This is a genomic window from Exiguobacterium sp. s11 (assembly GCF_018619015.1).
In the GTDB taxonomy this organism is placed as follows: Bacteria; Bacillota; Bacilli; order Exiguobacteriales; family Exiguobacteriaceae; genus Exiguobacterium_A; species Exiguobacterium_A indicum.
Map to the genome: position 1 here is coordinate 171861 of NZ_JACSNF010000003.1, position 57671 is coordinate 229531.

The following is a 57671-nucleotide window of genomic DNA, read 5'->3' on the forward strand; positions in this document are numbered from 1 at the left end:
ACCTGTTGCTCCCGTCCAGCGTGTCAGTTCTGATGAGGAAGCGGTTCGTTACGCCAACCAGACACCATTCGGTCTCGCTTCGTATGTCTTTACTAAGGATTACGCCCGTGCGATTCGCGCGATCGAAGGGCTTGATTACGGAATCGTCGGCTGGAATGATGGCGTTCCTTCTGCTGCGCAAGCACCATTTGGTGGAATGAAACAATCCGGTCTCGGACGCGAAGGTGGTAGTGAAGGACTCGAAGCCTATCTCGAGACGAAGTACATTTCAATCGGTGGACTAGCGTGAACGCGGCGGATTGGTTCGTCCAATGTTTAGAGGCAGAGGGCGTCACGCATATCTTTGGTGTTCCCGGTGAGGAAAACATCACATTACTCGAATCACTCAGTCGTTCGTCTATCACGTTCATCACGACGCGTCACGAAACGAATGCTGCGTTCATGGCAGCGATGTTCGGTCGCCTGAGTGGGCGACCGGGTGTCTGCCTATCAACACTTGGTCCCGGTGCGACCAATATGATGACCGGTATTGCAAGTGCGACGATGGATCATTCCCCTGTCGTCGCGATCACTGGTCAAGGAGCGACAGCACGGCAACACAAAGCATCGCATCAAATGTTTGATCTCGTAGACCTCTATCGTCCTGTCACGAAGTCCAGTACGTCCGTTCTGTCGGCGGAGGTCATTCCGGAAATCGTGCGACGTGCCTTTGCGACAGCAAAAAGCGAAAAACCAGGGGCAACCCATATCTCTTTTCCAGAAGACATCGCAAAACAAGAACGTGATCAAGCAGCGACACCCCTACAGCAGGACAGTACACCAACGCATCTCCATTCCTTGACGATTGATGATCCAGATGCCTTACGTCTGATTGAGCGCGCAAAACGTCCGGTCATCATTGCTGGATTTGGCATCCATCGGCAGCAAGCACTCGATGCGTTTCGAGCATTCGTCGAAAAGCTCCAAGCTCCCGTCGTCGAGACGATGATGGGAAAAGGAGCGATTTCTTCACACCATCCGCTTGCTGCACACACGATCGGTTTACCAGACGTCGATTACAACCAGCGGATTCTCGATGCGAGTGACCTCATCATTACGGTGGGCTACGATATTACGGAGTTACCTCCGCAAAAATGGAACCAGAAAAAGACACCGATCGTTCATTTGGATACGAACCCTCACGAAATCGATGCCTATTATCCGGTCGTCGCGAACGTAGTCGGACCACTCGTCGATATGCTGACTGTATTGACTCCTTTACTGCCCGAGCGTGCGTGGAACGACTGGCAACAAGATCGCGATAAATTACGCGACGAGATTCAAGAAACGTACTCGCTTGCCTTGCCTTTACATCCTCAAAGTATCGTTCGTGAACTCGAACGAACCGTCGGGGAGGATGGCATGGTCTTCTCGGACGTTGGTGCACACAAAGTCTGGCTCGCACGCCATTATCAAACGACACGTCCGGATCAGTTATTCATTTCCAACGGATTTGCTTCGATGGGCTATGGTTTATCGAGTGCGCTCGCAGCCAAGCTGTTATATCCGGACCGGCGAATCGTCTGTGCCGCTGGAGATGGTGCCTTTTTGATGAATGGACAAGATCTCGAGACCGCTGTTCGTCTGAAGCTTCCGCTCGTCGTATTGATTTGGCGTGACGGAACCTATGGACTGATTGAATGGAAACAACAACAAGCGTTTGGGCGTTCGTCTTGCATCACGTTTGACAATCCAGACCTCGTTCAACTGGCTCATGCTTTCGGCGCACTCGGTCTCCGTGTCGGTGAACATGGCTCCCTCGCACATTGTCTTGACCAAGCATTTGCAAGTGATGGACCCGTTTTGATTGACTGTCCGGTCGATTACCGGGAAAATCTAAAGTTAAGTGAACGTCTCCGGACGTATGGAGGGTGATATACATGACACAACCACGTAAGCTGCAATCCATTTCTGATTTTGATCAATTTGCGTCCGAACACAACGCGTTCGTGATTTGCAAACACAGCACGACATGTCCGATTAGTGCCGCAGGATTCTCGGAGTATACGAAATTTGCAGATGAAACGTCTGTTCCAACAGCGTATCTTTTCGTCCAAGAAGCTCGGACCTTATCGAATCACATCGCCGAACATTACAGCGTTCGGCACGAGTCACCACAAGTCTTGTTCATTCAAGACGGTAAATCGGTCTGGACAGCCTCGCATTACGACATCACGAAAGATGCACTCGAAACGAACGTCCAGTAATGCTAGCTGTGAAACAAGCCTCCGGCTGTTTCAAACTGAAGACAAAGCGCAATTTTTCTTTAACGAGAAGGATTGCGCTTTTTTGTTTACCACGAATCGTTATCCTAGGAAGCGATGTCGAGTGTACAACATGCTTCTTTCTTTGTTTACTTCACTAGAAAAACGCTTTCAATCTTACATAAAAAATAAAATTATCTTTCTTAGCTATTATTATTTGTAATTCGAACTAAATCGGATTAAGATAAACTACAGATAGAACGACCGTATAGAAATATGTACCGTTAGTTTAGTTAGGAGGATATTCATGCAACAAAGTGCAACTCACACAGCTCGAGCTCCTTACGGCATTCTCGCCGTTTTGATGATCGGGGCATTCATTGCTTTCTTAAATAATACATTGCTCAACATCGCCCTTCCTTCGATCATGAAGGATCTTGCGATTGAACCATCGACTGCTCAATGGCTGTCGACTGGTTTCATGCTCGTCAACGGTGTCTTGATTCCGACATCTGCGTTCTTGATTCAAAAATATTCGGTTCGTCGCCTCTTCTTACTCGCGATGACCCTCTTCTCGGCTGGAACGATTCTTGCCGGCTTCGCAGAAGTCTTCCCTGTCTTGCTTGCAGGACGGATGATTCAAGCATCTGGTTCTGCGATCATGATGCCGTTACTGATGAACGTCATGCTCGTCAGTTTCCCGATTGAAAAACGTGGGACTGCGATGGGCTTCTTTGGATTGATCATGATGGGGGCGCCAGCGATCGGACCGACGTTGTCTGGTTGGATCGTCGAGCACTACGATTGGCGGATGTTATTCCACTTCATCACACCAATCGCCTTGATTGTACTCGTCGCTGGTTTCTTCTTACTTCGTGACGTCAAGGAACGGTCTGCCACTCGGATCGATCTCGCTTCCGTGGCACTTTCGTCACTTGGTTTCGGTGGCTTACTGTATGGATTCAGCTCAGCTGGCTCTAAAGGTTGGGACAGCTTCCACGTCTACGGTGCGCTGATTGTCGGAGTCATCGCACTCGTGACATTCATTTACCGTCAGCTCCATATGGAACGTCCGATGCTCAACTTCAAGATTTATCGTTACCCGATGTTCGCCTTGTCTTCTGCCATCTCGATGGTCGTCACGATGGCGATGTTCTCGGGCATGTTATTGCTTCCGATCTATGTCCAGACGATTCGCGGTATCTCACCACTTGATGCGGGTCTCATGCTATTACCGGGTGCCATCTTGATGGCCGTCATGTCACCAATCAACGGGAAACTGTTTGATAAGATCGGTGGACGTCCTCTTGCGTTGACTGGTTTGTTCATCACAGTCGTTACCAGTTACTACTTCAGTCAGCTTGAGATGGATACGACGTATACGCATCTGATCGTCCTGTATTCGTTACGGATGTTCGGGATGTCAATGGTCATGATGCCAGTCTCGACGAACGGTTTGAACCAGTTACCAACGCGCTACTATCCACACGGAACAGCGATGAACAATACGCTGCAACAAGTATCCGGTGCGATCGGAACCGCGTTGCTTGTAACGATCATGTCGACGCATGCGAAGACACGTGGAACAGAACTCGCGTCTGAAGCGGCGAAGAACATGACGAGTCAACCGACAGCTGAAGCGGCTGCTGCTCTGAAACAACAGATCACGATGCAAGCGACGCTTGACGGAATCAACTATGCGTTCTTCATCTCGACGTTCATTGCTGGTCTAGCATTCGTCCTTGCTTTCTTCATTAAACGGGCGACACAAGCTGAAGACATCATTAGCGATCAACGTTCATTAAACGAAACGATCGTCAAACCACAAGTTTCCAATCAATAAGTACAAAAGCAGTCGCCTCTCGCGACTGTTTTTTATTTCTTAAGCTAAATACTGGTACCCCCCATACCTATATGTTAGAGTAAAGATAACAATAAGATCGTTAAAGGAGGTACGACTATGGCACACGATCATCCTGTCGTTCCACGAACGAACGAAGAACAAGATGCGTTGATGAAACGATTGAAGCGCATCGAAGGACAAGTCCGCGGGATTGCTAACATGGTCTCTGAAGATCGGTATTGTATTGATATTTTGACGCAAACGGCATCAATCCAAGCAGCTTTGCGACAAGTCGAACTACAAATCATCGAACGCCATGTCAAGATGTGCATGCATGAAGTCGCCACCCGTCAAGACAGTACGGACGCTTACGTCGATGAATTGATGGCGGTCATCGCTCGATTGAAAAAGTAAGGAGGGTTTTCTGATGTCAAAAACAATTGAGTTTGATATTGAAGGCATGACATGCGCCGCCTGTTCTGCCCGGATTGAAAAAGTCCTCAACCGGATGGACGGGGTCGAAGCCACAGTCAACTTGCCGCTTGAAACCGCTCGTGTTTCGATTTCTGATGCCTATGACGATCAAGCGATCATCGAAAAAATCCGAAAAATCGGCTACGGGGCAACGGTCAAACAAGCACCACACGCAACAAAATCGAATCGCCGGATGCTATATCGCTTTATGATCGCGGCTATTCTATCGTTACCGTTGCTCGCGAGCATGCTGACGCATATTCCGAACAGTCCGTTCCACCTTCCATTCTTAATGAATCCGTGGCTACAGTTTGCTTTAGCGACACCGGTGCAATTCATCATCGGAGCGCCCTTCTATAGTGGGGCTTATAAAAGTTTACGGAGTGGGAGTGCCAACATGGATGTCCTCGTTGCACTCGGAACATCAGCAGCCTACTTTTATTCCGTTGCTGAAATGCTACTCGTCTCTGATATGCCGCATCTCTACTTTGAGACGAGTGCGATTCTGATTACACTCGTCTTACTCGGCAAGGTCCTCGAAGACCGTGCGAAACAACAGACGACGGGAGCAATTAAAAGCCTGCTCTCCCTACAAGCAAAGGAAGCCGTCATCTTAGAGGACGGACAGGAACGAACGGTCTCCATCGATGCAATTCAAACCGGGATGATCTTACTCGTAAAACCTGGGAATAAAATTCCGACAGATGGTATCATTCGCTCAGGCGACGCGTATCTCGATGAATCGATGTTGACCGGTGAATCTGCGCCTGTTCATAAAACGGTTGGGGCATCCGTCATTGGTGGTACGCTGAATACGAACGGATCTTTACAAGTCGAAGCGACAAAGATCGGACAAGCGACGGTTCTTTCACAAATCATTCGTGTCGTCGAACAAGCGCAGACTGAAAAGGCACCGATTCAACGACAAGCCGATCGGATTTCTGGTGTGTTCGTGCCGATCGTCGTTGCCATCGCGCTTCTGACGTTAGCCGCTTGGTGGATGATCAGTGGATCCTTTGCGGAAGCGATTCGTCCTGCCATCGCGGTGCTCGTCATCGCTTGTCCATGTGCACTCGGACTTGCGACACCGACTTCGATCATGGTCGGAACTGGAAAAGGGGCTGAACGAGGGATTCTCTTTAAAGGGGGCGCTCAACTCGAGAATCTTCAACATGTCGATGCTGTCGTCTTTGATAAGACCGGAACACTGACAGTCGGTCGCCCTGTCGTCGTCGAAACGTTCGGTACGGAGACAGCGCTCGATTTCGCTGCTGCGCTTGAACGGCAATCGGAACACCCTCTTGCTCGCGCCATCACAGCAGAACGGGATGTCGTCTTTGATATCGAACGGTTCCACGTCGAATCAGGACGTGGGATCACGGGACAAATCATGGAACATGATCTCATCGTCGGATCGGCGCGAATGATGCAGGAACGAAACATCGTTCTTCCTGATTGGACATCACCTGGAGCGACTCTCGTATACGTCGCTGTCGATGGAGAAGTTGCAGCCGGATACGCCATCCGTGACGCGCTAAAAGATTCAGCGAAAGAAACGATCAAGCGGTTGCGCGAGACAAAAGAAGTATATCTCTTGACCGGTGATCGTCGTGAAGTCGCTGATCATTTAGCAACAGAACTGGGACTGGATCCAGCGTTCGTCTTTGCTGACGTTTTGCCGATTGAAAAGGCAGATGTCATTCAGTCACTTCAACAAACGAAACGTGTCGCGATGGTCGGAGACGGTATCAATGATGCCCCTGCTCTCGTAACAGCAGATGTCGGCATCGCGCTCGGTAGCGGAACGGACGTTGCCCTTGAAGCAGCCGACGTGACGCTACTTGGACACGACTTAAAACAAGTTTTACTTGCGATCGAGCTGAGTGAGCAGACGATGAAAAACATTCGTCAAAATCTCGTCTTTGCACTCGGTTATAACACGATTGGTATTCCGGTCGCCTTTCTCGGTCTGCTTGCCCCATGGCTTGCGGGTGCCGCGATGGCATTCAGCTCTGTCTCTGTCGTGACGAATGCGTTACGATTAAAACGTACCCCACTATCTGAAGGAGGAACATCATCATGAAAGAAACAACATTATCTGTTATCGGTATGACATGCAATCACTGTAAAGCGAGTGTCGAATCAGCTTTATCTGAAGTCGAAGGTGTACAACATGCTACTGTCTCACTCGAACAAAACCAGGTTACAGTCCAGCACGAGGATGTTCCTCGTGAACGTCTCGTCGATGCGATCGAAGAAATCGGCTACGATGTACCGACTGCTTAAATTTTCATGCCAAACTGCTTCTAACACGCAGTTTGGCTTTTTTATTTTTTGAAAAGCGGGAATGTACGGAGTAAGGAGGGGTTCGTATGGTACCGAAAATCGAATTCGTAGAACACTTCGACGACAACAAAGGAAAACGATTTAAAATCGAACTTTGGAATCTCGGAACCTTCACATTCAGTGCCGAGTCAGCTCGTGGACCTGTCACCCGTTTCACCTCCATTGACATTCAATTCGTTCAAGCTTGCGTTCAACGAATGCGCTCGATCGTGGACGCCAAAAAAGCATTTCAGGAAGACCAACCAGTCTAATCCTGTTCTTTTTCCATTCTCCTCATGGCGCTTGCCATGAGTTTTTTTGTTTCCGGTCAATGTTTTTCAATATTTTTGTCTTTTTTTTCGAAAACCAGTATCGCTTCGGCAAGATGAACCGATAAGAAACAGACATCATTTTATTCACATCTTGAGTATTGGAGGCAACTACGTGCGTAATCCTTTTAAAAGTAAGACTACTTCGGCTTATCAAGCTACCATCGGCTTTCCTGATTCCCGTCTCATTACGAAGACGGCAGATCCTGATCTCACATCCCGTCTCGTATACATGGGGTATACAGAAGAACAGCTACAGACACTTAAATCGATGGCATCTGTCGTTCAAGGCATCTTAGATGAGGTTCTTGAACAGGTCCTCGATCATCTTCTATTAAATCCTGAGATGGCAACCATCGCAAAACAATCGTCGACACGCGAACGACTGAAGAAAGTCTTTGCTGACTACTTCACGAGTCTACTGACAGGAAATATGAACGAGTCATTCCTCGCGATGCGTACGCGAATGGGACAGACACATAAACACAACTTCGTTCCCGTCACTTGGTTCATCGCTTCGTATGCTGCGTTTCAGACGTTGTTGATTCCAAAAATCGTCGAACACTATCAGCATGACCCAGCACAACTGACAACAGCTGTGCTTGCATTGACTCACGCAATGAACTTAGACGCTCAGATCGTGACGAGCCAGTACGTCGATTCTCGCTTGAATGAAGTGACGACGGCGAACGAGTCACGCCGTCAACTTTTGACGGACGTCGTTCGTGTCAGTCAAGAAGTCGCAAGCTCAGTTGAGCACACGGATCATGCCATCATCGAGACGAGCCGACGTGCTTCACAAGTATTAGCAGAAACAGCTCAGACGGAGCAGACAAGCCAGCAACTCGTTCAAATGACGATTGCTAACGAACGACAGATGCAACAGATGGAGCAACAATTCGCTCAATCGACACAACAAGTTGGTACTTCGCTTGAAAGCATCCATGAATTGAAGACGACATCGGATGAGATCGTCCAGATGACGCAAAGCATCGAAGCGATCGCCAATCAGACGAACTTACTCGCGTTGAATGCTTCGATTGAAGCAGCACGTGCCGGTGAACACGGTAAAGGATTTGCTGTCGTCGCGACGGAAGTTCGAAACCTTGCTGAGAATGCGAAATCGTTGAGTAGCAGTATCAACGGTCTGATTCAAAAGAACAATGGTAATATCACACAACTCGTTTCTCAGATGGAAGACATTACACGTGCCAACACCGCATCTCAGCAAGAATTGCAACAAGTTAAACAAGGAATTCAAACCGTTAAGAGTGAAATGGAGAATTCCCTCACCTTGTTTGGACGCAACAAAGAAAACCTCGGGCAAATCGTCGAGACGATCCAAGGTCTCAGTAAGACGACACAAGGCTTGACGACACTGACGACGAATCTTGTCGCTGCTTCCGAAACACATTAAAAAATAGGCAATTCTTATTCTCGGTTTTAACCGAAATAAGAATTGCCTATTTTACTTTACTCGTCTTGTTCTGCTGTGACGACAAGACGCTGATCGTATCCTTTTGATTCTGAAAACGTACCTATACATGAAATGAGCGTCAGTTTATTCATGACGGTTGCACCGAAGATTGATCCGACAGGTGCTTCATCGACAGGATAGGACATGACGTTCGTCACCACGTACGATACCTGTTGTCCTGTTTTTCCCGTCACTTCAATCCGTTGCCCTTTTTTCATCTTGGCTAAATCATAAAAAACAGCGGGACCTTCTTGATCATCCAAATGTCCGGCTAGCACGACATTTCCGGTTTGTCCGGCTTTTGCTCCGTATTTATACCAAGCGACCTGATCGGTCTGTTTCGGAACATCCATCCGTCCTTGTTTATCCTTCCCGACGACTTCGATGTTCGCTTTCACATCGAGCGTCGGAATTGTAATACGCGTTGGTATGAACGCCTCTTCGTCCACCTTTTCGGATGGCGTGGACGAAGAAGACGTCGTTGTTTCGGTTTGTTTTGGTTTTTCCGGCTTTGTAGCATCTGGAGGTGATCCCGATTGACATCCGGCTAATACGAGTAAGAGAAGAAGACTACTCTTAAGCGTTTTGTTTACGACGGACGACATACGCTGTTCCTACTAACAAGGCAGCTGCTGCTGCGACTGCCCATGGTGTAGCAGAAGCCGTATCAGATGAACCACCAAGTCCTGTTTCTGGCATTGATGCCATTTCACCACCGTCTGGGATCAAGAGGACTTCAAATGCTGGTTCGCCTTCAAGTAAGCCGATTGCGAGTGCTGTATAGTTTTTGCCACTGTCGAGTTTGACACCATCCAGTGCTTTGACGACATCCGTTGCGCCTGCAGGACGGACTTCAAGGTCATACGTACCTGCATCGAGTGTACCGTAGTCAGAGACTTTTGAGAATTCAAGGTTACTGAAGAGTGGGTCTCCACCTTTTGGTGCGACATCAACAGCTGGCGCATCTGGTGCAAAGTGTGCGACACGAACCATTGATTTTCCATCTTCGCCTTTACCATTGTCTTCCATGACCGCGAGTTTGATATCAGCTAATTTGCCGATTGCTGCGACCGAATAGAATTTACCAGCTTCTACGTTGAGTGTTTGAGAGAGCACAGGATCTTTCGTAGTTCCTGCAGCGAATACTTCTACTTTATGTTCGCCAGCTGGTAGTGTGAGATAATCTGTGACATCTTTGAATTTTGCTCCTGATACCGCTTTTTTGCCATCGACCGCGATATCGACTGCCGGAGCATCTGGTGAAGCATGAATGACACGAACCATTGCGTCATCTGCTGCGCCTACTGGTAGCACGAATAGTGCAAACAGCAACGTAGCGGTCACAAACGATAAGAGTTTCTTCATCTTTTTTCCACCTTTCTGATTGTCAAATGTACATCGCTCTCAAACCAATGTTCTTACACTTCAGAACATTTCCTTCGTGGTGACATCTTAAACTTAAGATACTGCCGTAAATGTGTAAAGATTTCAGTGTGCTATGAACTTGTTCTACAAACACATTGACTTTTTCTTTCTTTTCGAAATAAAATATCTTAAATAACAATAAAAAAGAAGGTTAAAACCTATGGATTCCTACGATTTAAAAATTATTACTTTTTTGAAAAGGGATGCCCGGATGAAATGGTCAACACTTGCACAACACATCGGCTTATCGGCACCGGCTGTTGCAGAGCGCGTCGCACGCTTACAAGAGCAAGGTATCATCCGTCAGTTGACGACGGTTCTAGACCCCTCCTCCTTTGACTATCGTCTTGCTGCATTCGTCGCTGTTTCACTCGAGCGACCGGAACATCGAGCGCCATTTCTAAAACGGATTCAAGAACTTGAGTATGTACTGGAATGCCATCACGTCGCCGGGGACGATGATTACCTACTTAAAATCCGTTGTCGGGATACAGAACAACTTGATGAAATCATCACCTACCACATCAAAGAATTAGCAGGTATCCTGCGGACGAAAACGACGATCATCATGCGAACGGAAAAGGAGTCGCTTCATTTTCCGTTACCCGAGGTGGACTGATGTTTACGACTGGTTTTGGAATCGGGTTTGCCTTAGCCGCCCCCGTCGGTCCGATTGGCCTCTTATGCATGCAACGAACTCTTCGACATGGACGAATTTCCGGAATTGTTTCCGGACTCGGAGCCGCAACGGCAGACTTTACTTATGGATTGCTTGCCTTATCTGGTTTTTCACTCGTCCAATCTTTACTCACCCAAGCATCCTGGATGCAACTGATCGGCAGTCTGTTTTTGTGTTACATCGGCTGGTCGATGTTTCAAGCTTCTTCGGTCGCCTCAATTTCCGATACAGCCTCGTCACGGTTAAGTAGCTATCTATCCGTCTTACTCCTGACGTTCTTGAACCCCATGACGATCACGCTATTCCTGGCGTTGTTCGCACGATTTAAATTGACGATGACGAACGGACAGGATGCCTTTTTGTTTCTAATCGGTATTTTTCTCGGTTCTGCCACTTGGTGGGTCATCTTGGCGAACATCACACACCTGCTCAAGCACCAGCTTGCGACACCCACTTTACGTATCATCCAGTGGACGTCTGCCAGTCTAATCATCGGATTCGGTGCGTTCGGGATCATTCAATTCTTCCTCTAAACAAAACAAAAGAGACCGACATCACGTCCGGTCTCTTTTGCTTTTTCATTTAATGAATCCAATCATCATTTCGCGTAATACTTTCGCTGCCGCGATCGCTGTCATGTCGGATTGATCGTACGCTGGGCATACTTCTACCAAATCCGCGCCGATGACGTCGACGTCTGCTCGTGCGATCATATGAACGACTTCAAGTAGTTCCTTCGTTGTCACTCCACCGATTTCTTGTGTACCTGTCCCTGGTGCTGCTGACGGATCGAGAACATCGATATCGATCGTGACATAGACCTTTTTACCGGCAAGTGTCGGAAGAACTTGACGAAGCGGCTCGACGATCTCGTATTTGAAGAGGTTGTAGCCTGACGTTTTCGCCCATTCGAACTCTTCTTTCATACCTGAACGAATTCCGAATGAATAGCAGTTCTCTGGTCCGATCAAGTTTGCGATTTTCTTAAGTGGCGTCGAGTGCGACAATGGCTCTCCTTCATACTCATCGCGTAAGTCCGTATGCGCATCAAAGTGAAGCACGACGAAATCATCGTAGTGTTTATCGAACGCTTTGACGACTGGCCACGTGACTAAATGTTCGCCACCCATACCGAGCGGGAACTTGCCTGCTGTCAGTAACGAATCGACGTATTCTTCAATCATATCAAGTGATTTTTGAGCATTCCCGAATGGTAACGGGATATCTCCCGCGTCAAACAACTTCGCGTCGGCGATGTCACCATCTAAGTACGGGCTATATTCTTCTAAACCAAGAGATACTTCACGGATACGTGCCGGACCAAATCGTGAACCCGGACGGAAACTGACCGTCCAGTCCATCGGCATGCCGTATAAAATTCCTTTTGCATCTTCGTGAGTCGGTTGACTCGCGATAAAGACTTTTCCTGAATATGCTTCATCAAAACGCATGATCCATTCCCCCTGTTCATTTGCCGTTTGCTGATACAAACGTCTGTTTACCTGACAACAGAGCGATTTCGAAGATCGAAACCGCTCTGTTCATGTGTGCTATAGTGACTGAGCTCAGCCGTTCGTCAAATCTTTAACGAATTTCGGAAGTGCGAAAGCTGCCGTGTGAAGCTCAGGCGTGTAATACTTCGTGTCGATCTCGTGGAAACGCTCTGGTGCAACAGCAAGCGGATCGTGTTTCTTTGATCCGATCGTGAACGTCCAAAGACCACTTGGGTATGTCGGAACGTTAGCGATGTAGAGCTTCGTGATTGGGAAGATTTCTTTAACATCACGTTGGACATCACGGATCAAGTCTGGTGTGAACCATGGGTTATCCGATTGTGCGACGAAAATACCGTCTTCTTTCAATGCTTTTGAAATACCAGAGTAGAAGCCTTTCGTGAACAAGTTGACCGCTGGACCAACTGGTTCAGTCGAGTCGACCATGATGACATCATACTCGTTTTCTGCTTCTGCGATATGCATGAATCCATCCCCAACGATGACTTCGACGCGTGCATCGTCCAATCCACCTGCAATGTTCGGGAGGTATTTTTTCGAATACTCGATGACTTTTCCGTCGATTTCAACTAAAACAGCTTTTTCGACGGACGGGTGTTTCAAGACTTCACGGATGACTCCGCCGTCTCCTCCACCAACGACCAGAACCGATTTTGGATTCGGGTGTGTGAACAACGGGACGTGCGCGACCATCTCGTGGTAAACGAACTCGTCCTTATCTGTCGTCATGACCATTCCGTCAAGTAACAACATCGTACCGAACTCGTCCGTTTCAACCATCTCTAGGCGTTGAAACTCCGTTTGTTCGCTCTCATAAACGTGGTTGACACGGAATGTGATACCGTAATCTTCCGTTTGGTGTTCCGTGAACCATAACTTTAATTTTTGTTCCATTTGCGATAGAACCCCTTTCTTTCATCAAGACAAAAGTTGTTCGTATGCGAGTGGCGTTTACGGCGCTTCTTAATCATACAAATGCGAGTATACCGAATTTCGAAAGAAACTTCTATATAATTCGAAAATTTTTGTCTTCTGTCTTTACTCGACGAACGTCACGATTTCATCAAGTGGACGACGTTGCTTATCACGTTTTGGTTCGTCTGCCCGGTAACCGAATGCGACCATGACCGGCACCGTGAAAACAGAACGATCGAGCAGTCCACGATCGACGAGTAATTGCTCGACTGCTTGCTGGTCGAATCCTTCGATTGGACATGAATCGATACCGATTTGTGCTGCCGTCGACATCATGTTCCCGAGTGCGATATAGGCTTGTTTAGCTGCCCAGTCTTCCATCGCTTTTGGGTTATCACCAATCGCGAAATCCTCCTCTAAAAACAGACCGTAACGCTTCGTCCGTCCGGCTTTCGCTTCTTCGGATAAACCAAGGAAATCCATCATCTGCGTGACATGCGGACCATTTGTCTGCATTTGTTCTCCGGTGCGGGCGAGGAACAAGACGAAGTGACTCGCTGTCGGTAATTGTCCTTGTGCGCCCCAAGAAATTTCTTTTAAGGCGTCTCGGATTTCTGGATTTTGAATGACGAGCATGTTCCATGGCTCATATCCGAACGAGCTCGGTGACAGACGCGCCGTTTCTAGAATGAACCGGAAATCGTCTTCTGGGATCATTTGACCATTAAATGCCTTTGTTGCATGACGAGATTGAAATGCTTCAAGAATTGTTTGTTTTTGTTGTTGTTTTTCCATGAGAAATGCCTCCTTCAAAATGATGACTGCTTTTGTTATATCAAATCTGATTTTAGACCGCCTCTGATTTGCTCATATCAAGCTTTACGTTAGTTTTAAGACGAAACGGGAAATAATAGTATTAACGTTTTCTTTTTCTTTATTTCCACATTATTTTAGATACGCATGATTGCGCCCTTTTTTTGCTCGTTCTTCCTTGTAAATCATTGGTTTTTTCATTCTCATTTCCCGTTCGATTTGCTTTTCCGCTCAAATGTTTGTTACGGTAGTACCCTGCGTGATTAGGTTTTGTTATCAGAACGATGGGGTAATGATAATGTCGTTGCCATCATTTGATACAGAACAACTATGTAAAATTCGAAAGAAGGTGTTGAACACGATGGAAAATAATCGAAAAAGTAAGATCACAAAAGTCTTTATGGTATCTGTCATTTTCTGTGTGCTCTTTACCATATGGGGAATCTTACCGGAATCCCTAATCGGTGCAGCTAGTCTCGGAAATGTCACAGCTCAAGCACAATCCTTTGTCTCTAACGGATTTGGCTGGCTTTATCTACTCGGCATGAGTGCTTTTTTAATCATTGCTATCTTTTTAATCTTTTCCCGCTTCGGTTCAATCCGACTCGGTAAGGATTCGGACCGTCCTGAATATGGTCTTATTTCTTGGTTTGCGATGCTCTTCAGTGCTGGTATGGGAATCGGGCTTGTCTTCTGGGGTGTCTCAGAGCCATTGACGCACTTCCATACGCCGCCAGTCGCAACAGATGATCCAACGGAAGCAGCGCGCCTCGCGATGCGCTATTCATTCTTCCACTGGGGCTTACACCCTTGGGCCTTGTACGCAATCGTCGCACTTGCTATCGCTTACTCGACATTCCGAAAAGGACGTCCCGCTACGATTGGGGATACCGTCGCTTCACTAATGAAACCGCGCTATGAAGCAGCTGGTAAAGGAACAGTTGAAGTACTCGCCATCGTCGCAACAGCATTTGGTGTCGCGACGTCGCTCGGTCTCGGAGCACAACAAATCTCAGGTGGATTGAACTTCCTAACGAGTAGTATTCCCAACTCCTTCCTGACACAAATCATCATCATTGTCGTCGTTTCGATTCTCTACATGATCAGTGCCGCGTCAGGTCTCGATAAAGGAATCGTTCGTCTCAGTAACGCCAACATCGTTCTTGCCGTTCTGTTGATGATCGGCGTCCTGTTCCTCGGACCGTTCAGTTTCATTATGGACCTCTTTGTGCAAACGACAGGTGCTTACCTGCAGAACTTACCAGTCATGAGCTTCCGGGCATCTGCTTTTAACCCAGATGAACGTGAGTGGATCAACGGTTGGACGATTTTCTACTGGGCTTGGTGGATTTCATGGTCACCATTCGTCGGTACGTTCATCGCCCGCGTCTCAAAAGGACGGACGATTCGTGAGTTCGTCATCGGCATCATGCTTGTCCCAACGATCTTTGGTCTCCTTTGGTTCTCGGTCTTCGGTGGGTCAGCGATCTGGAACGAATTGTTCCAAAACGTCAATTTGATTTCGACCGTTAACGATAAAGGGGTCGAAACTGGAATGTTCGCATTGTTTGAGACATTCGGTGGCTTAGGTACGTTCCTCAGTATCGTCGCCGTCTTCTTGATCACGACGTTCTTCATCACTTCGGCTGACTCCGCGACGTACGTTCTCGGTATGCTATCGTCTGGCGGTAGCCTGATGCCAAGCTTACGCATCAAGCTTGCTTGGGGTGTCATCCAGTCTTCGATCGCTGCCGTCTTACTTTATGCCGGTGGACTGAGCGCCTTACAAGCAGCCGCTGTTCTAGCCGCCTTCCCGTTCATCTTCGTCGTCGGAATGATGGTCATCGCCTTGTTCAAGGACTTGTCAGATGAACCCGATGCGCAAAAAGAAGTCACCGATTTAAAACAAGATGCTTAAATCAAATTGATTTCCTCCTTCCGTCGCATACGGAAGGAGGTCTTTTTTGTTATCCTGAATTATGCTGAGTAGAAGAAATGAGGTGGCTTATGCGTAAACGTACACGCTGGCTAGTATCCCTTGGTGTCCTCGCCTTAGGAAGCTGGTTTTTATATCGTGAAAATAACGTCATTGATGTTTCACGGGTGACGGTCACGTCGAATCGCTTACCGGAAGCGTTTGACGGATATCGCGTCGTCCAAGTAGCAGATTTACATGGCAAGGCGTTCGGGAATGAACAAAAACGACTACTGAAGAAAATTGATCGCGAAAAGCCGGATCTCGTCGTCATGACTGGCGATTTGATTGACTCGAGGCGAAACGGTGAAGAAGCTGCCCTTACACTCATGAAAGCGCTCGTTGATCGATACCCGGTCTACTTCGTCACCGGGAATCATGAGGTGCGACTCAATCTAACAATTTTGCCAAAGCTTGAACAACTGGGTGTCACCGTTCTCCGGAATGAATCGCGTGTCATCGAATACCAAGGTCAATCGATTTCGTTACTCGGTATCGATGATCCGACGACGACACGATGGCGTGAAGGGCTATCGGAACCGGATGGGATTCGTCAAAGTCTCGATCAAGCACTGCAAGACGTGTCACCTGATGCGTTTCAGCTCTTGCTTGCGCATCGTCCGGAATATAAATCCTTGTATGCCGAGCGTTCCGTTGATCTCGTCTTATCCGGTCATGCGCACGGCGGACAGATCCGCCTGCCGTTTACAGAAGGTCTGTATGCCCCCGGTCAAGGATTCTTTCCGAACGTAACGGCAGGTCGCTATCAGGAACAGCAGACCGAACTGATCGTCAGTCGTGGTCTCGGAAACAGCCTGTTTCCGTTTCGTCTGTTCAATCATCCAGAACTTGTCGTCCTGACGCTGAAACGACCATGAAAAAAGAACGTGTGCCGCGGCACACGTTCTTTTGTTTAGACCAACGCTTCATGTAAAGCAGCGTCAGCATTTTCCCACATCTCAGGTTTATGTGTCTGCAAGAAATCACGTAACAATTCCTTTGAACGCTCATCCATGTGATCAACGACGATCCGTCCTTTAAGGGATTTATCCATCTTATTGACGTGATCGGCAAGAATCTTGAACCCGCGACGCGCTTCCGCATCGACTAGCAGATCGCACGCAGCGACACCACCGTAATAGAATCCTTCTGGCTTACGACCGACCGTCACCCAGACGATCCAGTATAGTTTACCGTTTGGCGTATCGGCTTTATCCGTCGTGAACTTGACGCGTTTCTCGATGGCCGCTTTCGCGTGCATCGCGCCCATGTCGATGTAAGCTTCGCCGTCTTCCGGAGAAATGATAACTGGTGACATACTATTTAAACTGAGTGTTCCGACACCAAATCCTCCGTGACCGTCTGTAGAGTTATCTGAAATAATATTGAAGTTAATCTTTTTTTCCATCGTGTTTTGTCCCCTTTTAATCCTGTTGCTTCTATCATACCGTATTCCGAGGTGTCTGCAACCAGTCACTCGTAACGAAGTAACTGTAATTGTTCCTCTGATGCTCGGCGAATCGTCGGGAGACGATAACACGTCATGGACGCAATTTCCTCATGTGCCGGGGGATTGACCTCTTCGAGATGAAGCAAAGCGCGGTCAAACAGAGTTTGCGCCGCACGACCGAACAAAAAGAGACGTTCCAGCGAAGAACACCGCGACCGAATCGCACGTAACTGATGCGCCAGTTCTCGCACTTTCGCCTCGACCTCTTCTTCCATGTCAGCCGTCGGTTTTCGATTTTGAAACAACGGTTTGAAACGTACATCGTCTTCAAGCAACGTCAACATCCCGTATCGCTTTGCTTCTTTTTGATTCAGCAGTTGAGCGAGTTCTTTATCCGTTACGAGTCGTCCGAATGGAATGTTCTGTTCAAAGACGATATCTGCGACTTCGAGTCCTTTAGCACCAGACAACGGATAATTCGTATCTTCCGGTAACGCCCGATCAAAAATCAGTAACGTATGAATCTTCTTCCGTATGATTGCGTCCATATGTCTCTCCTTTTCTGCCGTATGTGTATGACTACCTTCGCTTCCGACAAGAATAGCTCCTACCTTATACCCTTCTTTTTCGAAAACGATGTTCGAATTGACGAATCCCCTATCGAATGCGCTATACTGATGGCGTATCGTCATCATGTTAGAGGGGGAAATGAAGTCATGCCATATGTTACGGTTAAAATGTTATCGGGTCGTACAGTCGAACAAAAACGTGCCTTGATTGAAAAAGTCACGGAAGCAGTGTCGGAAACGACGAATGCTCCTAAAGAAAACATCACGGTCTTCATCGAAGAGATGGAAAAAACAGATTACGGTCAAGCTGGCGTCATGTTCGCGGATAAATAAACAACAAGAGACGTCCGGTCGTTACCGCACGTCTCTTTTTCCCATCTACTTGATCTCTAAGGAGGAATTCTTATGACTACTGTTACTGTACTTGGTGCGACCGGTCGAACGGGTCGACCTTTGATTGATCGATTATTAGAAGACGGCTACGACGTTCGTGTACTCGTACGTTCCACGTCACCGGACTTACCCGTCCATGACCGACTTCACGTCCTGACAGGAGATGCGACAAATCCAGAGGATCTCGAACAAACACTCGTAGGAAGTACCGCTGTCTTCAGTTGTCTCGGTACCGATCAACAACAGGTCCTCTCGACAGCGATTCCGCATCTCGTCACGAAGATGAAGGAAGCAGACATCGAACGAATCGTCTTCATTGGTACAGCAGGCATTCTCGATGCGTCAGAAGAACCTGGGAAGTATCGTTTCCAATCAAGTGAGTCCCGTCGCCGCTCGACGATTGCAGCCGAGGATCACTTGAAAGCTTATCTGACCCTAAAGGATGCAGACGTCGACTTCACCGTCATCTGTCCAACACAACTGACCGAAGACAACGCACTTGCTGCTGACGACCTATTGATCGAGACAACACGCTTCACTGCACCGACAGGACCGATTCCTCGGGAAAACGTGGCGCAGTTCGCTTACGACGTCTACCGTGACGGAACCCATCATCGCGTCCGTGTCGGGATTGCTTCGCATGGATCAACTGAGTGAAAAACAAAAAGAGCAATGGATCGCTGATCCATTGCTCTTTCATATGTGTAACGATTACAGCAAGACGCTGACGACGATTGCCGTCAAGACACTGACGAGTGTTGCGCCGTAGAGTAACTTCAGACCGAAACTAGCTGCAACGCTTCCTTGACGGTCGTTCAATCCTTTAACCGCTCCAGCGATGATTCCGATTGACGAGAAGTTCGCAAACGAGATCAAGAAGACCGATACGATTCCGAGTGTGCGTTCCGAGAATTCTTTTGAGTACTCTGGAAGGCTCAACATCGCAACGAATTCGTTCGTGATCAATTTCGTTGCCATGACACTACCGGCACTGACAGCTTCCGCCCATGGAATACCCATGATGAAAGCGAACGGTGCAAAGATGTATCCGAGGATTTCTTGGAACGAGATGTTTAGAACCATCAAGAAGATATCGTTGACCATTCCGATCAAGGCATTGTAACCGATCAACATTGCACCAACGATGATTGCGACTTTGAATCCATCCATGATGTATTCGCCGAGCATCTCGAAGAACGTTTGCTTTTCTTCGACGATTTCAAGAATATCTTCTTCCGGGTCAACCGTGTACGGATTGATGATCGAGACGATCATGAAACCACCGAACAAGTTCAAGACGATTGCTGTAACGACATATTTCGGTTCTACCATCGTCATGTACGCACCGACGATCGACATCGAAACCGTCGACATCGCTGACGCACACAATGTGTAGAGACGATTTGCTGGTAATTGACCGATTTGTTTTTTGACTGTGATGAATACTTCTGATTGTCCGATCGCAGCTGAAGCAACCGCATTGTAAGACTCAAGACGTCCCATACCATTGACTTTCGATAGGACGAAACCGATACCGCGCATCAAGAGCGGCAGAATCTTCGTGAACTGAAGAATCCCGATCAAAGCAGAGATGAAGACGATCGGTAGCAAGACATTGATGAAGAATGGTTGTGCGCCTTCGTTCGCTAAACCACCGAAGACGAAATCGATTCCGATTGCCGCATAACTAAGCAGTTTTTCAAAGACTTTCGCGACGCCACGAATGACGATATATCCGAACGATGTATTGAGTAAAATGAACCCAAGTACGAGCTGAAGAACTAGCATGACCGCAAGCGGTTTCAATTTGATGCCTTTACGATTGCTGCTGACAAGGAGTGCCAAGCCGAAAACGATAGCCAGTCCGAGTAGTGCGATAAGATATTTCATGAAGTACCCCTCTATCTATTAGTTGTTTATCAGTTGTACATTCGTACGATGTCTGACGTTTAATCTCTTTCCAAGTAATAGAATAATCAATATTTCGAAGAACTACAAGAGGAAAAGTTCATTTAGTAACCGCTTTCGTTATTTTCATAGACTTTCAAGACAAACTTTTCCAAGCGTTCCCGAACATTGTCCTGACTAAGGTTTTGCCTTCCATATGCTTTCCACCCCGGATAGACGTCAATCGTTTCAGGTCCAAAATCAAAAATAGCCCGAATATCCCACGCGTGATCGTAAGAACGTTTCGTCTGTTTAAGGTAACTTTTTAAAAAATGATCCGCCATCTCGACGGATTCGAGCAAGGCAAGATTCAAACGACAATGCGCAAGGTCGACTTCAATAGGTCCTACACACGCATTAATCCAATCAATCGTATGACACGTTCCATTCATTTCGTATAACACATTGACCGGGTGAAAATCCCGATGAATGAACCGGATCGTTTGACTTTCGTCCGGTTCGACCGCCAGTAGCTGACGCCATCTCTCCGGATGCTGCGTCCACGTCGGAACGTGACGCTCCGTCGCATACGGCTGATAGACATAACGAGATTCTGGTACCGGTAGCGCATGGATCGCAGCAAGCATCTGTGCTAGTCGTTCGACATACTGCTCATCTACCCGATCAAGCCGGATCTCTCCTGGTGAACGCGTCATATATAACCACGGCGGGACTTCGTCTCTAACATCGGTTTGATAGTCCAACACATCTGGTGCTAAGTCACCTGCTACTTGTAACGCAAATACTTCATGCAAGACAAGATCCGGCTCCTCATGTAGCCAGTCTTGATTCGTATGGACGCGAAGAATTCCCTCCCCGACTCGAAAAACAAGGGAGGATGTCGCGCCTTCTAAGACTTCGACCTCTCCTCCCTCCTGTCCAAGCTGTTGCAAGATTTTCGTAAGGACAGCGGACGATATCATGATGTCACGCTGCCAATCAATAACTGGTCGATCTGCATCTTCTCATTCGCATGCTCGCGCAAGTCGTGCAAAATTTCTTGCGGGAAGAACAGCTTCTCATCAGTCTGGCGTGACGTCGCGATGGCTTGAACGAGCGGTGAAACTTGCGAAATCTCTTTCATCTGCCCATCTTTCATCTGCAACATGATTGGTTGTTTGCTGATTTCACCGTTATCTCCATATAAATCGTAAGGAAGACGACTGAGTTTATCTTCAAGCAGATAATACGTCGGATTCAAGCCGATTGCTTCAAACAACTCACACAACTTATCGTGGACGAGTTCACGCTTTTCAGCCGGATAATCGACATACTTGAACAACTTTCGGTCAACGAATCGCCTCGAGAGATCAGCAAGGATTGGATCCTGCTCGTTCGCCCACTGCTGAAAATAGAAGTAGACGATTGTCTCATCCAGCCCAAGGAAATCACGCAACTCCATCTTCTGATCAAATAGCGGCATCAAATGGATTGGTGCAATCGCAAACGGATATGCGGACAGGTACAACTCCTGCGCCCGTTCGAGAATAGCTTTTAATAGGTAATCACTCGATCGTGTCACCGGATGCAGGTAGACTTGCCAATACATCTGATACCGCCGCATGATGTAGTCTTCGATCGAATGCATTCCCGATTGTTTGACGACCATCTGATTATGGGCTGGACGCAATACCCGAAGCATCCGCTCGAGATCGAATTTTCCGTAGCTGACACCGGCAAAATGCGCATCGCGCAATAAATAATCCATCCGGTCGACGTCAAGTTGTGAGCTGATCATCGTAACAAGCAGTTGATTCGGGTGCGTCTTGTTGATGATCGACGCTACTTCTTCCGCAAATCCGTCTCCGACTTGGTCGAGGACTTTCTTGATTTCCGTATCCCCGAGAATGATTCGCTCCGTCCACGTCTCGTGGTTAACACCGAAGACGTTCTCGAATGCGTGCGAAAACGGACCGTGTCCGACATCGTGTAAGAGTGCCGCAGCCAGTGTCAACTCCCGGTACTGATCGTCCCAATCGGTGCGACCGTTGAAGACATCGATCAGTTGACGCGTGATTTCATAGACACCGAGCGAATGATGGAACCGTGTGTGCTCTGCTCCATGAAACGTCAAAAAGGATGTTCCGAGTTGTTTAATCCGGCGTAGTCGTTGAAATTCACGCGTACCGATCAGTTGCCAAATCAACTGATCACTGACATAGATATAGCGATGAACCGGATCCTTGAAGACCTTCGTTTCCTTTAATTGTCCTAATGATTGATACATATGTTTCTCTCCTTTAAATCGTGTCTATGTCGTTGTTGTTCGGTTTTGTTTCCAAGGATTCCTGTCTCCCGCGGCGCTTCGCACAGAAACTTTACACACCCTGTGCTATAATGATGTCGCAAATCTACAATAAAGGAACGAGCCTATGGGAATCGAACTCTTAAAACAAGAACATTATCGTATTTTTGATCAAACGTCACTCGGAACTGCTTTCCATGCGACACAATCGTTTGCGATGGACGACACATTATGTGCCTCCGTTGCAACAGAAGGAGCAGCACTCCGCTCTTGGATTCACCACGAAACCGTCGTCCTCGGCATCCAGGATGCCCGTCTTCCTCATCTTGCTGACGGTGTAGCCGTCCTGCATGAACATGGTTTCTCGCCCGTCGTCCGCAATTCAGGTGGTCTTGCTGTCGTCCTTGACGCCGGTGTCCTGAATATTTCGCTTGTCCTACCAGAACGCGGTGGGATTGATATCGACAGTGGTTACGAAGCGATGCTTGCGCTCGTTCGCCACATGTTCGCACAAGAAACGGACGCGATCGTCGCTGGTGAAGTCGTCGGATCGTATTGTCCCGGTTCTTATGACTTATCGATTGCCGGTAAAAAATTCGCTGGTATCTCCCAGCGTCGTGTCCGTGGCGGAGTGGCCGTTCAAATCTATCTTTGTGTCAACGGAAGTGGAAGTCAACGCGCCGCTTTAGTCCGTGACTTTTACGAGGCAGCGCTTCAAGGTGAAACGACGAAATTCGTTTATCCGACCGTCGTGCCGGAAACGATGGCGTCACTCGAGGAACTGCTTGGTACTCCATTGACAGTCGAGGAGTGCTTACGTCGTGCATATGAAGCGTTACTTGCGCTCGACGCTGATTTGACGCCCGCAACTTTGACGGAACTCGAGAACGAGCGATTCGGCGTCAACTTGAGTCGGATGCTTGATCGAAACGAAAAAGCCCTAGGTTAAGAAAGGAGAGAACGTGATGATCCGATTAATCACAGACAGTGGTGCTGATGCACCAAAAGACATGTTAGATGCATATGATTTTACGGTCATGCCATTCGGCGTATTGATCGACGAAGACACGTTCTTCGATGGAGAATCGATATCTCCAAAACAACTGTATGATAAGATGCGTGACGGTGCAGCACCAAAGACATTCCAAGCAGAAGTCAGCCGGATGGTCGAGGTGTTCACGCGTCACTTCGAACAAGGGGATCCCTTCCTCTACCTCGCCTTCTCGAGCGAATTATCGGGAACATATCAAACCGCGAAGATGCTAGCAGAGGAACTCGCAGAAAAGTATCCGAACGTTCCTTATCTCGTACTCGATACGAAAACCGCTTCGACAGGACAAGGATTGTTCGTTCTCGACGTCGCAGAATACGCACAAACGCATTCGTTTGAAGAAACAGTGGCTTATGCTGAAGCCAAAGTAAATACGATTCGTCATCTGTTTACAGTCGAATCACTCGAATATTTGATGCGCGGTGGACGCGTTTCGCGAGCTAGCGCCTTCATTGGTGGTCTCTTATCGATCTTGCCACTATTGACAGTCGAAGACGGAAAATTGATTCCAAAAGAGAAGATCCGTGGTCAGAAAAAAGTCATGAACCGGATCGTCGAGTGGATGGAAGAAGCACGCCCTGCGATTGACGGACATCGAATCATGATTGGTCATGGGGATTCGATCGAACGGGCAGAACAGTTAAAACAATTGATTGAAGCACAGTTTTCACCAAGCGAAGTCATCTTGACGATCGCCGGCGCAGCGATCGGTTCACATACTGGACCGGGACTCGTCGTCATTGGGTACGACCTTCCACGTTAACGGCATTTATTCTTACTTCATTAAACGAGGCTGACTCAAAAAAAGAATGACTCGTCTGTTCACGCCCTTTCCTCAGGCGAGACACAAGCCAGTTTTCCTGCTTCATTCAAGCAGGAAAGCGGGTCTTGTTTGTCTCTGACAGCGCATAAATGCGCTTTTTCCTGTAGGAGTTGCGTGTGACGAGTCATTCTTTTTATTACGAGATAGGGGTGGCAGATCATCATTCTGCCACCCCTATCTTTGTAGAGACTGACTTTTGAGTCAGCTCCGTTTTTTATGAATTGTATCCAAAGAACAGCAGTGCCATGCTTAATCCAAGCGAGGAGACGATGAACACGAGCGCCATCCCACCCATTCCGAAGACTAACAGCTTCGGTAAATCACGTCGCTTCTTCAGAAGGGCAGTTAATAACCCGACGTTGATTAAGAGGACGACGAGGAACGGGAGCAACAGCATCCAGCGCTCTTGCAGTAATGCCAAACCATCCATGATGAGATATCCTTTCAGAAACTACTTCTACATAATGTCTAGTAATTATATCAGTCTTCTGTTTTCGACGCTGCCACCGCATCATGGGAATTCAAGTTGACCGTCAACGGTTTTGCTGTTCCTTTACCGGAGAAGTTCTCAATCAACTCTTTGACATCTAATCCTGACGACGCCTTTAATGTCTCTTGCAGTGACGCCATCAAATCCGTTGCGTAACCGGTGACACGGTTCGCACCGCCCCCTTCACCGCTACCTGTATCAACGACTGTGATTTTATCGATGTTGCCGAGTGGTGCTGCAATCTCTTTCGCGTACTCTGGCATCATCCGAATGACCATGTCGAGAATCGCCGCTTGTCCGAATTGCTCGAACGCCTGCGCGATTTTTTCTTTTGCTTCTGCTTCAGCAAGACCCTTCAGACGAATGATCTCCGCTTCTGTTTCCCCTTGGGCCCGCTCAGCGTCCGCTTTCGCAAGACCATCCAGACGAATTCGTTCTGCATCCGCTTTTGCCGATGCCTCGATCCGGTATTTCGTTGCATCTGCTTCCGCATATTGCTTCGCACGGTCCGCTTGGGCCGCTTGCTCAATCGAGTAACGATCGGCATCGGCGCGTTTTTTGACTTCCGCATCGTATTGTTTCTCACGACGGAGGATTTCGCGTTCTTCGAGCTCGATTTGTTTTTGACGCTCGATGATTTTGATTTGCATCTGTTGCTCCGTGACTTCTTGTTGTGCGCGTGCATTCTCAAGATCATACGCTTGGTCGGCTTTCGCCTTCGCGATATCTTGTTCGCGGCGGTAGTCTGCCATCTTCAACTGATTTTCTTTTTCCGCTTCAGCGATTTCTGTTGCGCGTTCGAGTTCTGCTTTTTTCGCATCTTTTGAAGCTTCTGCCCGTTTGATGCGTGTCTCTTTTTCCGCGTCTGCCGTTGCGATATCCGCATCACGACGAACCTGTGCAATCCGAGGTTTCCCGAGGGATTCTAAGTATCCGTTCTTGTCACGGACGTCTTTAATCGTAAACGAAACGATGACGAGTCCCATCTTCGCTAGGTCTTGAGACGCGACCCGCTGGACTTCTTGTGAGAACTTATCACGGTTCTTATAAATTTCTTCGACGGTCATCGACCCGAGAATCGAACGCAAGTGTCCTTCAAGGACTTCACGTGCTTCGCCTTCTCGCTCCTCCTTTGATTTTCCGAGGAACTGCTCCGCTGCCGTCGCAATCTCAGAAATCGAGCTACCGATCTTGATGATCGCTGTACCGTCTGCCATGACCGGTACACCTTGCTCCGTATAGACTTCAGGTGTCGTAACTTCGAGTTTACTCGATAACAAACTCAGTGGTGTCGCTTGTTGGAAGACAGGTAACACGAATGTTCCGCCGCCACGAATAATTTTTACTCGGTTGCCGGACTCATCGGTATTGACGTTGCGTCCTCCGAGATAACTACCCGATACAATCAACGCTTCTTCCGGACCGACCGTTCGGTACTTCGTAATGAATAAGACGATCAATGCAACAATCAACGCGACCGCGACGATCGATACGATTAATACTGGATTCATGTAAACATCTCCTTTTTCCATTGTTGGGGGTACGTCACGACAGACGCGACGCCTTGTTTGATCTCGATGACGAGCACCTTCGTACCTTGTGGTAGGGCAGGTCCTTCAAACAGAACGGCTGACTTTGATACGCGTCCTGAGACGTCATCGAGTAAGATTTCACCATATCCTTCAGTCGGAATCGGAACGATGACGGTTGCGCTGCGTCCTTCTAGCATCTGTTCCGAAAATCCAAGCGACTGTTCGGCTTGTGCCATCGGAACGAATAAAAAGATATGCATCAGCGTCGTCACTAATAACGCAATCACACTGCTGATGATTAAAATCAATATCGAACGAAACGGACTGAGCTGTTCGAGTCCGAATCCGATCGCTGACGTGATGATGACAAAAGATAAGATCAACGTGGGATGAAAGATTTGGTCGACGCCTGGAATGACGTCTGAGAATAGGATAGACACAAACACACCACAAGCAGCGGCCGCTAATGCATATAAATAAAGTGTACTAACGTCCATCTTCGTTCACCTCGATGTAAGGATGTGAGCCATACAGTTCGTGGTAAGCCCTTTGATAAGCAGCCCGGTTTTCCTCAAACAATAAACGAGCCAATTCTTTGTCTCGTTGATCGATTGCCTCTTCTTGACGGCGTAAGTATTTTTTCTGTGCGGCAAAATGACGTGCTAATCTTGCCTCAATCGACGGTTCTCGTTCACGCTGCAACTCCTGTTTCATCGCTCTACTCCTTTCTGAAGTACTGGCTTTCTTTATCTTCTACGCTTATTTTTTAGAAAATGTTTCAAAATGAATTCCATTTATTTTCCTTTCATTAAAAGAAAAAAACGTTCGTCCCATACAGAGGACAAACGTTTTTGAATAATTAGCGTTTATGAACGATTCGGTCGACGAACAATCAGACCATAATAGAGAATGAGCGCCAGGCAATCTAAGATCATGATGATCAACCCCATCGGAACAGCAGACTGCTCTCCCATGATCCCGACGAGTGGTGACACAAGAGAACCGACGAGCATCGGCAAGAGCCCTAGAAGAGCCGAGGCACTGCCTGCCGTTGCTCCGTAATTTTGCATCGCTAAGGTAAAACCGAGCGTCGAGATCAATCCGACGCTTGAAACGACGAAGAATAGTGGAATCATGACGAAGATCAACTGATTCGTTAACGTCAAAGCGAGGAACAATAAGATACTTGCACCCGCAACGATCGTCAAACTAATTCGCATCAGCCGCTCTGAATCGACACGACCCGCAAGACGACCGGCGATTTGTGCTGCTAAGATAATTCCGATTCCGTTTAAACCGAACAAAAAACTGAACTGTTGCGGCGAAGCACCATAAATATTTTGTAAGACGAACGGTGAACCGGAGATGTAGGCGAACATCGCGCCCATGACGAATGCTTGCGCGAACGCATAGCCAATGAAGACGCGATCCGTCAACAAACGTCCGAACGTCTTCAACGTCGTTGTCAGGTTTCCTTCAACACGTCTATCAAGCGGAAGTGTTTCCGGTAAACGGAGTGCGACAGCAAGTAACATCATCGTGCTTAAAATCGCAAGCAAGTAGAAGACGAAATGCCAGTCACCGAACCGAAGCAACTGTCCTCCGATGACGGGTGCGAGAATCGGTGCTGTTCCGTTGACGAGTGACAAGGCAGCAAAAAACCGCGTCAATTCGGGTCCATCAAACAAGTCACGAACGATTGCCCGGGAAATGACGATTCCTGACGCTCCAGCTGCCCCTTGGATGAATCGAAGCGCGATCAACACTTCAATCGTCGGTGCCATCGCACAGGCGAGAGACGCGAGCAGATATGCGAGCAGAGCAACCATCAGCGGTCGTTTACGACCGCGAACGTCACTGAGCGGACCAACAATCAACTGTCCGAGTGCCATCCCAAGCATACAAGCGGTCAAACTCAATTGGATTAGTGATGCACTCGCATCAAACGAGCGTGACATATCCGGAAAAGCAGGTAGATACATGTCGATCGAGAGCGGTCCAAGTGCAGCGAGTGAACCGAGGATCAAGATCAACGTTAAGCGACGTGGGGTCATGGTTTCTTTCGTCATGACGTCACGTAATCCAAATCATGCAGGACATAAGCGAGGAAAAAGACGACCGATGGATTTTCATATGTCATCTGAACCTTTTTGAGTTGTGCGCGGTAACCGGTCTCATACTCGACCCCGTTCAACTTCCGTTCCATGTTCATTTTAATCAATGCATCGAGTTTATCGATCACATCAACCATCTGTCCTTCGTATGTCTCATCTTTTGCTTCCACGACGAACCGACGAAATGGTGCTCGGATTTCTTTCGGTAAATTATTGATCAACGTCTCTCCTTCTGCCCGTTCGTAAGCTTCGAAGGCTGCTGCTGTGACCGGTGTTGCATGTTTGACAGGTCCAAGAACATCTCCTGTCGTTCCTTCAACGAGATCATGACACAAGAGACGTGAGACGACTTCTTCGATGTCGATCGTGACGCCGTACTTCTCTGATTCAATCAGACCATTGAAGATACCAAGTGAGGCTGCTCGAAACGCATGTGTCGCGTCGTTATCATCAATCGTGTTGAAACGTCCTTTCCAGCGCCGAATCGTATCCATCATCAAGACGTTTTCAATGAAATGAGACATCTCGTCCTCTTCCATGACCGACTGTGTCAAGCGACGGATCGAAACGAGTGGATGTCGTTCCAGAACAGCCTTTAATTCCGCTGCCTTTTGTTCGAAAAAGACGGACTCCGTCATCCGTGCTTCCCTTCGTGCGTACAACATCGCATCGAACGTATCGATTGCTTCGACGATTCGCCCTTCCGGTGATTCATCCTCTGCATGTACGAGGTATGTCGTGAACGCTGGTTGAAGCGACTTCGAGAGTAAGGCAACGAGCTGTTCACTTGCTTGTTGTTCCATTGCCTGAATGTGTGCATGTAACGTCGGCTCTTTTTTCGTCCGGTGTTTAATGGGTCCGGTGATGACTTCGTTCATGTCATGGAATAGAGCTTTTCCGAGCAATATCTGGCGGTCGACTGGTGGTTGCCCGTCTGCTTCTTCTAAATAGCTTGCCATCAAACTGAATAAGGCAACACGAAAACTGTGACTGGCTGCGTTATCCGGAAAACGTGGTGCATATTCATCCCACCGTGGAACGTTTTGCATCCGCGTCAGCATCCGAATGAAATTACCGTTTTGCATGAAATCTCTCCTAACGAAAGACGGACAGAGAGTACCCTGCCCGCCATTGTATTATTTTGCTGATTTGGTTGAACTGCTTCCGCTACGGAACCAACCAATGATTAAAATCAGAGCAAGTACGACCCAGAAGATCGTTTGCCATAGTGTACTCTCTGGAAACTCATGCGGCAAGATGTCGATCGACGGATGCGCGAGTGTCATGACGACCAGTTTTACACCAACCCATGCGACGAGCCAAAAGGCAGCTTCTTCGATACCTGGTCGCTTTTGGAGCAAGACGACGAACCAGCTCGCGAAGTAACGCATGATGACGAGACCAATGATCCCACTGAAGAAGACGACCCAGAATTGTCCTGTATTCAGACCACCGATCGTTCCACCAATCATCGGTAGTGTCGTCGCCATGGCGACAGCAGCAAGTGTCGAGTCGACAGCAAACGCCAAGTCAGAGAACTCGACTTTAACGACCGTCCACCAAAAGTTCGGTGAGGCTTTTTGTGAGGCAATTGAATCTGGTACTTGGTGTTTATTCGATCGAGCCTCGACGATTCCTTTAAACGCGACGTAGAAAAGGTAGATCGCCCCGAGTGCTTGAAGTTCCCAAATCGTCGCTAAATACGAAGCAAAGAAGATTGCCACGAAACGTAAGACGAGTGCTCCGACGAGACCATAGAAAAGTGCTTTTTTGCGTTGATCGTCCGGTAACGGTCGAACGAGGACCGCCATGACCATTGCATTATCAGCAGAAAGTAACCCCTGCAAAATGATCAGTACGAGCCCGACGGTCGCATACTGTGTAATTAATCCAATATCCATACTAACGAATCCCCTTTATTGTTCAGTCTATTTATTATATGCCGGTCGATCGGAAAGAAAAAGATGAAAGCTCGACTCAAGTACTTAACCTTGTGTTTTATTCCCATTGTTTAAGAAAACCTAACACAAAAAAACGACCCGTCATCGACGGATCGTTTCCATTTCTTATAAGTTTTGATCAACTTTCTTTTCAGCATCTGGATTTGGTTTCGTTTTTGGTGAAGAGAACCAACCCCAAAGAGCAAGACCGACCATGACTGTCCAGAAGAAAGCCTGCCACGGTGTACTGTGGGCAAATCCTTCAGGAAGTTTTAAGGCTTCAAAGATTGTTCCTTCGATTGATGCGTGGTATTTCGGGTGTTCGAGCGCAAGAACGGCTAGCTTCACACCAACCCAGGCAACAATCGCAAACGCTGCTGTCTCAAGACCTGGGCGATCTGCGAGCAATTTAACAAAGACACGTGCTGCGAAACGCATCAAGACGACACCCATCAAACCACCTGTTAAGATGACGATGAAGTGACCTGTGTTCAAACCACCGATTTCGCCTGATCCCCAGTTTGGAAGGGCAACGGCAAGTGCTACTGCTGCAAGAATCGAATCGACAGCAAACGCTAAGTCTGCAAATTCAATCTTCGCGACTGTCCGCCAGAATTCACCTTTTGAAACTGGCTCTTCCGACTTCGGTTCTTCATCTAGCTCATTTTCAGCCCCATGGTTCTCACCGAGCTTTCTGGCTTTAACGGTCTTATAAATATGCCGTAGTCCCATGATGAGCAAGTACGCCGCTCCAAGTGCTTGGATTTGCCAAATGTCGACGAGGAACGAAATCGCGAACAATGCCGCGAATCGTAAAACGAACGCTCCAGCTAGTCCATAAAAAAGTGCTTTCTTTTGTTGTTCTCCTGGTAAGTGCTTGACCATGACCGCGAGTACGAGTGCATTATCCGCTGAAAGTAATCCTTCGAGCGCGATCAAGACGAGTACGACCCAGGCATACTGTAATAGTAACTGCCAATCCATCTCTGTCATCCCTTTCTCTTACTACCTGTAAAATAAAAAAACTTCAATTATTGACCATGACGAAAAAACAATGATTACACGTTCACCTGAACATATACTATAGGATAGTATACCCGATTGCAAGTAAGTTATTCCTACAGATGTAGAATGTGTCGATTTTGAGTCGTGCGAGTTTCGTTTATCGAACGTTCGTGATAAAATTCAAGACAATACTTCTAGCGATGAAAAGATGAAACACATTTGCGGAATCATCAGACTTGCTCGTCTCTAGCATTCCTGTCATGTTATTACTATTGAAACACTACAAAAGGACAAAGGGGCCAATGAATATGTCTACCTACCCGATTACGTTACCAACAAAAGAAGAGCGCCATAAGCTGTTCGGTTCGGTACCACCGATCAAAGGAACAAAACCGACTGAAAAAGATAAGATGGTCGACTTGCAAAATACACCGAAGAACTTCCTGTTCGCACTAGATGCTGTCGGAATCTCGAACGTCAAACATCCTGTCGTCATCCAAGACGGAGACAACACACAAGCGACAGTCGCGACGTTTGAACTGTCGACATCACTCGTACAAGACCGTAAAGGGATCAACATGAGCCGTTTAACGGAGCAACTTGATCAATACCACAACGAAGGTTGGACGGTCACGAACGAGTCACTCATTCAATTCGCGCGTGATTTAGCAGACCGCATGGAACAAACGGAAGGTCAATTGACGATCCGTTATCCATGGTTCTTCACACGTAAAGCACCTGCAACAGGTCTTAGTGGCTTGATGAATGCCGAAGTATGGCAAACGGTCAGCGTCAACACGGAAACGGACGAAGCGACGTTGTCTGTCGGCTTGACGATCAACGTCACGACACTTTGCCCATGTTCAAAAGAAATCAGCGAATACAGTGCTCACAACCAACGTGGTTACGTCACGATGGAAGCATCGTTACGTGATGAAGCAGAAGACTTTGACTGGAAACAATCATTGCTTGATGCTGCGGAATCCAATGCCTCAGCGCCACTTCACCCAGTACTCAAACGTCCGGATGAAAAGCGCGTGACAGAGATGGCATACGAAAATCCACGTTTCGTAGAAGATATGGTTCGCTTGATTGCTGCTGATTTGTACGAAATGGATCCAATCGCTTCGTTCTACGTCGAATGCCGTAACGAAGAAACGATTCACCAACACGACGCGATCGCACGGATCACGTTCGATAAAGACGCACAATAAGTAAGTCTGCCGTACTCCCTCTTAATCCGAGGGAGTACGGCTTTTTTTGTATACCGGCATTGCCCTCCGTTTTGCGAGCGTTTACACTTAACTCGAATGGAGGAATGCACATGTTAGAATTGATTCCTTTTTTACTCGAACGACTTGGTATCATGATCATCTTAGCGTTCATCCTCGCCCAGTGGGGACCGACACGACGGCTACTGCGTCAACCGGAAGCAGGCTGGCAATTCCGTGTTCTCGTCCTGTTTTTTGCGACGTACGGCATTTTAAGTAACTATACAGGGGTCAAAGTCGATTTAGCTGAATTCTTACCCCATGCTTGGCTCGAAGAAGTCGACGGAACATCAGCGATTGCAAACACACGAACGATGATCGTCGTCATCAGCGGACTGCTCGCTGGTCCGCTCGGTGGATTGATGACCGGACTCATCGTCGGGGTTCACCGGTATTCCCTCGGCGGATTCACAGCGTTCGCTTGCGCGCTTTCGACCGTCATCGCCGGTGGTGTCAGCGGTCTCTTACGCTCCTATTGGCGCGACCGTCTCAGTAGCCAAGCATTATTGCCCGTGTGTCTGACTGCTTTTTTAATGCTGTTTGAAATGTCGTTGATTTTACTATTCGCCCGCCCCTTTGATGCGGCAGTCGAACTCGTCCAGTTCATCTTCTTACCGATGACACTGATCAACGTCCTCGGTGTCTGGTTGTTCTTATCGATCATCCGCCTTGCTGCGCGAGAAGAGGAAACGGTTCGGGCACGAGAAGCCGAACGGTCGTTGCATATCGCCGATTTGACTCTTCCGCATCTGACGCGTGGTCTACATATCCATACGGCAGAAGCTGTCGCGGAAATTCTGTTGCAGCAAACGCGAGCCGAAGCCGTCTCACTGACGGATCGTTCCATCATCCTGGCCCATATCGGTATCGGGAGCGACCACCATCAAGCTGGGAGTCACTGGACGACGAAACCGACTGAGCATGTCTTGCAAGACGGACAAGTTCGTCTCGTGACGGAACGACTCGATATCGGCTGTCCCGTAACGGATTGTCCGCTTCAAGCCGGCATCATCGCTCCGCTCATCGTCGGGGAAACGACGATCGGGACGTTGAAAGTCTATTATCCTCATGCCGAATTGCTCGACGCCGTCGAAGTCGAACTCATTGAAGGATTAGCGAAACTGTTCTCGACACAACTAGCACTCGGGAACGCAGAGCGGCAAGCCGGTTTACTGAAGGATGCCGAGATCCGGGCACTCGAAGCACAAATTCATCCCCACTTCCTGTTTAATGCGATCAATACGATTTATGCACTGTGCCGGACGGATGTCGAACAAGCACGCACGTTGTTGCTCGAATTGTCGACATTCTTCCGCAGTAACCTCCAAGGCGCACGATCGACGAAAATTCCGCTCCAAAAGGAACTCGAGCACATCGAAGCATACACATCTCTTGAAGCCGCTCGTTTTCCGAATCGCCCGTTTCTCGATATCGATTTAGCAGACGAGACGACGGCTTTACTCGTTCCACCGTTCATCTTACAACCATTGATCGAAAATGCGTTCCTTCATGCGTTTTCTTCTGAACAGACAGGATATGTCGGGGTGACGGCATGGTGTGAGGCAGACCAGCTGTGTCTCGAAGTCGTCGACAACGGACGCGGGATTGACGCCTCGCGCCTTGCCCGTCTCGGTCGAGAAGTCGTTCCGTCCTCAGGCACCGGTACCGCATTATTCAATACGGCAGAACGGATTCGAAGTTTATATGGTGAAAAGGGACAGTTTACGATCACGAGTGACGGTCAAAACGGCACGACGATCGCGATTCGTCTCCCGATTGAAGTCAGAAAGGAGATTCAGCATGCGCACCTTGTTGATTGAAGATGAACCGCTCGCACGTGACGAGCTCCGTTATCACGTGACCGCAGCCGGTCTTGAAGTCGTCGGGGAAACCGGTAGTGTCGAGGAAGCCGAACGACTCGTTCGCTCCCTTCAACCCGACTTAGTCTTTCTCGATATCGAGCTGACGGACGGAAGTGGTCTTGAAGTCGCTAAACGCTTAAAGTCGATGCCACGTCCTCCGGCTCTTTTGTTTGTGACGGCGTATGATGCTCATGCGCTTGAAGCGTTTGAGCTCAATGCCTATGACTACATCTTGAAACCATATGATCCGGCACGGATTGTCCGTGCGATTGAAAAAGTCGCGCGACCGCTGCCGAAAAAAGCCCCTCGCCTTGAACGTTTAGCCGTCGAGACGGGCGAACAACTGAAATTATTGTCTCCTCAAGATATCAATTATATCGTCGCTGAGAACGGAAAGACGAAGATCGTCACAGAGCACCATGCGTATCCATCGAACGAGACCTTACTCGAACTTGAACGAAAGCTTCAAGATCATCGCTTTTTACGGGTTCACCGCTCATACCTCGTCAACTTATCAGCAATCGATGCCATCGAACCTTGGTTCAACGGAGCCTATAATTTAAAAATTCATCAGATTGATGTGCCAGTCAGTCGGACGTATGTCAAACTACTGAAAGAAGCGCTCGGTATTTGAGCGCTTCTTTTTTGTGATTCAAGGTCCATTTTCAACCTTTCATCGAACGAAACCGACAACTCATCTAAAAATCAAAGAAAGCGCTTCCATAACTTGTATACTAAATCCATCATAGTTCATTCAAGAGGAGGAATTTTAGATGAGCGCTACTCCAATCGTTATTGCTGTCATCTGTATCTTATTAATCGCGTATCGTCTCTACGGCACGTTCATGGCTGCGAAAGTCTTAAAAATCAAAGATGATCGCGAAACGCCCGCTCATAAATTAGCGGATGGAAAAGATTACGTCCCAACGAACAAATGGGTCTCGTTCGGACACCATTTTGCGGCAATCGCTGCTGCCGGTCCACTCGTCGGACCTGTCCTTGCTGCTCAGTTCGGATATCTCCCCGGCTTACTGTGGCTCTTAATCGGTGCCGTCATCGGTGGAGCGGTCCATGATATGGTCGTCCTTTTTGCTTCGATGCGCCAAGATGGTCAATCGCTCTCTGAAGTCGCTAAAAAAGAATTAGGTCCCGTCGCTGGTTTTTGTGCCGGTCTTGCGATGCTTTTCATCATTACAATCACGATGGCTGGTCTATCGATGGTCGTCTTACACGCCCTTGAACATAACCCATGGGGTACATTCGCTGTCTTCTCGACGATTCCGATTGCGATGTTCGTTGGGATTTACTTACGTAAAGATGGTAACTTAGCACTTGCTTCAACAGTTGGTTTCTTACTGATTCTAGCTGCGATTGGTTTTGGTCCTCAGTTAACGGAAACATTCATCGGCGATTGGTTCGATCTGTCGTCACGTCAACTCGCGATTGCTTTACCGATTTATGCATTCTTCGCTGCTGCACTGCCAGTGTGGCTCTTACTCGCACCTCGCGACTATCTATCGAGTTTCATGAAAATCGGTGTCTTCCTTGCTTTGATCGTTGGTGTCTTCATCATCAACCCAGACATTCGATTCCCGGCATTTACGAAGTTCGTTGATGGCGGTGGTCCAATCATCGCTGGTCCAGTCTGGCCATTCATCTCGATCACGATTGCCTGTGGTGCGATTTCTGGTTTCCACGCTTTCGTTGGTTCTGGTACGACACCGAAGATGATCAATCGGTGGAGTGACATCAAACCGGTCGCCTTCGGTGCCATGCTTGTCGAATGTCTTGTTGCCGTCATGGCGTTGATCGCTGCGACATCGCTTGAAGTCGGTGATTACTTCGCCATCAACTCAACACCAGAAGTATTCGCGACGCTTGGTATGAGCACGGTCTATCTTGATGATTTATCCCGTGAAATCGGTCTCGATCTGGCAGGTCGAACAGGTGGTGCCGTCTCACTCGCCGTCGGTATGACATTCATCTTCCGCGCCATCCCGTGGTTCAAAGAGATTGCCGGATTCTTCTTCCAATTCGTCATTCTATTCGAAGCGGTCTTCATCTTAACCGCAATCGATGCAGGAACACGCGTCGCCCGTTACTTGATTCAAGATTTCTTCGGGGAGTTCTACAAACCACTCAAACGTGTCGACTGGATTCCAGGTGCGATCTTCGCTTCGGCACTCGGGACGTTCTTCTGGGGCTATCTCCTGTTTTCGGGTGACATCGGTTCGATTTGGGCATTATTCGGGGTATCGAATCAGCTGATGGCTTCAATCGGCTTGATCATCGGAACGACGATCATCTTGAAAATCGCCGATAAAAAAGTCTATGCGCTGACGACGTTCATCCCGCTCGTCTATCTTCTGATCACAGTAACGTTCGCGGATATCTGGATGGTCGCAAACGTCTATGCGAATCCCGATTCTCCAGGTTTCAGCATCTTGAATACGGTCTTGTCCGTAACGATGGGACTGCTCGCGATCGTCATCACGATCTCAGCCGTCAAGAAATGGATTGAACTGTTGAATTCACCACGTTGGGAAAATCAAAAACGATCTGCGTAAGCGGATTGGTCATATGACAAAAGGCAGTGGACGCATCCACTGCCTTTTTCGTATCTCATTTTTAAAACGGATTATAAAAGCGATTACCATCATAGAAAGTGACGACGAATGACAAAACCGTCAAAAGTAGCACACAGCCGATCGCGACATAATCGATTCGTGTCATCGTCTGTTGGTTGTACCACGTTCGCTTTCGTCCGGCACCGAATCCACGGAGATCCATCGCATTGCTGACGGTCTCAATCCGCTCCAAACTCGTAAATAGCAACGGAAGTAAAATCTGGATGCTATTGCGTGCCCGCTGCCAAAGGGAGCCGTGTGAGACAGCAATCCCTCGTGCTTCTTGAGCGTTCGCGATCGTCCGGAAATCAGATTGAACGTCCGGAATATAACGGAGCGCTAAGGAGACCGCAAATGCGATCTTATACGGAACACCAATCCGATTCAAAGAAGAAGCGAACTCCGTCGGATGGGTCGTGACGAGAAACAACACAGCAATCGGAACGATCACACTGTATTTTAAGATTAAATTGAACAGATAAAATAATTGTTCTGCGGTCATCGTAAATCGTCCGATTCCTTCAAGTAAGACGTGACGCGATCCGTAGATTGCCACGCCCTGCTCTGGTTCGAACAGATAAACAGCGAGCGCATTAATCAGGACGAAAATCGCTGTAAAGATCAAGACGAAGCGGACTTCCCGAAACTGGATACGCGACAATCGGAATAACACGATACTGACTAACCCCATTACAAGTAAGACACGTGTATCATAGGTGAACATCGTTGCTGTCGTAAATAATAAGAATCCGATCAGTTTCGTCGTTCCCGTCAATCGATGAATCGGTGACGTTTTTTCAATATAGCCAAGCATTTCTACAGCCATTGTTCCCGCTCCTTTCGCTCCGCCGTAATCACGGACTCGACGAATCGTTCCGGATCGACTTCGAGGTGTTGCGCTAGCGTAAAGAGCGATGTTTGTTTTAAATGGGCATGATGCAGCAATTGTTCTTGATTCAGCAGTCCAAATGATGTTCCAGCATAACGGATACGCCCAGCTTGCACGAGGCAGACTTGATCACTGTATTCTAAGACGAGATGCATGTCATGCGTGATGATGAGTAACGTCATTCCGTCCTGCTTCAATCCTTCTAAAAAGTCCATCATATCCGAATAATGCCGATAATCTTGACCGGCTGTTGGTTCATCGAGAATCAAGATATCCGGTCGTCGAACGAGAATCGAAGCAATCGTCACTCGTTTCTTCTGACCAAAACTCAGTGCTTGGATCGGCCAATTACGAAACGGATATAATCCGCAACGACGTAATGTCTGCTCGAGACGCTCGTTTTCTTCCGCCTCACTCAGTCCGAGCGCCTGCATCCCGTAGCGGATTTCCTCCTGCACGAGGTGTTTTGAAATCATATGATTCGGATTTTGCAGAACGAATCCGATCGTTCCTGCTCGCTCTGCGATCGATTGGTTCGTGATGTCGATTCCGTCAAGCAGGATCCGACCAGCTGTCGTCCGTTGGTAACCACTCAACACTTTCGCAAGCGTGGATTTTCCGGCACCATTCTGACCAACGATCGTCGTCAGTGTTCCTTTTTGAAAAGTCGCCGTCACATTCTCAAGCACCGGCGTTCCTTGACGATAATGAAACGCCAACTGATTGAGTTCAAGCAATGAAGTAGAGGTTGCAACCTCTTTTTGGGGTGCTTTCTCTAAACGCTCTAACACGTTCGTCTGGTTGAATCGCTTTAAAAAGGGATCGATGCGGCTCGGCTGATCTGAAGGTTGAACGGCAAGCCCAGCCCAGCGTGCGGCACTGACATAGAGAGGTTCACGCAAGATCGCTTCTTGCAGTTTTCCGTTACTTAAGATGACATCCGGATGATCATCAGCGATGATTTCGCCATCGACCATGACGATGATGCGGTCAAACGGAATGACGAGTACATCCTCGATCCGATGTTCGACGACAATCAATGTGCGATTCGTATCACGTTGCAGTCGATCCATAAGCGTCATCGCCTCTTGTCCCGCTACTGGATCGAGATTCGCGAGCGGCTCATCAAACAGTAAGATGTCCGCATCTTCGACGAGGACTCCGGCTAATGCCGCCCGTTGTCGTTGTCCTCCTGATAGATCATTTAATCGTGCTTGCAAGAGCGTCTCGACATCCGTCATCCGTGCGACACGTTCGACGATCTCCTGCATTTCCGGTCGCCCAGTCTGTTTATTTTCGAGCGCAAAGGCGATGTCTTCGCCAACCGATAAACCAACGAACTGCGCATCTGGATCCTGTAACACCGTTCCAATATGCAGCGAACGATCAAATAACGATAACTCCCGGGCATCCTGCCCTTTGATCAGGACCTGTCCTTCCCACGTTCCAGGGTATGAGAACGGAATCAACCCATTGATGCACTGGGCGAGCGTACTTTTTCCTGAACCCGACGGTCCAACGATTAAGATGCGTTCGCCTGCTTGAATCGTTAATTGAATCTGCCGGAGTGTCGGTTCCGACTGACTCCGATATGTAAATGAAAAATCCTGAAATTCGATTACGTTTGTCATATCCTTCTCCCCCCAAGCTAAATGAGCTATGATCCTGCCGTCTCTTCGCACAGGATCATAGCTCATTCGGTCAAGCTTCGCGTTTCAAGCTGCCTGCTTTACTTCTTGTTTTCGCATAGGTGACGAGCAACAACGTTCCAATGACACCGACTGTCAAGATGTTCGATGTCGCAGCGACAGCCCCTTGGACGAAGACTTTGTTCGCTGGCTCCGAGTAAATTAAGATATCGAGTACCGGGGCGATGATGATCCAACCGATCGCTTGCACGATGGCTTGTGTCGCATTGAATAAGACGATTTTACGTGTCGTCAATCCGCCTTCTTCTAGACGAATCCGGTTAGCGATCAATCCGATGCCAAAACCGACGAACCCGGATACGATGACCCAGCTCCACCACGGGGACCCATATAAAATCGCATCTTTTAATCCATGACCGATCAGACCGATCAAACCGGCTGTGACTGGTCCGAACAAAACTGCCATGAATGCGAGAAATGCATAGGATGTCTCAATTGACGTGTTCGGTACGCCTGTCGGAATCACAGCGAATCGACTTAAAATGATGAATACTGCTGCTCCGATCCCGGTTGCGACGATCTGTTTTGTCGTAAATCCTTTCATGTTCGATCTCCTCCTTTAATATGTTGTACGTTAACACTCCAATCATTTCCGATTCCAACCTCAAATGCATGCGCAAACGAACCTTGATTCAAGGCAAGAGCAATCTGATCCAGCGAGTTGATGTAGACGACGCCTGAACCAACCGGCACATCGGCGAACGAATGACCAAAAAGCAGTGTTTGTTCGTAAACAATCCGTTCTCGGTACGAAATCGTTACCTTGACGTGGCTACCGATGTCGAGACCCGCCTGACGGACGAGAGCGACCGGAATATTCGTCCAGACATTTCCGAAGCGAACATCGAGAATCTCGACGATACCGGTAACACCGGTATCCGACGACGAGGCAAGTGTCCGGTCGAGCAAGACGATGTCCGAAGCAGGTAAAACGGGTCCTACTTCCTCGAAGGTGATGACATGGCTCGATAACCGAGCACCCGTGAAGGCAAAGATATCTCGTCCGTGAAACGTATACGATTCACCCATTCGAGGTAAGCGATGCCGTCGATCATCGAGTTGCCTCACTTCAGCAATGTATCCGGCTTGCCAAAGATGCGTCAACGTTCCGTTATCTGGTGTGATGATGTATTGATTCGCATGCGTCCGCGCGACGACACTCTTTCGACTCGATCCGACACTGGATCAACGACAGAAACGAACACCGTTTGCTCCGTCCAGTACGGTACCGTCTGCAGTAACCGATAGGACGCTTCCCAAATGTGGAAGGGCGGAATGTCGTGCGTCAAATCAAAAATCCGAATCTCTGGATTGATGCTATGCGCAACCCCATACATCGCACTCACAGCCCCGTCACTCACGCCAAAGTCTGATTGCAATACCAATGCTTCTGCCATCTCGTCATCCTCCTCCTGCGGGAACGTCTCCACAAAAAAGACACCACGCCCTTATCTCTCAGGACGTGATGTCTGATCACGTGGTACCACCTTCGTTCATGGCTCAACTCACGTTAAGCCACCTCTAGGAGTACGAGACTCCCTGGAATGCTAACGGTATCCGTCCTACCGGTCGGTTCTACTGATGAACACGGTTCACGTTCTTCCGACTGCTCCGGGACCATCTTCAAATGACGAAATCGTCTCATTTCCAGCAACAGAGACTCTCTATCGATTTCTGATCACTTTACTCTTCCCGTCTACGCATGCAGATTTAGTTGTCTGAAAATTTAAATTAATAGTACAACCGTTTCATTCCTGACGCAAGGTTTTTTATTCAGAAATTTTTAAATTCGTCGTCCGGATCGTTCCCCATGGTGACACATCCGCACGGACTTCCAGTGCTTTTGCTTTTTCATATTGTTTTCCGCTTCCCTGTTCGACATAATACTGCGTCAATTGTGGAATCGACACGTATTGATCGTAATAGTCGCCAGCAACACTTCCGAAAAATCGTTCATTCGAAATCCGGTCGATTTGAGCATAACCAGAAGCATCGGTCTTGAAGCTGACATAGACACGTCCATTTTGAATCGTCGGACCTGGTTTTAAATCCGGATACTGCAGCATCACGTATTCGCCGTAAACGGGATCAAACGGATCAAACGGTTCTGCCCGAAAACGGTACGATGTTCCGAACCAGGAGGTCGCAAAAAAGCTGACAATCAACAGACCGACGACGCACGTCTGCAATACGGGCATGAGATAGCGTTTCATGACGCCACACCTCCTCTACGGCGTAACCACCATAAGATACCCGACAATAGGAAGATGAGCAGCGCACCGATGAGGAAAAATAAGGACATGTTCAACCGATCCCACGCATAGATGACGTATATCGCGATTTGAACGAGAATGAAATAGAGGAAGGCTGGCCAGATGATCGCATGACGACGTTCTTGATACAACAGATACAGTAGCGCGGATAGTTCAACGAGGATGGCGAGTAGAATGGCCTGTTCATCAAGCCACAGGACTCCAACGAATCCAAGCGGAACGATAAACAATAAGGAGCGACGTTTTTGATAGAGGAAAATTCCTAACCCAATGGATACGATAGCTAGCAGAATCGCTTCTGTCATAGATGGTAATGCGGCATTTGATTCCGCACGTACAGACAGATAGACGATCGAACTGATGGCAGCAACGATCAGATAGATCATTTCGACGATCCGACGATTGGACTCCTCACGAACAAGCCAGAGAACGGGAACGAGTAAAAATAGCGTCCAGACCGGCCACAGGAATCCGTCATATGATACAAGGAGAAACAAGGAGAGACCACTGAAGAAGAGAAACAGCCAGCTAAACAAAAGCGATGGCAGACGTTGGCTGAAGTAAAACCAACTGAACGACAGCACGACCATCAGACCGAACGATGTCCAGTCGAGATAACTCGCCTGCTCCTGACCAAAACCACCGAGACTCGTAAAGATCGTCCATCCGGAAAGGAAGGCGACGACACCGTATGCTTCATGACGCCAAAGCACATAGTGCGCTAACGCGGCGACAAACACACACCATCCGAGTAATGATCCTTCCATCGGCAAGTGGAAACTTTGAACAACGACGAGAATCGAGGCGCCAAACGCTAGGATTCCACCGATTCGGAAGACAATCGGATGCAACATACTCCGACGTTCCGAAAGATCCGCCATGACGTAACAACTCCACATGAGTGCTACGACAAGTCCGATTTTCCATCCGACCGGCATGACTTGCCAGTTAGCGGCTAAAAAGCTGAACACAGCCAATACGACGAACGTACCCCCTACAATCAACAAGAGCGGTAGACGTTGTTTCGTTGAATGTTGCTTTTCGTAGGTCATGATTCGTTCGACGGTTGATTCATCCAACAGACCCGCATCCTGCCACTCACGTATCTTGCGTAACTGCTTCACCGTACCCACCTCCTTCGAAGTGTTAGATACTTATTATTTTCCCGTTTTAACCCCGTCTCAAGCCCGGATTCACAAGGATTATAAGCTATTTGTTTCGTTTGTCACCGAATGTTGACAGACAAAAAAAGCAAGGAAGACGGGCTTCCTTGCCTTTTTTTGATTTGATCATTTAAACACGGAAACGGGCAACGAGTACCTGTAGCTCTTCCGCCATATCGGATAATGCTTTAGCGGATTGCGAAATTTCTTCCATCGCACTCAACTGTTCTTCCGTCGTCGCTGCGACTTGTTTCGACGCCGACGAATTCTCTTGCGCGATATGAGCGATTTCTGTCGCCGATGCTGACACTTCTTGAACGTTCGCTGCGATTTCCTCGACAGTTGCCGTCACGTCTTCGATCCGTGGTGTCATCTCTTGCGTCCGTTCGAGAATCTTCTGGAATCGTTCTGCTGATGCTTCTGTCGTCGATAAACCGGCTTTCGTCTGTCCCGATACTTCTTTCATCATCGTGACTGACTGATCCGTCTCCTGCTTGATGTTTTGAATCAGTTGCGCAATCTGCTTCGTTGAATCCTGTGACTGCTCTGCTAGTTTACGCACTTCACTTGCGACGACGGCGAACCCTTTTCCGTTTTCGCCTGCCCGTGCTGCTTCAATCGCCGCGTTCAGTGCCAATAAATTCGTTTGTTCGGCAATGCCGTTGATGACATCGACGATTTTCCCGATTTCATTCGAACGATGTGCGAGTGAGCTGATGACACCACCAAAGTTTTGAACGGAGGCATCGATTTCTTTCATCTGCTGGACGTTCTGCAGGACAGCAACTGTTCCGTTCTCAGCTTCTGTAGCCGTTGAACGTGATAGCTCTGAGACGTCCGTTGAGCTCTCAGCAATTCGCATGATGCCAGCTGTAATCGACTGGAGCGAAACAGCATTTGCATCGAGTTGACGCTTCGATTGATCCGCTCCTGCTGCGACCTGTTGAATCGATCCCGCGATTTGTTCCGATGCGGACGTCGTCTGAGCAGAGTTCGCCATTAATTCCTGTGACGAACCGGCCACTTGTGTGATTGACTGATCGAGATTGATGATGATTGAACGGAGTGAGTCGACCATGACGTTAAAGCTTTGTGCGACCTGTCCAACTTCATCGTTTGATTCAACGATGACAGGTTCCGTTAGATCACCAGACTGAATCCGTTCTGCTCCACGTGTCAAATGACCGAGTGGGCGAAGAATCGAGCGAAGGATGAAGTAGATGAAGACGGCTGCGACGAGTAACATTCCGCCGATGACAGCAAGCGTTGTCCACAGAATACTCGACGTCGCATCGGTGATTTCCCGATCGTACAGGGTTCCGGCAACCTTCCACTTCGTTAAATCGTTCGTCATGAAGTCCATCTGTTTACCTTCATTTTCGAATTCATATGAAAATTGTCCGGCTGGGTCATCGTAGAGTGGCGCAACCCAGTTCCCAGTTGCCTTTTCACCTGGTTTTAGCGTCGGGTGCGTAACGAACTTTTTATTCGAATCGAGAATCGTCACATAACCTTCTTTACCGATTTTAATCTTTTTCGCGATTTCTGCGATGCGGTCGACATCGACATCAATCGCCACGACGCCTCTTCCGTTACCCGTCGTCTGCGAAAGCGTGACCATCATCTTGTTCGAGGCCGCATCGACGTAAGGATCCGTGATGACGACTTTTCCCCCTGCTGCTTCTGCTGACTGATACCACGAGCGTTCGCGTGGATCATAATCCTCAGGCATGACTTGTTCCGGGAAAATGTTCATATCCCCCTCTGTCGTCGCGAAGTAGATGTTCGCCGCTTGCGGATGCATGTCGAGGTATTCCGTCATTTTTTCCTTCAACGCTGCATTTTGTTTTCCTTTTTGATAGAGTGTTCCGTCAATTCGGTCCGCAAAAAAGGCGACATCGCGTCGCATCGGATCAATGATATTCTGAATTTCATCGTTCATTCGATCGACTCCACCATGTGCCGATTGAAGAATCTGTTCCGTCATCTTTTGTTTCGCGAGGTCATATGCGACAAAGCCGATTACTAATGCAGGAATCATCAAAAGTAGAATCGATGTCACGATTAATTTTTGTTTGATGCTCATTGTTCGTTTGATCTTTTGTTCCATGTGTCACTCCATTCCCGAGTGCAAGGACTCGTTATTCTACCTTCTTTATCGGAAGAATAACGAAAAATGTTCATAGAGAAATCGATAATCGTTCATTGATTCACATGAAAAAAAGACGACTCTCATGGAGTCGTCTTCCTTGGTAACGCTTCCTCTTATGCTTCTTGATCGCCCTTCCAGTTCATCATGCCGCCTTCGACGTTGACGATGTCGTATCCATATTGCTCGAGGAAACGACCGACGTTTTCGCTTCGCGCGCCCGCTTTACAGATCAAGTAGTAGGTTTCACCTTCTTGCAGCTCCGTATAGCGTTCACCGATCTCAGACATCGGAAGGAAGCGGACGTTCGGAATATGTCCTGCATCGTATTCATCCTGCTCACGGACGTCAACGACGTGTAACGCCTCGCCTGCCTCTAATCGCTCTTGTAACTCGTCTACATGAATCGTTTTCATTTCGTATGACCTCCTGTATGGTTCTGCCGTAAGTGTAGCAAATTCATCATCAAAACAAAACGAAACCGTTTGATACGAAGTGATGAAAAAGCGGACCCGTTTGCGAATCCGCCCATCTCATTATTCTCCTGATGCTCGACGCGTCGATTGACGTGTCTCCTTATGCATTCCCCGTGCATAATAGACGGCAATCAAAATCGCGTACCACAGTGGTCCAACGACCAGAGCGATGCGTGTACTTGCGTCAAATGCCATCAAGACGATGACACCAGCAAGTGCCGCAAGGGCGATATAGTTGGCAACCGGGAAGAACGGAACAGCAAATTCTGCTGAACCATGTACCTTCCGCGCCCGCATTTGTGCGATCAGAATCATTGCCCACGTCCAGACGGCACCGAACGTCGCGATACTCGTAACGATCGCAAAAACATCTTCCGGTAAGAAGTAGTTCAAAGCGACACCGACGAGCAAGGCGACACCTGAAAGAATCGTCGCCAGTGCTGGAACACCGTTTTTCGAGATTTTCGAGAAACGACGTGGTGCTTCACTGTTCTCGGATAAGTTCATCATCATCCGGGCCGTTGAGAAGATACCCGAGTTACATGACGAAAGTGCTGCCGTTAAGACAACGAAGTTGATGATGCCGGCTGCTGCCGGAATACCTAGCGATTGAAATAGTAATACGAAAGGACTACTATTGTTCGCACCGACTTGATCCCACGGATAAATCGATAAAATGACGAAGAGCGCTCCGATATAGAATACTAAGATCCGAAGGAAGACGTTATTGACGGCCTTTCGAATCGTTTTCTTCGGATTCTTCGCTTCCCCTGCTGTGACCCCAATCACTTCAATTCCTAAGAACGCAAACATGACCATCTGCATGGCAAGGAGTACTCCACCGAATCCGTTCGGTAAGAATCCACCATGTGACCACAGGTTCGAAATCCCAACCGGTGTGCCGCCGTTTCCAAGACCAATGACAATCGTCAAGGTCCCTAAGATGATCATGGCGACGATCGCGACGATTTTAATCAACGCAAACCAAAATTCGAATTCACCATAAAATTTAACAGCAATGAAGTTGATGCTCGTCATCAAGACAAGTGCTGCTAGTGCCCATACCCACCCCTGAGAATCCGGGAACCATACTTTCATGTAAATACCGACTGCTGTGATTTCCGCCATACACGTAAAAATCCAGAGTAACCAATAATTCCAACCTGTTAAAAAGCCAGCTAATGGACTGACATACTTCCGGGCATACTCCGCAAAACTACCAGCCACCGGCTCCCGCACTGCAAGCTCCCCAAGTGCTCGCATGATAATGAAAATGATGACACCACCAATCAGATAACCAAGTAAGATCCCTGGTCCTGCTAATTGGATCGCTTTTGCTGACCCTAGGAAGAGTCCGACACCGATTGCCGCCCCCAGCGACATCAGTGTAATATGACGTTCTTCCAGTCCCCGATTCAACTCTGTCTGTTGTTTCATTTTTACGACGTCCTTCCCGTCTCTGTTTGTTTCTTAGCAGTTCCCCGTACCGCTACGTTGTCAGTATAAAGAAGATGTGTCGATTTTGTAAACGTTTTCAATGTATATTTCTTACCAAATCCACATACTCGGAATATTCTGATTACGTTAGCAGTATAAAAAAAGGAACCTCCTGCTACTAAGTAGTATACAGGACAGCTCCTTTCGGAAAGTTACAATTGTTATTCAACTTTAGCAAGTGGTACATCCGGTGACTCCGACTTACTCGTCAATCGGAAGATTCCATTTAGCAATAATGCCGTTAGTGACCCTGCGACGATCGGGCTATCCGTCAAGACACGGATTTGTGACGGGAGACCGGCTACGATCTCAGGATTCATACTGATTCCTAGACCAATTCCGAGGGCAAGTGCCACCGTGATGACGTGTTCATTCTTCGAGAAATCGACCCGCGACAGAATACGAATCCCGCTCGCTGCGACCGTTCCGAACATGATCAACATCGCCCCACCTAGGACAGGTTTTGGAATCAACGTCGTGAACGTCGCCACTTTTGGTAAGAAGCCAAGCAAGATTAAAAATCCGCCCGCAAACAGAATGACTTTACGTGTCTTCACGCCAGTCAACTGAACTAGACCGACGTTTTGGCTATAGGTCGTATACGGGAAACTATTAAAGATACCGCCAACGATCGTCGCGACACCCTCTGCCCGGTAGCCACGTGCTAGGTCTTTATCCGTCAAACGGCGATCCGTGATCTCACCAAGTGTCAAGAACACACCTGTCGATTCGACCATCGAGACGAGACCAACCAGCGTCATCGTCAAGATCGCCGTCGCATTGAATGTCGGAACACCGAAGTAGAACGGCGTCACCATTTGGAACCATGACGCTTCCGCCACCGGACTGAAGTCGATCATCCCCATGCCAAACGCAACCAGTGTACTGATCATCACAGCAATCAAGACGGCTGCTGCTTTTGAAAAGACCGTGCCGTAGCGATTCAAGATTAAAATCAAGACGATCGTTAGTCCGGCGAGTCCAAGATAACGTGCGTCACCAAAGTCCTTCACCCCTTGTCCGCCCCCGATATCGTTGATTGCAGCCGGAATCAAGGAAATCCCAATGATCGTCACGACAGAACCAAGGACGACTGGCGGGAACAGGACTGCAATCTTACTAAACCAGCCTGAGATGACGAGAATGATCAACCCACTCGCAATTAAAGCACCATAAATCGCCGTAATCCCTTGAAGACTACCGATCGCGATCATCGGACCGACTGCGGTGAAGGTACAACCGAGGACGACAGGAAGACCGACGCCTGTATATTTCGTGACGAGCACTTGTAGTAAGGTCGCTACGCCACACATGAAGAGATCAATCGCCACTAAATAAGCAAGTTCTTCTCCCGACAATCCGATCGCACTCCCGACGATCAGCGGAACTACAGCTGCTCCTGTGTACATCGCAAGCACATGCTGAAGTCCGAGACTAGCGGCTTTGAAGTTCGATAGTCTCATACGGTCACCGAGTCAACGAACGTCGCTTTTCCATCCTTCAATGACTCCACACGAGCGAGTGACTCGACGCGGAACCCGGCTTCGATTAACTTTTGACGTCCCGGTTGGAACGACTTTTCAATGACGATTCCAAAACCAGCAACTTCCGCACCTGCCTGCTCAACGAGGCGAGCGAGACCAAATGCCGCTTCTCCGTTCGCGAGGAAATCGTCGATGATCAGAACTCGTTCACCCGGTTGTAGGTATTTTTCTGCAACCGTAATCGTACTCGTCTGTTGTTTCGTAAACGAGAAGACTTCAGCTGAAATCGTTCCTTCATTCAGGGTGACGGATTTCGTCTTACGGGCATAGACCATTGGTACCCCTAAACGGAGCGCCGTCATCATTGCCGGGGCAATACCACCTGCTTCGATCGTCAAAATCCGCGTGATACCGGCATCTTGGAAGCGATCCATGAACTCATAGGCGATTTCCCACATCAAGGTCGGATCGACCTGATGGTTTAAAAAGGCATCCACTTTCAATACTTGATCCGATAATACGATTCCCTCTTGATTAATCATGTCGTGTAGACGTTTCATACATGCATTCTCCTCTTTAAAAACGAAAAAACGTACAGCCGCTACCCGGGGGCAGCCACTGTACGCCAAAAAAGAGAGCAGTAACTCACCACCCGTAGTCGGACCGTTACGGCGATCCGGTAGAGACTCGTGGGCCAATTCCCACTATTATACGAGCGTTGCTATACGTTTACGTTTCGTGATTTTCGTGATGTGTACCATTGTACGGGGTTTAGCGAAAAAGTAAAGACTTTTTCACACCATGCTTAGGCTTGGCGTTCTTCGACTGCTTGCGCTGCCGTGATGATCGCGAGTTTGTAGACATCCTCTTCGTTACAACCGCGTGAAAGATCGTTGACCGGTTTGTTCAACCCTTGAAGAATCGGACCGATTGCTTCGAATCCACCAAGACGTTGTGCGATTTTGTAGCCAATGTTTCCAGCTTCAAGACTTGGGAAGATGAAGACGTTCGCTTGACCTGCGACATCTGATTCTGGTGCTTTTGATTTCGCGACACTTGGAACGAATGCTGCATCGAATTGGAGTTCGCCATCGATTGCAAGCTCTGGTGCACGTTCTTTAGCAATGCGAGTTGCTTCAACGACACGCTCTGTCTCTGGTGATTTTGCTGAACCTTTTGTCGAGAAGCTGAGCAATGCCACTTTCGGATCGATCCCGAATGTTTTCGCTGTTTTCGCAGATGCAATTGCGTTCTCTGCTAGATCGTTCGCATCTGGTGCGATGTTGATTGCGCAGTCTGCGAAGACGTATTGCTCATCGTCACGTACCATGATGAAGACGCCTGATGTTTTTTTATAGCCTTCTTGCATCTTGATGATTTGAAGTGCTGGACGAACTGTATCGCCTGTTGCGTGCATGGCCCCCGATACAAGACCTTCTGCTTGCCCTGTATGAACGAGCATCGTACCGAACGTGTTCACGTCTTTTAAGATGACAGCACGTGCTTGCTCTTCTGTTGCTTTCCCTTTACGACGCTCAACGAACGATGCGACGAGCTCATCGATTCCAGCGTAAGAAGCAGGATCAATCGTATCAAGTCCCGTGACATCGATTCCGTTTGCTGCTGCTGTTTCTTCGATTTGTACACGTGGTCCGATGACGACCGGTGTGACGAGACCGTCTTTCTTCAAACGGACAGCTGCGCCAAGAACACGCGCGTCAATTCCTTCTGGGAAGACGATTTTCGGTTGGTGCGCTTTAATCTTTTGTTCTAACATATCGAATAGTTGCATTAGTTTCTCTCCTTTTTAGGTAAACACGACGTCGTCGATTTGATCCATTTTCTTTTCCATCGTTTATTATACACAGTTCTCAATCGTTGTTAAAACAATTTGCAAAAAAGTTATCTAACAAAAGCACTGAAGCCATATTCACCGACTATTACAGTCATTTTCAAGAATGGTACAGAGACTATTTCCAAGCAACGTAATCTCCACTTCCCCTTTTACCCACTCTCTGCTTTTTTCATGTGTTACGATCTCATGGATAAAGACCTTTTCGGGCGAAGCGTTTCAACAGAATGTGATAAGATAGGATATGGAAAAGGATAATTTATTTCAGACTCAGGAGGTCATCCCATGCAACATCAAACATCTGAACCGACTGCTACGCAACAAGCCGCTGAAACACTCGACGGCTGGTATACATTACATGATTTCCGCCGGATCGATTGGTCACGCTTGAAACAAGTCGACGCAACAGACCGCGCGCGCATGATTGAAGAGTTCCAAGCCTTCCTCTCAGAGCTTTCTGGTGTCGAAGCGACAAAAGACGGAAGCCATGCACTTTACACGATCATCGGTCAAAAAGCCGATCTCGTCTTGATGGTTCTTCGTCCAACGATGGAACAAATCCAAGACGTCGAAGTCAAAATGCAAAAACTCGATCTCTATGATTACTTGATCCCGACGTATTCTTACGTTTCTGTCGTCGAACTCGGTACGTACCGTGGTTCAGGCGAAGGAAACCCATACGAGAACCCTTACGTGCGTGATCGTCTCTATCCAATCTTGCCGCAAGCGAAGCACATCTGCTTCTACCCGATGAGCAAGTCGCGTCGCGATGGCGACAACTGGTACACGCTCTCAATGGAGAAACGTAAAGAGCTCATGTATCGTCATGGTATGATTGGTCGGAGTTATGCTGGGAAAATTCAGCAAATCATCGGTGGATCAACTGGATTTGACGATTGGGAATGGGGCGTCACGCTCTTCTCAGACGACATTCTTCAGTTCAAGAAAATCGTCTATGAAATGCGTTTTGACGAAGTCAGCGCGAAGTACGGCGAGTTTGGTGAGTTCTTCATCGGGAACCGTCTCGAAAGTGAACAATTAAATACTCATTTTGCACTTTAATGTGTTGAATGACGTTTGATTGAAATATCTCATGGGAATATACTCCTTGCGGCTACAAAACAGGCTATAAAATAGTAGGTTGATTACGTAAGGAGGAATTACCATGGGGAATGCTATGAACCGATCGACACGATCGCGTGAATTGCAATTCGCTGTGCTTTCAAAAGAGCTGAAACCGGTTGCAGATCGTGTACTGGATCGCTATGAGCAAGCATTATCGAAGCTAAACAAAACACAAACGACAAAACGATGAACTCGTTTTGATACTTACGCCTACTCCATCGCGAGTAGGCGTTTTTCATACAAAAAAGACCGTTCTTCTCCATGACGGAAGAAAAACGGTCAATCCTCATAATCCTTTGTAGGCACCAATTGCGACAAAGATCCATGCTGCGATGAACAAGACGCCACCAATCGGTGTGATGGCACCCAGTTTTGTTACATTCGTCAATGCCATGACGTACAGACTACCGGAGAAGAAGACGATTCCGGCAAGCATCAGCCATGCAGCCAACGACCATTGCGGGATCGATGCTTTTAGTAAGAGTCCCCCGAGTGCTAGGATACCGAGCGAGTGTACCATCTGGTAAAGTACGCCTGTCTGCCAGTTCGCGAGCATCCGTTCCGTCAACATATCTTTTAAGGCGTGTGCACCGAATGCACCTAGTGCGACCGATAACATCATCGAGATCGCGCCAATCATAATGAAAACTTTCATGCTTATTCTCCCCCTAACCGTCGTGCTGGTAAATTCCATTCATAATAATACGATAGCATACGTAAAACGGTGATGAGTCCGAGCAATGTGAACAAATGTAGAGGATTCGTCAATTGGAAACGATCAATCACGAGTGCTGCCATGACGGCCCACATCGCATAGATCTCTTTATGCAAGACGAGTGGTTTCCGACCAGCGAGTAAATCGCGAATCACTCCACCACCAACACCAGTCAGCACAGCAGCTGAAATCGTCGCGGACAACGGCAGTCCTTTTGCTGTCGCCATCAAGGCACCTTGAATCGCAAACGCAGACAACCCGAGCGCATCCGCAAGGACGCCCCAACGTGTCCAGTGCGGCAAGAACAACTGGGGTAACATGAAAATCAACAACGCAACGAGAATCGCGACTAAAAAGAGACCACCTTGCGACCAGAGAGCCGATACCGGTACACCAATCAGTAAATTACGAATGGCACCACCACCGAATGCTGTGATCAAAGCAAGTAACCAGACACCGAATAAATCATATTTTTCTTCCATCGCAACAATCGCACCACTCATCGCAAAAGCGACCGTGCCGATGATATTCAATAAGTCCCAGGACATGCGCACATTTCACCTTTCTACAAAGAAATTCCAATACTTACTATACTCTCTTTTTAGTTTCCGTAAAGCATTAATTTTCTGTCACCGTTTCGACCGTTTGCGAGTGACGTTTTTAGGTAAAGTAACCTATACTGAAACAAACTGTACAGGAAGCTAGGTGACCGTATGAAACGTTGGGCGCTTTATCGCATCGTCGTCATCGTGACGATGTTCGCACGTTACATTTTTACGATCTATCGATTCACCCGGAAAAACCGGCCAGGTACGAACAACGAAGAGTTTGAGCGCATCATGATCCGGATTGCGCGTGACTATAAGAAAAAAGCATTACGGTTAGAAGGGTTACTGATCAAGCTCGGTCAGTTCTTGTCGATTCGAGCCGATCTATTTCCTCCGTCCGTCTTGATGGAACTGACCGAACTCGTCGATAAAGTTCCTTCAAGTAAACTTGGAGAGTCACGTAAGATCATCGAAGAGGATTGGGGTATGCCGATCGAAGAGATCATCTCGGATATCAGTTCCCGTCCTGTCGCTTCTGCCTCGATTGGTGAGGTGTACAGCGGAACCTTAAAATCAAATGGTAAAAAAGTTGCGATCAAAGTTCAGCGACCGAACATCGAACAAATCATCAAAACCGATTTCCGTGCCATGCGCATCGTCATTGCCATGTTACGCCGGACTTCATTAAACAAATCGACTGATTTACAAAGTCTGTATCGCCAAATGGTCTTCGTCATCGGTGATGAATTGAATTACCGAACTGAATTAAAAAACGGTCTCTACTTTAAAAAAATGTATGAGACGAATCCTGTCATCTATATTCCGAGTTATTATGAAGAACATTGTACGAATCGTGTGCTCGTCATGGAATGGATTGACGGGACACGTATCACCGATCTCGATTATTTAGCGGAACATCAGATTGATCGTGACGAACTAGCGCGTAATCTCTTCTTGAACGCTGGTGAGCAATTACTGTTCGGCGGGAAATTTCACGCCGACCCACACCCGGGCAACGTCCTCGTCCAGTCCGACGGCAAAATCGTCTTGCTTGATTTTGGGATGATTGGAGCGACGACGCCTGATGACATGCGAGCGATTCAACGAATCCTCCAATCCTTCGTCACATTAGATTATGATGCGATCGTCGATGGTCTCGAAGATTTACGATTCCTGTTGCCGAATGCGAATAAGCAAAATATCCGACAAGCAATTGAAAAAGCGGTCACGTTCTATCTCGAGAGTGATATGGAAAACGTCGATACGAAACTGATTGAGAAGGTCTTATCCGATATCGAATTGCTCGTCCGAAACGAACCGATCCAGCTCCCTGCCGAGTTTGCGTTCTTTGGTCGTGCTGCCTCGACGATTCTTGGGATTCTTCAGATTCTTTCACCGCAAATCAACCTACTCGAGTTAGCCAAACCAATGGTTCGGCGTTGGCTCGATGATGAAGGAAAAAACCAAAATCGTTATCTGCAAATCGCTGGATCGTACGGTGCGCGATTGCTCGCCTTCCCGCGTCTTGTCAACGATGCCTTAAGCGAACCGACACGTTGGCGGATCATGGAGCAACAAAAGTTCTCTCGTGTCGCGAACATCGAATCACTCAAAATCCGGCAGTGGACGAGTTCACTCGTCGGGATCATCAGTCTTCCCTTTAGTTATCTCGGCTATTATTTTACGCAGTACGACGTCATGGGCATTTCCTTGACGATCGCCGTCATCGCATTATGGAATGGTCGACGGATCGGACGACAAATCGTCCGGATTGCTGACGAACCGTTCCGATAAACGAAATATCAATAAACGTCCATTTCGATGGGCGTTTTTTTATTTCAGAATAATTCTTCTTCACGCTTCGAGGTTTTTCCTCGCGTCTCGCGGGGTACAGCTTCAAGTAGAGAGATAACAGTAAGGAGAGGTGAAACACTTGATTGATATTTTTATTGCCATCGTTCCTGCATTAATGTGGGGATCGTTGCCGCTCGTCGTCTCAAAAATCGGAGGTTCAACGGCGCAACAAATTATCGGTACGACTCTGGGTGCGTTGCTTTTCGCGATCGTCACCTTCTTTTTTGTCAGCCCAGAGCTGTCGACGACTGCTTGGGTCGCTGGATTCTTTTCTGGTGCCTTCTGGGCGCTCGGTCAAAAAAATCAGTTTGCCGCATTCCGTCAAATGGGTGTCTCAAAGACGATGCCCATCTCAACAGGGATGCAACTCGTCGGAACATCGTTGTTTGGTGTTCTCGCTTTTGGAGAGTGGTCAACGACAACTGCGTTGATTCTCGGAATCAGTGCCCTTGTATTGATCATTGCCGGAGCCGCTTTCACGTCTTACAAGGAAGATAAGAGTAAAGAAGATGAGAATATCGGAAAAGGACTGACGCTCCTCCTCATCTCGACTGTCGGATATGTTGGCTACGTCGTCATTGCCCGTTGGTTCGATATCAATGGATGGGAAGCAGTCTTACCACAAGCTGTCGGGATGGTCGTGAGTGCGATTCTCCTTTCTTTACGAGAAGGAGATCTCTTCACGAAGAAAACAGCCGGCAATACAGTCGGTGGACTCATGTGGGCTGTCGGGAACGTCGCTTTACTGTTTGCCACAGCAAAAGTCGGAGTCGCAACGAGCTTCTCCTTATCTCAAACAGGGGTCGTCATCTCAACGATTGGCGGTGTACTCTTACTAAAAGAAACGAAGACGAAGAAAGAGATGACCTTCGTCATCATCGGTTGTATTTTAGTCGTTGCTGGCGGGATCATGATTGGATTTACGAAACAATAATGAAGGAGTGAAGCATCATGTATGAAAGTTTAAAGGGAAAAGTAGCCATCGTAACAGGTGGATCAATGGGAATCGGTGAAGCTATCGTTCGCCGTTATGCAGAGGAAGGTATGCGTGTCGTCATCAACTATCGCAGTCATCCGGAAGAAGCGAAGAAAATCGCTGAATCGATTCAAGATAAAGGCGGCGAAGCTATTACAATTCAAGGAGATGTCTCGAAAGAAGACGATATGATCAACCTTGTCAAAGAGACTGTCGCTCACTTTGGTCAGTTGGATGTTTTCGTCAACAACGCAGGGATTGAAATGCCTTCAGCCTCCCATGAGATGTCACTCGAAGACTGGCAAAAAGTCATCGACGTCAACTTAACAGGTGCATTCCTCGGTGCGCGTGAAGCTCTGAAGTACTTTGTCGAACACGATGTTAAAGGTAGCATCATCAACATGTCGAGTGTTCATGAAATCATTCCATGGCCAACGTTCGTCCACTACGCTGCAAGTAAAGGTGGCGTCAAATTGATGACACAAACCCTTGCGATGGAATATGCACCAAAAGGCATTCGGGTCAATGCGATTGGACCTGGTGCGATTAATACACCGATCAACGCTGAAAAATTCGAAGATCCGGAACAACGAAAAGAAGTCGAGAGTATGATTCCAATGGGCAATATCGGAAAACCTGAGGAAATTTCAGCCGTTGCCGCATGGCTTGCGTCGGACGAAGCAAGTTATGTCACTGGTATCACACTCTTTGCGGACGGCGGGATGACACTTTACCCGTCTTTCCAGGCAGGACGCGGTTAACCTATTTTGAATAGACAAGGAGAGAACCGCTCATGGCCACTTTTTTCTCATTGATCCGTCGCGGCAATAAGTCAGCACTTGCTGCTGCAATCGTCAACACGATCATTGCTATCATCAAGTTCGTCGCTTATATCTTGACTGGGAACGTTGCAATGTTTGCTGAAATGATGCATACGATTGGTGACGCGGCGAATCAGTTTTTCGTCTATATTGGTTCTGCTCTAAGTAAAAAAGCACCAACGAAACGATTCCCGAACGGATTCGGTCGCCTTGTTAACCTCGTCTTACTTGCTGCAATCATCGTCGTTGCGTTGCTTGCGTATGAGACGATTCGTGAAGGAATCTTGCATATCACACACGGTCCTAGCGAAGAGACGACTGGGCTTTGGATCATTTTGACGGCACTTGGAATTGGTGTCGTCCTCGAAGTCGGCGTCTTTTATAAAGCGATGATCGAGATTGCTCATGAAACCGGGCTTAAGTCTAGAGGGCTGACACTAGTTGGTCAAAGCTTCACCCATCTTGGGCAGGCAAAACCAGCGACACGCCTTGTCTTCATGGAAGATCTTGTTGCGACTCTCGGTGGTATCATCGCGATCATCGCCGTCCTGATTTCGCATTACACATCGTTTTATCAAGCAGAGGGCATTGCATCGATTTTGATTGGTCTGATGATGTTCTACGTCGTCTATAATGTCTTTATTCAAAATGCTGCCGGTGCGCTCGGTGAGATTGATGAAGTACTGACTGCTAAAATTGGTGAAATCCTATTACGTGATGAAGCGGTTCGTGATATTGAAAAGCTTGAAGTCATCAAGGAAGGGGATCACTTCCATGTCGAGACAGAGATTGAAGTGGATCCTAACTTA

General features: G+C 47.9%; 58 protein-coding genes, 1 pseudogene and 1 riboswitch (2 of these 60 cut by a window edge). Of the genes and pseudogenes, 27 read left to right on the forward strand and 32 right to left on the reverse strand.

Translation table 11 applies throughout. From position 1 onward, the window contains the following. The 9 genes from KNQ12_RS11875 to KNQ12_RS17155 form a co-directional block, all read left to right on the forward strand. A protein-coding gene (locus KNQ12_RS11875) for an NAD-dependent succinate-semialdehyde dehydrogenase (RefSeq protein ID WP_214748375.1) crosses the window boundary here: on the forward strand, positions 1–289 show its final stretch. The gene continues 1148 nt to the left of window position 1, outside the view; only the last 289 of its 1437 coding nucleotides appear in the window; the start codon falls outside the window, past its left edge; it ends in the stop codon at positions 287–289. Further along, the gene (locus KNQ12_RS11880) at positions 286–1914 is read left to right on the forward strand and encodes an acetolactate synthase large subunit (protein WP_214748372.1); all 1629 of its coding nucleotides are present in this window, start codon (positions 286–288) and stop codon (positions 1912–1914) included. Before KNQ12_RS11875 ends, KNQ12_RS11880 begins: the two co-directional genes overlap by 4 nt. 5 nt (positions 1915–1919) lie before the next feature. After that, entirely contained in the window at positions 1920–2246 is a 327-nt protein-coding gene (gene ytxJ / locus KNQ12_RS11885) for a bacillithiol system redox-active protein YtxJ (protein ID WP_023466812.1), read from the forward strand. 304 nt (positions 2247–2550) lie between these two features. Next, on the forward strand, positions 2551–4086 hold the full coding sequence (locus KNQ12_RS11890) for a DHA2 family efflux MFS transporter permease subunit (protein WP_214748369.1): 1536 nt from the start codon (positions 2551–2553) through the stop codon (positions 4084–4086). Between the two features lie 117 nt (positions 4087–4203). Further along, positions 4204–4500 (forward strand): metal-sensitive transcriptional regulator, encoded by a 297-nt coding sequence (locus tag KNQ12_RS11895; RefSeq protein WP_214748366.1) that lies wholly within the window; start codon positions 4204–4206, stop codon positions 4498–4500. Between the two features lie 13 nt (positions 4501–4513). Then, positions 4514–6643, forward strand: a complete 2130-nt coding sequence (locus tag KNQ12_RS11900; RefSeq protein WP_214748363.1) for a heavy metal translocating P-type ATPase — start codon at positions 4514–4516, stop codon at positions 6641–6643. Next, positions 6640–6846, forward strand: coding sequence for a heavy-metal-associated domain-containing protein (locus tag KNQ12_RS11905; RefSeq protein ID WP_023466808.1), 207 nt, complete (start codon positions 6640–6642; stop codon positions 6844–6846). The genes KNQ12_RS11900 and KNQ12_RS11905 overlap by 4 nt, the downstream gene beginning before the upstream one ends. Positions 6847–6932: 86 nt before the next feature. Then, positions 6933–7157: a hypothetical protein gene (locus KNQ12_RS11910; RefSeq protein ID WP_023466807.1), complete on the forward strand. Its 225-nt coding sequence runs from the start codon at positions 6933–6935 to the stop codon at positions 7155–7157. 172 nt (positions 7158–7329) lie between these two features. After that, positions 7330–8631: a protoglobin domain-containing protein gene (locus tag KNQ12_RS17155; RefSeq protein WP_214748360.1), complete on the forward strand. Its 1302-nt coding sequence runs from the start codon at positions 7330–7332 to the stop codon at positions 8629–8631. A 56-nt stretch (positions 8632–8687) separates the two neighbouring features. Here the strand turns inward: KNQ12_RS17155 and KNQ12_RS11920 are convergent, their stop codons facing one another. Together KNQ12_RS11920 and KNQ12_RS11925 are read right to left on the reverse strand one after the other, a co-directional pair. Then, on the reverse strand, positions 8688–9296 hold the full coding sequence (locus KNQ12_RS11920; RefSeq protein WP_035399163.1) for a class F sortase: 609 nt from the start codon (positions 9294–9296) through the stop codon (positions 8688–8690). Beyond that, the gene (locus KNQ12_RS11925; protein ID WP_023466804.1) at positions 9268–10056 is read right to left on the reverse strand and encodes a DUF4397 domain-containing protein; all 789 of its coding nucleotides are present in this window, start codon (positions 10054–10056) and stop codon (positions 9268–9270) included. Before KNQ12_RS11925 ends, KNQ12_RS11920 begins: the two co-directional genes overlap by 29 nt. Before the next feature lie 220 nt (positions 10057–10276). On the opposite strand from KNQ12_RS11925, the gene KNQ12_RS11930 reads away from it, so the two are divergent. Beyond that, positions 10277–10735 (forward strand): Lrp/AsnC family transcriptional regulator, encoded by a 459-nt coding sequence (locus KNQ12_RS11930; protein ID WP_023466803.1) that lies wholly within the window; start codon positions 10277–10279, stop codon positions 10733–10735. Then, the gene (locus KNQ12_RS11935) at positions 10735–11328 is read left to right on the forward strand and encodes a LysE family translocator (RefSeq protein ID WP_058265484.1); all 594 of its coding nucleotides are present in this window, start codon (positions 10735–10737) and stop codon (positions 11326–11328) included. The genes KNQ12_RS11930 and KNQ12_RS11935 overlap by 1 nt, the downstream gene beginning before the upstream one ends. A 45-nt stretch (positions 11329–11373) precedes the next feature. Here KNQ12_RS11935 and speB read toward each other — a convergent pair whose 3' ends face one another. From speB to KNQ12_RS11950, 3 genes are all read right to left on the reverse strand, one after another. After that, complete coding sequence (gene speB, locus KNQ12_RS11940; RefSeq protein WP_023466800.1) at positions 11374–12246, reverse strand: agmatinase; 873 nt, start codon at positions 12244–12246, stop codon at positions 11374–11376. 114 nt (positions 12247–12360) lie between these two features. Continuing rightward, complete coding sequence (speE, locus tag KNQ12_RS11945; protein WP_023466799.1) at positions 12361–13203, reverse strand: polyamine aminopropyltransferase; 843 nt, start codon at positions 13201–13203, stop codon at positions 12361–12363. A 144-nt stretch (positions 13204–13347) separates the two neighbouring features. Next, the gene (locus KNQ12_RS11950) at positions 13348–14019 is read right to left on the reverse strand and encodes an NAD(P)H-dependent oxidoreductase (RefSeq protein WP_214748357.1); all 672 of its coding nucleotides are present in this window, start codon (positions 14017–14019) and stop codon (positions 13348–13350) included. 379 nt (positions 14020–14398) lie between these two features. On the opposite strand from KNQ12_RS11950, the gene KNQ12_RS11955 reads away from it, so the two are divergent. Continuing rightward, positions 14399–15955 (forward strand): BCCT family transporter, encoded by a 1557-nt coding sequence (locus KNQ12_RS11955; protein ID WP_214748354.1) that lies wholly within the window; start codon positions 14399–14401, stop codon positions 15953–15955. 89 nt (positions 15956–16044) lie between these two features. Beyond that, positions 16045–16890 carry a metallophosphoesterase gene (locus KNQ12_RS11960; protein WP_058265481.1) on the forward strand — a complete coding sequence of 282 codons (846 nt, stop codon included), beginning with the start codon at positions 16045–16047 and terminating at the stop codon, positions 16888–16890. Between the two features lie 35 nt (positions 16891–16925). Here the strand turns inward: KNQ12_RS11960 and KNQ12_RS11965 are convergent, their stop codons facing one another. Beyond that, positions 16926–17420, reverse strand: coding sequence for a YwhD family protein (locus KNQ12_RS11965; protein WP_023466794.1), 495 nt, complete (start codon positions 17418–17420; stop codon positions 16926–16928). A gap of 65 nt (positions 17421–17485) precedes the next feature. After that, positions 17486–18010 carry a hypothetical protein gene (locus KNQ12_RS11970; protein WP_023466793.1) on the reverse strand — a complete coding sequence of 175 codons (525 nt, stop codon included), beginning with the start codon at positions 18008–18010 and terminating at the stop codon, positions 17486–17488. Between the two features lie 168 nt (positions 18011–18178). Between KNQ12_RS11970 and KNQ12_RS11975 the strand changes: the two genes are divergently transcribed. Together KNQ12_RS11975 and KNQ12_RS11980 are read left to right on the forward strand one after the other, a co-directional pair. Beyond that, positions 18179–18364 (forward strand): 2-hydroxymuconate tautomerase, encoded by a 186-nt coding sequence (locus KNQ12_RS11975; protein ID WP_023466792.1) that lies wholly within the window; start codon positions 18179–18181, stop codon positions 18362–18364. Positions 18365–18436: 72 nt separating this feature from the next. Next, on the forward strand, positions 18437–19081 hold the full coding sequence (locus KNQ12_RS11980; protein ID WP_214748351.1) for an NAD(P)-dependent oxidoreductase: 645 nt from the start codon (positions 18437–18439) through the stop codon (positions 19079–19081). Between the two features lie 54 nt (positions 19082–19135). On the opposite strand, the gene KNQ12_RS11985 is transcribed toward KNQ12_RS11980, so the two are convergent. The 3 genes from KNQ12_RS11985 to KNQ12_RS11995 all read right to left on the reverse strand — a co-directional run bounded on the left by KNQ12_RS11985 (position 19136) and on the right by KNQ12_RS11995 (position 22598). Further along, positions 19136–20314: a NupC/NupG family nucleoside CNT transporter gene (locus KNQ12_RS11985; protein WP_023466789.1), complete on the reverse strand. Its 1179-nt coding sequence runs from the start codon at positions 20312–20314 to the stop codon at positions 19136–19138. Between the two features lie 122 nt (positions 20315–20436). Then, positions 20437–21294, reverse strand: a complete 858-nt coding sequence (locus KNQ12_RS11990; RefSeq protein ID WP_214748348.1) for a phosphotransferase family protein — start codon at positions 21292–21294, stop codon at positions 20437–20439. Next, positions 21291–22598 (reverse strand): HD domain-containing protein, encoded by a 1308-nt coding sequence (locus tag KNQ12_RS11995; RefSeq protein ID WP_214748345.1) that lies wholly within the window; start codon positions 22596–22598, stop codon positions 21291–21293. Before KNQ12_RS11995 ends, KNQ12_RS11990 begins: the two co-directional genes overlap by 4 nt. A 145-nt stretch (positions 22599–22743) precedes the next feature. On the opposite strand from KNQ12_RS11995, the gene lipL reads away from it, so the two are divergent. Together lipL and KNQ12_RS12005 are read left to right on the forward strand one after the other, a co-directional pair. Further along, entirely contained in the window at positions 22744–23565 is an 822-nt protein-coding gene (lipL, locus tag KNQ12_RS12000; RefSeq protein ID WP_214748342.1) for an octanoyl-[GcvH]:protein N-octanoyltransferase, read from the forward strand. 16 nt (positions 23566–23581) lie between these two features. After that, a complete protein-coding gene (locus KNQ12_RS12005; protein WP_075642768.1) occupies positions 23582–24430 on the forward strand; it encodes a DegV family protein in 849 nt (282 codons plus the stop codon). 274 nt (positions 24431–24704) lie between these two features. Here KNQ12_RS12005 and KNQ12_RS12010 read toward each other — a convergent pair whose 3' ends face one another. The 8 genes from KNQ12_RS12010 to KNQ12_RS12045 all read right to left on the reverse strand — a co-directional run bounded on the left by KNQ12_RS12010 (position 24705) and on the right by KNQ12_RS12045 (position 31550). Next, positions 24705–24920 carry a hypothetical protein gene (locus KNQ12_RS12010; RefSeq protein ID WP_214748339.1) on the reverse strand — a complete coding sequence of 72 codons (216 nt, stop codon included), beginning with the start codon at positions 24918–24920 and terminating at the stop codon, positions 24705–24707. Between the two features lie 50 nt (positions 24921–24970). Next, positions 24971–26491, reverse strand: coding sequence for a flotillin lipid rafts scaffold protein FloT (locus KNQ12_RS12015; protein WP_023466783.1), 1521 nt, complete (start codon positions 26489–26491; stop codon positions 24971–24973). Then, entirely contained in the window at positions 26488–27009 is a 522-nt protein-coding gene (locus KNQ12_RS12020) for an NfeD family membrane protein (protein ID WP_075642771.1), read from the reverse strand. Before KNQ12_RS12020 ends, KNQ12_RS12015 begins: the two co-directional genes overlap by 4 nt. After that, positions 26999–27226: a hypothetical protein gene (locus tag KNQ12_RS12025; RefSeq protein WP_058265474.1), complete on the reverse strand. Its 228-nt coding sequence runs from the start codon at positions 27224–27226 to the stop codon at positions 26999–27001. Before KNQ12_RS12025 ends, KNQ12_RS12020 begins: the two co-directional genes overlap by 11 nt. A gap of 152 nt (positions 27227–27378) precedes the next feature. After that, positions 27379–28581: a multidrug effflux MFS transporter gene (locus KNQ12_RS12030; RefSeq protein ID WP_214748336.1), complete on the reverse strand. Its 1203-nt coding sequence runs from the start codon at positions 28579–28581 to the stop codon at positions 27379–27381. Continuing rightward, entirely contained in the window at positions 28578–29711 is a 1134-nt protein-coding gene (locus tag KNQ12_RS12035) for a YfbR-like 5'-deoxynucleotidase (RefSeq protein WP_058714062.1), read from the reverse strand. The genes KNQ12_RS12030 and KNQ12_RS12035 overlap by 4 nt, the downstream gene beginning before the upstream one ends. Positions 29712–29762: 51 nt before the next feature. Beyond that, positions 29763–30527 carry a TerC family protein gene (locus tag KNQ12_RS12040; RefSeq protein WP_058714061.1) on the reverse strand — a complete coding sequence of 255 codons (765 nt, stop codon included), beginning with the start codon at positions 30525–30527 and terminating at the stop codon, positions 29763–29765. A 165-nt stretch (positions 30528–30692) separates the two neighbouring features. Beyond that, positions 30693–31550: a TerC family protein gene (locus KNQ12_RS12045; protein ID WP_041255251.1), complete on the reverse strand. Its 858-nt coding sequence runs from the start codon at positions 31548–31550 to the stop codon at positions 30693–30695. A gap of 329 nt (positions 31551–31879) precedes the next feature. Between KNQ12_RS12045 and folE2 the strand changes: the two genes are divergently transcribed. From folE2 to KNQ12_RS12065, 4 genes are all read left to right on the forward strand, one after another. After that, positions 31880–32785: a GTP cyclohydrolase FolE2 gene (folE2, locus tag KNQ12_RS12050; protein ID WP_035399184.1), complete on the forward strand. Its 906-nt coding sequence runs from the start codon at positions 31880–31882 to the stop codon at positions 32783–32785. A 110-nt stretch (positions 32786–32895) separates the two neighbouring features. Then, the gene (locus KNQ12_RS12055; RefSeq protein ID WP_023466773.1) at positions 32896–34662 is read left to right on the forward strand and encodes a LytS/YhcK type 5TM receptor domain-containing protein; all 1767 of its coding nucleotides are present in this window, start codon (positions 32896–32898) and stop codon (positions 34660–34662) included. Next, positions 34643–35338, forward strand: coding sequence for a LytR/AlgR family response regulator transcription factor (locus tag KNQ12_RS12060; protein ID WP_023466772.1), 696 nt, complete (start codon positions 34643–34645; stop codon positions 35336–35338). Before KNQ12_RS12055 ends, KNQ12_RS12060 begins: the two co-directional genes overlap by 20 nt. A gap of 139 nt (positions 35339–35477) precedes the next feature. Beyond that, positions 35478–37271, forward strand: a complete 1794-nt coding sequence (locus KNQ12_RS12065; RefSeq protein WP_214748333.1) for a carbon starvation CstA family protein — start codon at positions 35478–35480, stop codon at positions 37269–37271. A 61-nt stretch (positions 37272–37332) separates the two neighbouring features. On the opposite strand, the gene KNQ12_RS12070 is transcribed toward KNQ12_RS12065, so the two are convergent. The 12 genes and pseudogenes from KNQ12_RS12070 to pta form a co-directional block, all read right to left on the reverse strand. Next, a complete protein-coding gene (locus KNQ12_RS12070) occupies positions 37333–38157 on the reverse strand; it encodes an energy-coupling factor transporter transmembrane component T family protein (protein ID WP_023466770.1) in 825 nt (274 codons plus the stop codon). Then, on the reverse strand, positions 38148–39851 hold the full coding sequence (locus KNQ12_RS12075; RefSeq protein WP_035399188.1) for an energy-coupling factor transporter ATPase: 1704 nt from the start codon (positions 39849–39851) through the stop codon (positions 38148–38150). The genes KNQ12_RS12070 and KNQ12_RS12075 overlap by 10 nt, the downstream gene beginning before the upstream one ends. A gap of 70 nt (positions 39852–39921) precedes the next feature. Beyond that, positions 39922–40473, reverse strand: a complete 552-nt coding sequence (locus tag KNQ12_RS12080; protein WP_075642774.1) for an ECF-type riboflavin transporter substrate-binding protein — start codon at positions 40471–40473, stop codon at positions 39922–39924. Beyond that, a pseudogene (locus tag KNQ12_RS12085) lies at positions 40470–41326 on the reverse strand (SAM hydrolase/SAM-dependent halogenase family protein). The gene KNQ12_RS12080 and the pseudogene KNQ12_RS12085 overlap by 4 nt, the downstream one beginning before the upstream one ends. 372 nt (positions 41327–41698) lie before the next feature. Beyond that, a complete protein-coding gene (locus tag KNQ12_RS12090; RefSeq protein WP_023466766.1) occupies positions 41699–42142 on the reverse strand; it encodes a GDYXXLXY domain-containing protein in 444 nt (147 codons plus the stop codon). Further along, entirely contained in the window at positions 42139–43326 is a 1188-nt protein-coding gene (locus KNQ12_RS12095) for a DUF2157 domain-containing protein (protein ID WP_214748329.1), read from the reverse strand. Before KNQ12_RS12095 ends, KNQ12_RS12090 begins: the two co-directional genes overlap by 4 nt. A gap of 169 nt (positions 43327–43495) precedes the next feature. Beyond that, positions 43496–45475, reverse strand: coding sequence for a methyl-accepting chemotaxis protein (locus KNQ12_RS12100; protein ID WP_214748326.1), 1980 nt, complete (start codon positions 45473–45475; stop codon positions 43496–43498). A 155-nt stretch (positions 45476–45630) separates the two neighbouring features. Next, complete coding sequence (locus tag KNQ12_RS12105; RefSeq protein WP_023466762.1) at positions 45631–45930, reverse strand: rhodanese-like domain-containing protein; 300 nt, start codon at positions 45928–45930, stop codon at positions 45631–45633. 120 nt (positions 45931–46050) lie between these two features. Next, entirely contained in the window at positions 46051–47427 is a 1377-nt protein-coding gene (locus KNQ12_RS12110) for an amino acid permease (protein ID WP_050677311.1), read from the reverse strand. Between the two features lie 221 nt (positions 47428–47648). Beyond that, a complete protein-coding gene (locus tag KNQ12_RS12115) occupies positions 47649–48950 on the reverse strand; it encodes a nucleobase:cation symporter-2 family protein (protein ID WP_035399197.1) in 1302 nt (433 codons plus the stop codon). Then, entirely contained in the window at positions 48947–49531 is a 585-nt protein-coding gene (locus KNQ12_RS12120) for a xanthine phosphoribosyltransferase (RefSeq protein ID WP_023466757.1), read from the reverse strand. The genes KNQ12_RS12115 and KNQ12_RS12120 overlap by 4 nt, the downstream gene beginning before the upstream one ends. A gap of 75 nt (positions 49532–49606) precedes the next feature. Further along, a riboswitch (purine riboswitch) is annotated at positions 49607–49706 on the reverse strand. Positions 49707–49776: 70 nt separating this feature from the next. After that, positions 49777–50763 carry a phosphate acetyltransferase gene (gene pta / locus KNQ12_RS12125; protein WP_035399200.1) on the reverse strand — a complete coding sequence of 329 codons (987 nt, stop codon included), beginning with the start codon at positions 50761–50763 and terminating at the stop codon, positions 49777–49779. Between the two features lie 345 nt (positions 50764–51108). On the opposite strand from pta, the gene hemQ reads away from it, so the two are divergent. Continuing rightward, positions 51109–51885, forward strand: coding sequence for a hydrogen peroxide-dependent heme synthase (gene hemQ / locus KNQ12_RS12130; RefSeq protein ID WP_050677313.1), 777 nt, complete (start codon positions 51109–51111; stop codon positions 51883–51885). 103 nt (positions 51886–51988) lie between these two features. After that, on the forward strand, positions 51989–52138 hold the full coding sequence (locus KNQ12_RS12135) for a hypothetical protein (protein ID WP_023466754.1): 150 nt from the start codon (positions 51989–51991) through the stop codon (positions 52136–52138). A 96-nt stretch (positions 52139–52234) separates the two neighbouring features. Here the strand turns inward: KNQ12_RS12135 and KNQ12_RS12140 are convergent, their stop codons facing one another. Then, the gene (locus tag KNQ12_RS12140; RefSeq protein WP_023466753.1) at positions 52235–52603 is read right to left on the reverse strand and encodes a DUF423 domain-containing protein; all 369 of its coding nucleotides are present in this window, start codon (positions 52601–52603) and stop codon (positions 52235–52237) included. Positions 52604–52605: 2 nt separating this feature from the next. Next, the gene (locus tag KNQ12_RS12145; RefSeq protein WP_023466752.1) at positions 52606–53211 is read right to left on the reverse strand and encodes a trimeric intracellular cation channel family protein; all 606 of its coding nucleotides are present in this window, start codon (positions 53209–53211) and stop codon (positions 52606–52608) included. Positions 53212–53376: 165 nt separating this feature from the next. Here KNQ12_RS12145 and KNQ12_RS12150 point away from each other — a divergent pair, with 165 nt between their 5' ends. From KNQ12_RS12150 to KNQ12_RS12165, 4 genes are all read left to right on the forward strand, one after another. Then, the gene (locus tag KNQ12_RS12150; protein ID WP_058265463.1) at positions 53377–55005 is read left to right on the forward strand and encodes an ABC1 kinase family protein; all 1629 of its coding nucleotides are present in this window, start codon (positions 53377–53379) and stop codon (positions 55003–55005) included. 142 nt (positions 55006–55147) lie between these two features. Further along, positions 55148–55999: a GRP family sugar transporter gene (locus KNQ12_RS12155; RefSeq protein WP_214748423.1), complete on the forward strand. Its 852-nt coding sequence runs from the start codon at positions 55148–55150 to the stop codon at positions 55997–55999. A gap of 17 nt (positions 56000–56016) precedes the next feature. Beyond that, the gene (locus tag KNQ12_RS12160; protein WP_023466749.1) at positions 56017–56802 is read left to right on the forward strand and encodes a glucose 1-dehydrogenase; all 786 of its coding nucleotides are present in this window, start codon (positions 56017–56019) and stop codon (positions 56800–56802) included. Between the two features lie 32 nt (positions 56803–56834). Then, positions 56835–57671: the 5' portion of a cation diffusion facilitator family transporter gene (locus tag KNQ12_RS12165; RefSeq protein ID WP_214748324.1), read on the forward strand. It continues 141 nt past the right edge of the window; the window shows 837 of its 978 coding nt (coding positions 1–837); it begins with the start codon at positions 56835–56837; its stop codon lies off the right edge, out of view.

Excerpts from the sequence above, each read along its gene's own strand:
- KNQ12_RS11950 (WP_214748357.1), bottom strand. The coding sequence starts at position 14,019 with ATGGAAAAACAACAACAAAAACAAACAATTCTTGAAGCATTTCAATCT.
- pta (WP_035399200.1), bottom strand. The coding sequence starts at position 50,763 with ATGCAACTATTCGATATGTTAGAACAAAAGATTAAAGCGCACCAACCG.
- KNQ12_RS12100 (WP_214748326.1), bottom strand. The coding sequence starts at position 45,475 with ATGGAACAAAAGATCAAACGAACAATGAGCATCAAACAAAAATTAATC.
- KNQ12_RS11965 (WP_023466794.1), bottom strand. The coding sequence starts at position 17,420 with ATGGAAAAAAAGATTAACTTCAATATTATTTCAGATAACTCTACAGAC.
- KNQ12_RS12140 (WP_023466753.1), bottom strand. The coding sequence starts at position 52,603 with ATGAAAGTTTTCATTATGATTGGCGCGATCTCGATGATGTTATCGGTC.
- KNQ12_RS11905 (WP_023466808.1), top strand. The coding sequence starts at position 6,640 with ATGAAAGAAACAACATTATCTGTTATCGGTATGACATGCAATCACTGT.
- KNQ12_RS11925 (WP_023466804.1), bottom strand. The coding sequence starts at position 10,056 with ATGAAGAAACTCTTATCGTTTGTGACCGCTACGTTGCTGTTTGCACTA.
- KNQ12_RS11975 (WP_023466792.1), top strand. The coding sequence starts at position 18,179 with ATGCCATATGTTACGGTTAAAATGTTATCGGGTCGTACAGTCGAACAA.
- KNQ12_RS12075 (WP_035399188.1), bottom strand. The coding sequence starts at position 39,851 with ATGACAAACGTAATCGAATTTCAGGATTTTTCATTTACATATCGGAGT.
- speB (WP_023466800.1), bottom strand. The coding sequence starts at position 12,246 with ATGCGTTTTGATGAAGCATATTCAGGAAAAGTCTTTATCGCGAGTCAA.
- KNQ12_RS11990 (WP_214748348.1), bottom strand. The coding sequence starts at position 21,294 with ATGATATCGTCCGCTGTCCTTACGAAAATCTTGCAACAGCTTGGACAG.
- KNQ12_RS11955 (WP_214748354.1), top strand. The coding sequence starts at position 14,399 with ATGGAAAATAATCGAAAAAGTAAGATCACAAAAGTCTTTATGGTATCT.
- KNQ12_RS12035 (WP_058714062.1), bottom strand. The coding sequence starts at position 29,711 with ATGCAAAACGGTAATTTCATTCGGATGCTGACGCGGATGCAAAACGTT.
- KNQ12_RS12025 (WP_058265474.1), bottom strand. The coding sequence starts at position 27,226 with ATGAAACAGGAGTTGCAGCGTGAACGAGAACCGTCGATTGAGGCAAGA.
- KNQ12_RS12030 (WP_214748336.1), bottom strand. The coding sequence starts at position 28,581 with ATGACGAAAGAAACCATGACCCCACGTCGCTTAACGTTGATCTTGATC.
- KNQ12_RS12060 (WP_023466772.1), top strand. The coding sequence starts at position 34,643 with ATGCGCACCTTGTTGATTGAAGATGAACCGCTCGCACGTGACGAGCTC.
- KNQ12_RS12115 (WP_035399197.1), bottom strand. The coding sequence starts at position 48,950 with ATGAGACTATCGAACTTCAAAGCCGCTAGTCTCGGACTTCAGCATGTG.
- KNQ12_RS12110 (WP_050677311.1), bottom strand. The coding sequence starts at position 47,427 with ATGAAACAACAGACAGAGTTGAATCGGGGACTGGAAGAACGTCATATT.
- KNQ12_RS12040 (WP_058714061.1), bottom strand. The coding sequence starts at position 30,527 with ATGGATATTGGATTAATTACACAGTATGCGACCGTCGGGCTCGTACTG.
- KNQ12_RS11890 (WP_214748369.1), top strand. The coding sequence starts at position 2,551 with ATGCAACAAAGTGCAACTCACACAGCTCGAGCTCCTTACGGCATTCTC.
- KNQ12_RS12055 (WP_023466773.1), top strand. The coding sequence starts at position 32,896 with ATGTTAGAATTGATTCCTTTTTTACTCGAACGACTTGGTATCATGATC.
- KNQ12_RS11895 (WP_214748366.1), top strand. The coding sequence starts at position 4,204 with ATGGCACACGATCATCCTGTCGTTCCACGAACGAACGAAGAACAAGAT.
- KNQ12_RS11995 (WP_214748345.1), bottom strand. The coding sequence starts at position 22,598 with ATGTATCAATCATTAGGACAATTAAAGGAAACGAAGGTCTTCAAGGAT.
- KNQ12_RS11935 (WP_058265484.1), top strand. The coding sequence starts at position 10,735 with ATGTTTACGACTGGTTTTGGAATCGGGTTTGCCTTAGCCGCCCCCGTC.
- KNQ12_RS11970 (WP_023466793.1), bottom strand. The coding sequence starts at position 18,010 with ATGGACGCAATCATACGGAAGAAGATTCATACGTTACTGATTTTTGAT.
- KNQ12_RS12020 (WP_075642771.1), bottom strand. The coding sequence starts at position 27,009 with ATGGACGTTAGTACACTTTATTTATATGCATTAGCGGCCGCTGCTTGT.
- KNQ12_RS12070 (WP_023466770.1), bottom strand. The coding sequence starts at position 38,157 with ATGGCTGTAGAAATGCTTGGCTATATTGAAAAAACGTCACCGATTCAT.
- KNQ12_RS11910 (WP_023466807.1), top strand. The coding sequence starts at position 6,933 with ATGGTACCGAAAATCGAATTCGTAGAACACTTCGACGACAACAAAGGA.
- KNQ12_RS12120 (WP_023466757.1), bottom strand. The coding sequence starts at position 49,531 with ATGAAACGTCTACACGACATGATTAATCAAGAGGGAATCGTATTATCG.
- KNQ12_RS12005 (WP_075642768.1), top strand. The coding sequence starts at position 23,582 with ATGATCCGATTAATCACAGACAGTGGTGCTGATGCACCAAAAGACATG.
- KNQ12_RS12135 (WP_023466754.1), top strand. The coding sequence starts at position 51,989 with ATGGGGAATGCTATGAACCGATCGACACGATCGCGTGAATTGCAATTC.
- speE (WP_023466799.1), bottom strand. The coding sequence starts at position 13,203 with ATGGAACAAAAATTAAAGTTATGGTTCACGGAACACCAAACGGAAGAT.
- KNQ12_RS12145 (WP_023466752.1), bottom strand. The coding sequence starts at position 53,211 with ATGTCCTGGGACTTATTGAATATCATCGGCACGGTCGCTTTTGCGATG.
- KNQ12_RS12150 (WP_058265463.1), top strand. The coding sequence starts at position 53,377 with ATGAAACGTTGGGCGCTTTATCGCATCGTCGTCATCGTGACGATGTTC.
- ytxJ (WP_023466812.1), top strand. The coding sequence starts at position 1,920 with ATGACACAACCACGTAAGCTGCAATCCATTTCTGATTTTGATCAATTT.
- KNQ12_RS11960 (WP_058265481.1), top strand. The coding sequence starts at position 16,045 with ATGCGTAAACGTACACGCTGGCTAGTATCCCTTGGTGTCCTCGCCTTA.
- KNQ12_RS12160 (WP_023466749.1), top strand. The coding sequence starts at position 56,017 with ATGTATGAAAGTTTAAAGGGAAAAGTAGCCATCGTAACAGGTGGATCA.
- KNQ12_RS12015 (WP_023466783.1), bottom strand. The coding sequence starts at position 26,491 with ATGAATCCAGTATTAATCGTATCGATCGTCGCGGTCGCGTTGATTGTT.
- KNQ12_RS11920 (WP_035399163.1), bottom strand. The coding sequence starts at position 9,296 with ATGTCGTCCGTCGTAAACAAAACGCTTAAGAGTAGTCTTCTTCTCTTA.
- KNQ12_RS12080 (WP_075642774.1), bottom strand. The coding sequence starts at position 40,473 with ATGAAAGGATTTACGACAAAACAGATCGTCGCAACCGGGATCGGAGCA.
- KNQ12_RS12065 (WP_214748333.1), top strand. The coding sequence starts at position 35,478 with ATGAGCGCTACTCCAATCGTTATTGCTGTCATCTGTATCTTATTAATC.
- KNQ12_RS11985 (WP_023466789.1), bottom strand. The coding sequence starts at position 20,314 with ATGAAATATCTTATCGCACTACTCGGACTGGCTATCGTTTTCGGCTTG.
- KNQ12_RS12010 (WP_214748339.1), bottom strand. The coding sequence starts at position 24,920 with ATGGATGGTTTGGCATTACTGCAAGAGCGCTGGATGCTGTTGCTCCCG.
- KNQ12_RS12105 (WP_023466762.1), bottom strand. The coding sequence starts at position 45,930 with ATGAAAACGATTCATGTAGACGAGTTACAAGAGCGATTAGAGGCAGGC.
- KNQ12_RS11930 (WP_023466803.1), top strand. The coding sequence starts at position 10,277 with ATGGATTCCTACGATTTAAAAATTATTACTTTTTTGAAAAGGGATGCC.
- KNQ12_RS11900 (WP_214748363.1), top strand. The coding sequence starts at position 4,514 with ATGTCAAAAACAATTGAGTTTGATATTGAAGGCATGACATGCGCCGCC.
- hemQ (WP_050677313.1), top strand. The coding sequence starts at position 51,109 with ATGCAACATCAAACATCTGAACCGACTGCTACGCAACAAGCCGCTGAA.
- KNQ12_RS12090 (WP_023466766.1), bottom strand. The coding sequence starts at position 42,142 with ATGAAACGCTATCTCATGCCCGTATTGCAGACGTGCGTCGTCGGTCTG.
- folE2 (WP_035399184.1), top strand. The coding sequence starts at position 31,880 with ATGTCTACCTACCCGATTACGTTACCAACAAAAGAAGAGCGCCATAAG.
- lipL (WP_214748342.1), top strand. The coding sequence starts at position 22,744 with ATGGGAATCGAACTCTTAAAACAAGAACATTATCGTATTTTTGATCAA.
- KNQ12_RS11980 (WP_214748351.1), top strand. The coding sequence starts at position 18,437 with ATGACTACTGTTACTGTACTTGGTGCGACCGGTCGAACGGGTCGACCT.
- KNQ12_RS12045 (WP_041255251.1), bottom strand. The coding sequence starts at position 31,550 with ATGGATTGGCAGTTACTATTACAGTATGCCTGGGTCGTACTCGTCTTG.